The following is a 57,671-nucleotide window of genomic DNA, read 5'->3' as shown; positions in this document are numbered from 1 at the left end:
CTTCAAAACGACATTTTCTTTATCTTCTACTCCGTTAGACCATTTATAATCATACGGAGGTGTTCCTCCTACAGGATTTGCTGTTGCCCAGCCATCATTTCCTCCATTACAATAAACGTCTCCATGTGTAATGGTTACCGATAATTTTGGAGGTTCCTGCATAAGTTGGGTTACATCAATTTCCTGCGTAAGCTGGTTATTGACATAAGTTCCAAGCATGATCCCATTTCTGTCTTTTATGTTTAATGCATAATTTCCATGGGAAAGATTCGTAGCCGTTTCTCCTTTAATATTAGGCAAAGCTGTCCATGAACCATCAGTTTCTTGTTTTTTCCAGTAAAAATAATATGGAAGACCATTATTTGACGAAGTTGCCAATGGAGTACCACCAGTTACATGAGCCATTAAAATACCATCCTGTGACTCATCACGCTGGCCATCTTGTGGTGCAGTATCTGTATTATTACCAAATTCGTTGCTTGTATTACAAGAAATGTCTCGAATAATTTCAAAAACAACTTTTAAAGGATCAGGCTCATTAAGTCTTACTTTCGATTCTATTACTGAACAATTAACAATCTGATTTGTTCCTTCGTTATAATTTTTATCTTTTACAGTTAAAAAATAATCATCCGCAGGAACTCCGTTTAAAGTAATGGTGTAGATTCCATTTTCTACTGCTGCAGTTGTGGTTTGTAATGTTCCTACTGCATTTTTCCACTCATAATTATATAGTGGTTCATTATCATTCGGCGTTCCGCCTGTTATTTTGGCTATAATTCTTCCGTTTGTTGCCCCAAAGAATGTAGGGGTAAAAATTTCATAATACTCAATTGCTACCTGAGAGGTTGGTTCGCCAATTACAACACTGCCTTTTATAAAGCAATCATTACCATCTGTAACCTCAACAAAATATTCTCCTTTTGTTAATTGAGATACTTTATTTTTATCAATAATTCCGCCACCGGTATTATACCAGGTAAATTTATAAGAACCCGTTCCTCCGGTTACAATCGCTTCGGTCCAGCCATTGTTGCCCTCAAAACAGGAAACATTTCCTGAATTAAAAGACAATTCAAGTTTTGTAGGCTCTATAATACTTTTTGTTGTTGGAATTGCCGTTATTAAATCCGTAGTGCTGTAATCACCTTGTACTATTCCGTTGGCATCTTCAACATTTAATGAATAGTTTCCTTGTGAAATACCTTCTATAGATGCCGTTTTCTCCCCTGTTAATTCCTCCCACAAATTGGTTACAGTATTGTATTTGGACCAGGTATATTTGTATGGCAAACCATTATTTGCTGATCCTGTAAATTTGATTCCTCCAACAACTGTTGCCGTAAAAACTCCGTCTGAGAATTTTTCCGCTTCTGAATCAGAATTCTCACTGTTACACGAAATTGGATGGGTTTCTGTTATTGTTATTACAATTTTACCCGGCTCAGTTAATGTCTCCGATGATTCGATAACAGAACAGCCTGCTTTATCTATTGCCGTATTGTAATTTTTGTCTTTTACAGTTAGTTTATATTCTCCGTCAGGAACATTATCTAATGTAATATTATACGTTTTATCTGCCGAATTGTACTGACCCGTGGCTGGCAAAAGATCTCCAGCGATATTCCTCCATTCAAAGTTGTATGTTTTATCATCTTTTATTGTACCGCCGCTTATGGCAGCCACAATTTTTCCGTTAGCTGCACCTTTAAAAGTCGGATCCTTTTTCAAAGTATAACTTAACGATAAAGGTGATACTGGCTGTGATATTTTCTTTTCTCTTACTATTTCTTCTTCTAATACAATCTTTCCGTCTAACAATGATTGCTCTCTTGCGATACAACCATTCATATCTTTTACTTTTATCTTATAAGTACCAGGTGCTAACCCAGCAAGAAGATAAGGTGCATCATTTGGAAATGGATTCCAATTGACTCCATTATCCAACGAATAATAATCTTTTCCTCCAGCAACACGAGTTCCTCCAGTTGGACTAATTAAAATAGATCCATCCTGAGATCCGTTACATTGTACATTTGTTTCTGTTAATGTAAAGTCAAGCGGGGGTGGCGATTTGATAGTAAAGGTAGTAAGAGCAAATAAATCTTCATTTACGGCAGTGTTTAATCCATCCTTAAATCCAATTAATTGCAAAATATAAGTACCAGCTCTTAAATTAGGAATATTAAAAGTTTTATCTGCTCCAATTCCCAAAATACCATTATATCCTGCAGGAGTTCCTGTGCCTGCATCAATAAGAGTATAGTTTAATTGTTCATTTTTTAACAAAGTCCTGTTAAAAAAAAGCTGCACAGAACCATCATCAGTATCAGTGCATTTTGGTTGATTTTGTGTAAAAGATACAACTTCTGGCGCAGATAAACGTATTGTATAAGTTATTAAAGTACTCAATCCCGGAGTTTCTGAACAGGGTTTTATTCTAAAATATATATATTTTCCAATATTTAATCCTGTATTTTCTCCCAAAATATCTACCGCATCTACAGTTATGCTTGGTTTGGTATTATATAGAGGTAGATCTTCCCACTGTGTTGCTGTTGCATTTGGCACTAAAGTGTACTGCCATCTATAATAATGCGTATCATAGCCGGGAGTAGCAATAATTGTTTTTTTTGTATGAGTGGGTAAAATATCATCTCCAACGCGATTAACATAAAATTTGGGTTCTATTTTATAATTGAATGTTACATTAGACATCCTAGGGGAATAGCTTCCGCTAAAACTTCCGGAAGGACAAAATGTATCTATATTTTTAGATATTGTGCTATTTGCATCTGTGCCGCTCCTGAAATTCACAAATACATAACATTCAACAGAAACTGGTTTAGAATTTCTATTAAAAGCAGCTATATCTAAATTAACCTCACGATCGCCATTATTACGAATATCTCTTGTATAAGCATTTGAACTTGTGCCGTCTTTATACCGAACTGTTATTCGGATATTTGAACTGGTCCTGTTTTTAACACCTGCGTTAATAGAATAACTAAGGTTTGAAATTTTAATAACGTAATCTGTTCCCTGAGCAAAACTAAACCCCGAAACCAACAAAAACATCAATAAGTAAATCTTCTTCATAGGCTTAATATATAACTGTTATAGCTTCTGCCTTTGCAGGACTATCACTTTCCAGATTAGGAATCAAATGATATTCGTATTCCTGATTAATTTTTAAATTTTTATCTTCTAAAGTAAAAACGTTTGCGTTTAATTCCTTCCATAAAGTTGGCGGAGTACCTTTTACATTTTTATAAATACTTAACCCCAGGATTTTGCCTTTATTTTTTGCATAATCCCAGCTTAATACTATCTTTTTATTTTCTCTATCTGGTAATCCTTGCAAAAATGTAATTACTTTAACGGGAGTAAAGTTTAATACATTTACGGTTATTATAGAATTATCTAATGACGACCAAAGATTACTTTTATCTTTTGCCAGAATGGCGTATTGGTATGTTTTTCTATTCTCTACTCTGTCATCTGTAAATTCCTGGATGGTATCATTTATCTGTTTAATCTCCAACCATTTTTCCTGTCCTTTCTCTATCCTTCTAAGACTATATCCTACTACATCTTCACTATAACTGCGTATCCATTTTAAATGTACTTTGCCATCTTTATTGTCATAATCCTTAAAAATCGGAGCCGCTGGCGGAATTTTATCCGGTTTATCCAACACTAAAACATCAGATGGATCTGAAATATTAAATCGCATGTCTTCTGCAGCAATCCTATAATAGACTTTGCTGTTCGTCATTTTAAGACTTACGCTGTCTTTGTAATCATTACCCACATACGATTTGTGATAAATATCTACAAATTCTTCATCAGGATTATTGGCTTTTAAAATTCGATAACCTCTTAAATCTTTTTCCAGATTGGCTTTCCATTTCAATCGCACCACTCCAAGGCTATCTATTACACCTTCTAATCCTATTGGTTTTGCAGGAGGTATAGAATCTACGGGCTGAACCAACATACTTTGAGAAGTCAAACGCTGGTTGTTTTTACCAACAACAGAAATGGTAAAATAATTGGACGGATATAAATTCTCTTTAAAATTGAGTTTTCTCTCCGACGGAGGAATCATTTTAGAAACTACTTTATACGGACCTTTGTCATTATTGGCTAAATTGATTTCATAACCCTGAATAAAACCTTCAGAATCTTTAGGGTAATCCCATTCTAAATTAACCTCGTTTGAGTTAACAATATTATAATCTACAAGCCTTGCCGGAGTAACTATAGCAGCCACCCCTTTTGCAGTAATAGGTTTTGTCAATTCTCCTTTTTCTCCAAATGAAGTTATACCATATAACCTATATTGATATATTTTGTCGTTTACGCTAAGCGTATCGATATAATACATCGATTTTGAAGGATGTTCATCTTTATCGTTCAGGTTTACTAAAGGCGTAGTAGCGATGGGGCTAAAATTGACTCCGTCTGAAGATTTCTCTACCATAAAAGAAGTATAAATTCTTTTAAAAGTTTCATAATCCCATGATAGCATTACTTTTTTGTCGTCAGGAATTGCAATAAAATCAGTAGGAGCAGGTAAAGCGGTATAATCTTTCAGACCAATCATATAAGATGATTCCTTGACCTTTGGACTTTCGAAAACACTCACCTGATAAGCATAAACTTCATTTTTCTTTACATTCGTATCTACAAGTCCCCAACCTGCCTTTAATGCACCTTCAAAGCTCATATCGGCTGCATATAAAGCAAAAGTATATCGCTGATCCAGTTCGTCGGCCATATTTACTATTTTGGACAAATCTCCTTCTTTCGCTGCAGTTACTTCAAAACTTTCACCATAAATAGATTGAGCGATAATAGCAATATTATTATCTTTTTGTACTAAATCAAGCCAGGAATCTAAAGGCTCAGGCACTAATGGTTTTGGAGTAAGTAGTATTTTTTCGGGTTTTGGCAAAACAACACCATCCCTTAATATCGTTGTCCTTGTAATTACAAATCCTTTTTTATTTGCTTTTTGCCATTCACTTGGAGAGTTTATTGCCCAACGAATCAAAATTTTATCTTTTTGAGCTCTGGCATTGACCATTACAGTAGCTTTTTTGGTCTGAGAATACGATAAGGATACAAATAATATGAATAAAAAAAGAAGCTTGCTTTTTGACATTAATGTGTAATTATTTCCATGTTAAAAAAGGCAAAAATAATGTTTTATATTAACTAGCAAACAGATGTTTACTAAAAAAAAACAATAAATTAGGGTAAATAAAATATTAACTAAAATAAATAAGCAAATACCAAGAAAATACCTATAATTATTTAATTGTACTGAAAATAGATTGAAATTATACGATGCGTGTAATGATGAATTTCATAAAAAAAGACTGCCCAGAAATTGAGCAGTCTTTATTTATTTTATCAATTCTAAAGCTTAAGCCATAAACAAAGCATATTTATTATAATTATATAAAACCTGATCATATGGCACTAAAAGTGGCGCAATTTTTTCTGAAGACGCATTGAATGTAATTCCGTTATGCTTTCTGAATAAATAGATCTCTTTTAAACAATTTGACAAACTTTGGTGAATTGATGTTGTAAAAGTTGGCAATTGTTTGTCGCCTACCAACAAATCAATTTGGTAATTTGAACTACTTTTAGAAAGATTGTTTCCAATGATTCTTATCGTAAATGTGGTCGATTTTCCGTATTGTTCACCTTGATACTGTATTACCATAATTTTAGTATTTAGAGTTTTAAAATTAGTTTTTTCTTCACTTCAGATCGTATTCAATATTAAAGTTATGAAAAAAAACATGTTGTTTCACAAACTGATTCTTAAATATCAATTTATGGCAAAGTTACTATAAATTCCATTTCAAGAATTTTTTATTTAAGACTTAATAATAATTTAATTCCAAATATCGGCAATTGCTTTACGTTCGATATTAATAGCAAATAAAGGTGTTTCCTCTTCATTATGTAATGCAACATTTTGCATCATCTGACTTTTTACAATTGCTAAATCAGTAATATTAATTGATTTTAATAACGCTAAAAACTCTTCGGTTGCGCTCACAATTACACGATTAGAAAACTCACAGCTGTCATTAGATAACGCTGTAACTTTTAACTCCCAGGTAATCCTCAATTTAGTTGTTCCCAAAGAAGAAATTGAATCTGATACAGAATTTACTCTGCAATGATTTGTACCTCCTATTTCTTCAATATAATGCTGTACCAGAAGATTATCGGCAACTTTTTCAACATTTATTGACATTCTTTTTCCATCTTTTGAAATTGAAATTCCGCCAGCAATATGCCCTTCTGAGCAAGATTGATATTCATGATCTTTCAATGTAAAAAGCCATTCTGAAAGATTTATTTTTTCTGCAGCACAATGGATTATTGCCGTTGCAGTAGATTCAGCAAGTATTTCCATATTTATGACTCTAAAGATTTTACAAATTCAGCTGCAGATAAAAGAGAATGCCCGTAATTGGGAAAATTAGTTTCTACAGTAGCTTTTATTTCTTCCTGATTAAAAGCACCAATTCCGTCCTTAATTAAGGTAACATGATAACCTAATTCAACACCATATCTTGCAGTAGAATCAATACAAGTGTTTGCTCGCATTCCAGCAATTATAATATGATCGATATCGTACATTTTTAAAAGAAAATCCAAGTCAGTATTAGCAAAACCACTTGCTGTCCAATGATTTTGCGCTATTAAATCTCCATCTTCCGGCAAAAGTTCCGGATGAAATTCTGCACCCCAGCTACCCTCTTCAAAAAGCGTCAAATTTTTACTACCATTATGTGATGGAGAAAAAAATTTCCAATTTAAATAATCTCCTTTTTGAGTATGTCTATGTGGTGCATAAACAATTTGAATTTTATGTTTCCTTGCTGCCGCTAAAACATTTTTCATATTCTGAACGACATTTCCATTCTGGACAGTTTCTTTTACAAAAGGCCAAAGTTTTCCATTCTCAGAAAGGAAATCATTAAAAGGATCAATCAATATCAATGCGGTTCTTTCATTTTGATAAACACTCATAATTTTATATTTAGAAATTAAAAATATTTAGCCTCAAAACCTAAACCAAATCATAACTAATTAATTTTAAACAACTTACAATAAGCAAGATTGTTTAAATATCACTATTACTATGATTATCATCGAAATATCAAAAAATACGGCAAAAAAAAACCGTAACGAGAGTTACGGTTTCAACAATTAACTAAATATATTTAATCAACTTGTTAACGAGAGTAAAATTCATTCATAAGCACGATTAATTTTGGGTAACAATTGTAGTTTCTTTTTCAGTATTAATTTCTAGTAAAACAGGATTCCCGTTTTCGTCAAGCATAGTCATATTTAAAACATCTAATACGGCTAAGTTCTTAGAAACAGTTCCTTTAAATTTATTATGAGACAAATTCAATTCAGTTAAATTATGTAATTTTTCAAGTCCACCCGGAATTTCACCTTCCAAATTATTATCAAATAAACTTAAATTTTGCAAAGCATGAAAATTTATAATTTCAGGATTCAAAATTCCTGTAAGTTTATTATTATTCAAAAGTAATACTTTTAAAGTAGAAATTTTATATAATGAACCAGGTAAATCGCCTTTAATTTCATTATTAAACAAAGCAAGAATTTCCAATTGTGCTAACTGTCCGATTTCCAATGGTAATTCTCCTGAAATTTTATTTTTAAAAAGTTCTAAATCTTTAAGTTTTTTTAATTCGCAAATAGATTTCGGTAAAGATCCGGTTAATTTATTATCAGAAATATTCAAAATTTCAAGTTCTTTCAGGTTTCCAATTGCATTTAACAATGACCCTTTAAGATTATTTTGATGCAAATCGATGCTTTTTAAAAATACCAAATTAAAAAATTCAGAAGGAAGTTCTCCCTGCAAATTATTATCAGATAAATTAAGTCCGATTACTTTTCCGTCTTCAACCTGAACACCATACCAATCTAAAACAGAAGTGGATAAATCCCATTTTATTTTCCAATGCGTCCCATTTGTCGCATTATAAAATTTAATTAAGGCATTTTTCTCTTTTTCTGAAACAGTATCTGCATAAATATTCAATGAAAATATAAAAGCTAGAAAAATTGGGGCTAAGCTTTTCATAACAAAATTTGGGGGTTTGTTTCTGCGTGTAAAAATATACTTTTTACAGATAAAAAACATATGGTGTAGATAAACTGTTAATAAGTAAATATTTAATCGTATTTTTACTACTTTTTAAATATTCAGAAATAAATTAAATTTTAATTAAATTTGACCAACTAATTATAAAAACCTCATATTATGGAAATTAACTTTATCGCATTATTATTAGCTGCAATTGTAACCCTTGTAGTTGGTTTTATTTGGTACAATCCAAAAGTTTTTGGAACGATCTGGATGAAAGAAAATAATTTGACACAAGAAGAACTTCGAACAGGAAACATGCTCAAAATTTTTGGGTTAACCTATGTTTTCTCTGTTATGATTACAATGACACTTATGTCATTAACAATTCACCAGTCTGGAGCTATTGGAATGGTTGGCGGACCACCAATGATAGATAGCGCAAAACCATCATTTCAAGCATTTATGACAGATTACGGAATGGCTTATCGAACTTTTAAACACGGAGCACTTCATGGGTTTATATCCGGTCTGTTTTTTGCTTTTCCAGTAATTGGGATTAATGGATTGTTTGAAAGAAAATCATGGAAATACATTTTTATTCATGCCGGATACTGGCTTGTTACACTAACTTTAATGGGCGGTATTATTTGTGCATTTGCTTAAAAATATAAAAATCAAAACCCGTTTAAAGTAAATCTTAAACGGGTTTTTCTTAATAATAACTTAAACAAGTCCTGTTATTATAAATATTATCTAATTTTGAACAAATTAGCAATTACTCTTGAATACAACTTATTCTTTTCAAATATATAAAAGCGCATCATTACTACCCTTAGAATGGAATTCGCTTGCAACTAAAAACATTTTCTTGACTCGGGAATACCTCGAAGTGCTTGAAAAATCTTCTCCGGTAAATATGATTTGCCATTTTATCGGAATTTTTAAAAGTGAAAAATTAGTTGGAATTGCTTTAACCCAATTTCTGTTTACAGAAAAACTGGAATCTTTTGGCGAACGCGACCAATGTTTAAAAACATCTGTACGTAATTTTGCCTTCAAAAAATTTGCATCACATGTTTTATTTATTGGCAACAATATGCTGACTGGCCAAAATGCATTTTCATTTGTCGAAAATGTAAATCAGTCTAAAATTATTAAAACACTCCATAAAGCCATTAATGAACTTAAAAAAGAACTTAAGTCAATTGGCAAAAAAGTGCATATTACCAGCATAAAAGATTTTACCGAAAGTGAAATAGAACCATTAAAAGCTGAATTTAAAAATAATTTTACGTTTTCGACTCAGCCTAATATGATTTTCGAAATCAATAAAAAATGGAAATCAGAACAAGATTATATTGATGCACTCTCTAAAAAATATCGGGATCAATATAAACGTGCAAGAAAAAAAATGGACGGCATCGAAAAAAGGAAAATGCCTTTGGAAGAGATTATCAAACATGAAAATGTGATTTATGATCTTTACTCCCATGTCGCCAAAAATGCACCTTTCAATACTTTCTTTCTGGCTAAAAATCATTTCAGCACTTTTAAGGAAATCATGAAAGAGAATTTTCTTTTTTACGGTTATTTTTTAGATGGAAAACTAATTGGCTTCAATACTTTAATTAAAAACGGAACTGTAATGGACACTTATTTCCTGGGCTACGACGAAAGTATTCAACGCGAAAAAATGCTGTATCTTAATATGCTTTACGACATGATTGCGTACTCTATCAATCAGGGCTTTACCGAAATAGTTTTTGCACGAACAGCTCTCGAAATAAAAAGTTCTGTTGGTGCAAAACCATTAAAAATGTACGGCTTAATTACACATACTAATGCGTTAATTAATAAAAACATTGGTAAATTATTCGATTATTTAGAACCAAAAACCGATTGGAAAGAGCGAAATCCATATAAAGAAATTAGTTAAGGAACCGCAATTTTCATTTGTTTGTGTAAAATATGAATTTCTAAATCGGTTTGAGCACCGCAATATTCTCCATCAATTTGAAAATTAACCGGATAATCCGTTTTTATAGTCGCTTTATCTGTCGAGATAATTACCACATCATCTGAATCTAGAGGCATATTTCCGGTAATAATTTTTCCGAGCAATAATACATCCAGACTTTTTAAAATCACCAATTCAAATCTGCCATCGTTCATAGCACCATTTGGATTGATCGTAACGCCTGTTCCGTATTTCTGCGAATTGGCAATTACAATAATTCTGGCTGTATGTTCCACTGTTTCTTTATTCGTGGTAATAGTTGCTACAAAAGGTGCGGCAGATTCAACCAAAGTTGTGTAGGCTTGCAATGCATAACCCCAAATTCCGCGTAGATTACTTTGTTCGTAATTTTTTACCAAATCTGCATTAATACCAATATCGCTTAAATGGATACTTTTTTTGCCGTTAATACAAATCATATCCATTTCGATATAATGATTGAGAAAGGCAATTTTTAGGTTTTCCTCGATCGTTGTCGGCAAACTTAAATCAACTGACAGGCCATTTGCAGAGCCTGCAGGCAAAATTCCAATGATAATATCGTGATCTTCCATCGCTTCGGCAACCATTTTTATGGTCCCGTCACCTCCGGCAACAATAATTCGTTCTGGCTTATATTGATCGTAAAGTGATTGTATTTGTCTTAAATCGCTTTTGCCTGTAGTTTCATAAACTTCAAGATCAAAATGATTTGTAGTTGCAAACTCTTGTACGGCTTCTATTAAATCTGTTTTATCCAGATCTCCCGAAATTGGGTTTACAACAAATATGATATTCTTTTTCAAAATTTTATTTTTTAAACCGATTAAAATAATTAATTTACAGTCTACATAAAAATACACAATTAATGAAACCAATCCTACAATTATATCGCGGTTATGCTAATGAACAAGAATTAATTGTAATGGGACACGTTTTTAAAAGGACTTATGAATACGATTTTCAGAAAAAAAACCTAAAAAATGCCAAATCAATAATCAATCAGTTCAGAATAAAAACTATTAAAAATCATGATGTTTATCTAAAATTAGGCAATCAGGAAATACATTCAAAAACATTAGACGATGGTTATTTTAAATTTTGCATTCCGATAGAAAAAGAATTTGATTTTGGATGGATGGAATATGAAGTAAATATCAAATACGAATCTGAAATTATATCTGCTACAGGAAGTTTCATCAGGCCTCACGACGGAAATCTTGGAATTATATCTGATATTGACGACACTTTTTTGATTTCGCACACCAAAAATATCTTCAAAAAAATATACATTCTTTTGTTTAAAAATGTAAACGATAGAAAAGTATTTAAAGATGTTGTTCCGCATTATCAGGCTTTAAGCTCAGCCGGAAGGAATAATAAAGATGAGCAAAATGCCTTTTTTTATATTTCGAGCAGTGAATGGAATTTGTATCAATTTATTACAAGATTCACCAAAATACATCAATTACCAAGAGCTGTTATTTTATTGAAAGATATTAAACGCGGCATTACTGATTTTTTTATGAGCGGAAGAGGAAACCATGATCATAAATTTGATAAAATAAAACATGTTTTAGAGTTTTACCCCAATCTTAAATATGTTTTATTGGGAGACGATTCGCAACATGATCCGATTTTATATGAGCGTATTTGCAAAATATTTCCCGTAACGGTAAAAGCGGTTTATATTAGACAAACCGGCAAACGTAAAAAAGAAGCTACGAAGACTATTTTGAAAAATTTAGAAAATCTAGAAGTTTCAGTTTGTTATTTTAAAGATAGCAGTGAGGCAATTATGCATTCTAAATCTATTGGGATTATAAAGTAGTTTTTTTGTTTCGGTTTTCATGTTTCAAGTTCTTATTGTAACGTGCAACTTCAACATCAAACTTAAAACCTGAAAACTGCAACTGAAAACTGTGACTCAATTAGCCCAGATTGAAGTGAAAAGCCCAGAGCTAAAAAAAACTAATTTTTCTTGCCGGAAAACAGCGACCAGCGGAAGCTCGTTTTATGGCTTAGAAAAATAGTTTTTTTAGTGTCCCGATAGCTATCGGGATGTAACGGAAAGCTGGATAGCTCCTGAAAATCATAAAAAAACCTTTATCAAAGTTCAAAACTTCAATAAAGGTTTATATAATGAAATCTCATTTCAAAAAACTGAAACTGATACTGAAAATTAATTAAGCATTAAAATTATCAATCTCTTCCTGAACCACTTCCCAGTCTAAAAGTAATTGGTCAAGGTCTTTTTTCTTTTTATTGTATGCTGTAAAAAACGAAGCATCTTCGATATGTTTGTCGTAATTAGAAGCCAGCAATTTATCATCGTGTTGAATGTCTTTCTCTAATTGCTTGATTTGACTTTCGACTTTGCTTAATTTGTTTTGAAGTGCTTTTCCTTTTTTCTGGTCTTCGTATGAAGCTTTATTGGTTTCTTTTGGAGCAGCCGCTTTTGCAACATCTTTTTTCTCGACTTCGCGCATGTTTTCAAGATTGCGCTGTTCTAAGAAATAATTGATATCTCCTAAATATTCTTTTATCTTTTGATCTTTAAATTCATAAACAATGTTAGACATTCCTTGCAGAAAATCTCTATCGTGAGAAACCAATAATAAAGTTCCTCCAAATTTTTGCAAAGCTGCTTTTAAAACGTTTTTAGATTTGATATCTAAGTGGTTCGTAGGCTCATCCATCAACAAAACGTTGATTGGCTGCAACAACAACTTACAAAGTGCCAAACGGTTACGCTCGCCTCCTGAAAGTACTTTTACTTTTTTCTCGACATCATCGCCACGGAATAAAAACGAACCTAACATATCACGCACTTTAGATCTATTGGTGTCCATTGCGGCATCTTCCATTGTTTGTAGCAATGTAATTTCGCCATCAAGATATTCTGCCTGATTTTGAGCAAAATAACCTAATTGAACGTTGTGCCCTAATTTGATATTTCCCTGATATTCAAACTCATTTACAATAGCTTTAATGAAGGTTGACTTTCCTTGGCCGTTTTGACCAACAAAAGCAATTTTGCTTCCGCGTTCTACCAATAAATCGATATCTTTTAAAATAACTTTATCGCCGTACGCTTTAGTGACATGTTCAGCTTCAACAACCACTCTTCCAGGTTCTTTTGAAACAGGAAAAGAAATATTCATTACAGAATTGTCGTCTTCGTCAACTTCAATTCTTTCTACTTTATCTAGTTTTTTAATCAATGATTGCGCCATTGAAGCCTTTGAAGCTTTTGCACGGAATTTTTCGATTAATTTTTCTGTTTCTTCAATTTTCTTAGCCTGATTCTTTTGAGTAGCTAATTGTTTCTCACGAATTTCATGGCGCAATTCTAAATATTGAGAATAGGGTTTATTAAAATCATATGCTTTTCCTAATGAAATTTCGATTGTACGATTCGTAACATTATCCAAAAACATTTTATCGTGCGATACAATCACCACAACACCAGGATAATTGCGAAGGAAACCTTCTAACCAAATGATACTTTCGATATCCAGGTGATTCGTTGGCTCATCGAGAAGCAATACATCATTTGATTGCAATAATAATTTGGCTAATTCGATACGCATTCTCCAACCTCCTGAAAATGTTTCAGTTTGGTTATTAAAAACTTCTCTTTTGAAACCTAATCCTAAAAGAATTTTTTCCGTATCACCTACATAATTATAACCTCCTAAAAGTTCAAAACGGTGTGTGTAATCTGATAAGTCTTCAATGATTTGGCTGTATTCTTCACTTTCATAATCGGTTCTGGTAACCAATTGGTGATTAATTTGTTCCAGTTTTTTTTCAACAATTTTTATCTCTGTAAAAGCTTCGTAAGCTTCTTCAAGAACGGTCCTTCCTTGTTCAAAATCGATATCCTGACGTAAAAACCCCATCCTGATATCTTTCTCCTGAGAAATAACTCCAGAGTCAGGAGCAAAATCTCCTGCTAACATTTTAAGCATGGTAGATTTTCCTGCACCATTTTTTCCAACAAGTCCTACCCGATCACCGGCACCTAACCGAAAAGTTACTTCTTCAAACAAATAAGTACCTCCGAAAGAAACCGATAAATTATGTATATTAAGCATGTATTGTTATTTTATAACTAATTGATTTTGTAAATTTACAATCCCAAATCAATGGGAATATTAATTTTTTGCAAATGTTAAAAAAAGGATCCAAACTAAATAGTATTTTAACAGGAAGTTGTCCAAAATGTCAAAAAGAAAGTATGTATTTAGACAAAAATCCGCTTCATTTGACTAAAGTTCTAAAAATGAACGATCATTGTAGTCATTGTGGATTAAAATATCAGATTGAACCATCGTTTTTTTACGGTGCAATGTATGTAAGTTACGGATTGAATGTTGCTGTGGGAATTGCGGCTTTTATTGTTTCATTTGTGTTTTTTGGAGTTACTATAGAACAATCATTTTTGGCTATAGTCATCTCATTAGTTGTTCTATTTCCATTTGTTTTAAGGCTTTCAAGAAACTTATACATTAATATGTTTGTTTCGTACGATCCTAAGGCCGGTCATAAATAAGCGTTTTCAAATATTTTTTATGAAATCTTTTAATATCAATTTCAGGACTTAAAGGAATATCATTTTCAATATTATCAAATAAAGCTTTTGCCATAGCAGGTCCAAGCATTACGCCGCGCGTTCCTAATCCGTTAAGAATATGCAGCGATTTACGTTCATGATGTGTTCCAATCAAAGGTCTTCTGTCTTTAACCGTTGGTCGAACTCCACCAAAATGCTGTATGATTTCAAAATCACACATCAGAATTTCTTTAATACGATCAATAAGCTCCTGTTTTCCTTCTTCAGTTGGTAAATCGGTTTTGTCCTGCCAATTATAAGTTGCTCCTACTTTAAACAAGTCATTACCCATTGGCAATATAAATACACTGGTATTTACAATAACATTAAGGTCCAAATCGGGTGCTTTTATAACAAGTAGTTCACCTTTTGTTCCATCCAAAGGCAAGTAATTAAAAAAAGCATTTTTATGTAATCCAAAGCCTTCTGCAAAAATAATATTGCGGGCTTTTATATTTTTGTATTGAATTCCGTAATCAAAAAATTCAACGTAGAGAGAGTCAAAAGATTCCTCAACTAATAGATTATTTTCTTGTAAGTATTTCTTATAGGTATCTAATAATAATGCCGTGTCTACATATCCTGTATGCAATACTTCTCCATAATCGTATGGAGAGTCAATACCACTATATTTTTTAGAAATTATTTTTGTAGATAAAAAAGGTGCAAGTTTTTTTTTATCCGAAGCAGCAAACCAGTTATTTTGCTCTTCAATCGAAAAAAACTTCCTTAAAATAGGAAGCCTGAAATTAAATTTCGTTTGTAGCTTTCTTTCAATATCATTGTAAAATTCGTCCATTAAAGTCAATTGTTCTTCTGCATTCCAAACTTCACTGAAACGTTTTAAAATAACCGGATTATACAAACCACCAGCAACTCTTGAAGAAGCTTGCGATTTATTATCCATTACTAAAATAGATTTATTGTTTTTAAGGGCTATTTCAGCAAATGAAATTCCGGCTAATCCAGATCCGACAATTAAATAATCAAACATATTGTAATAGGTAAAAGAAAAAAAACTCTTAATACAAAAGTACTAAGAGTTTTTGTTATAATGCATATAGAGACTTAGTAGTTCCACATATCTTGCTCAAAATTACGGATTTTCTCTTTTACTCTTTCAGATTCAAACAATTGACTTTGCGCATCATCTCTTATATATTGTTTGATCTCACGATCTCCATACATATTTTCTTCTTTATAGATAACTGCATTAAATCGCCTTGAATTCAATATCTGATCAAAAGAAATTGGTACAGCCGAATTAGCATCATTAAAAGCTTTTGCTTCATGCAATGCAACCCGTGCATCTGGGAAGAAAACCCAAAATAATTCAATATAATCCTTTTCGTCACTATTCATGGTATAAACGTCCGGAGTTACAGGGCAAATACCTAATAAACGATATTTTAACTCACTTTGACGTTTGTCAAAATACCAATATCCTTTAATTTTATATTGTGTAACATCTGCTGCTGTAAGATCTTGCCTTAAGATATATTCAGCAGGGACCGTTCGTGTTGGCCCTATAGTTTGATCAACATAGGTTACGACTTTCTTTTTACCTGTTCCAGTTACTACTTTTTTCTTCACTACCCGTGTCTTATAGTCATCAGGATATTGATTAATCAGTTCTCTACCCGCATCTGTTGTGTCAACACGAGATAATGAGCCTTGAATATCTTTTAAAGTTTTTTTGGTATTAAAATAACTATCAGAATACACTTCTGTTATTTTTCCATTTCTCATGGCTTTGGTCAAAACATCATACAAGGAACGTCTGTCTGGACCAATATTAGCAGAATCTACGGGAAAATATAATGGAAAGTTGATTTTTTCGTTTAAATCAATAATTTCCCAAACTGTCTTTCCCATTAAAACATCCCTGTCGTCAACATAACCATATGACAATGGCTTGTCATTGTCTGAAATAAGCTGAGCAGGGCTTTTTTGCCCAATTTGATCAGCTGTTTTTGCGTTAAGCAAATTCGACTGTGCATTAGAAACAAAACTTCCTAAGACCCATATAATAGCAACTAAAATTTTCTTTATATCCATCATCATATCGTTAAAACATTTCAAACGTAAAATTACATGTTTTATTGTTATTTTTCCTACATAAATAAAAAAAACAATAAAATTTAACAATTTCTCCAAAAGGGAATTAAGGATTAAAAAATCCAACCAATTTCAGGTATCAATAATTTTAATTAAGATGGGGCAAAAAAAAACTCTTACTACAAATATAGTAAGAGTTTTTTATAAAATTTTGATTTAGAACTTAGTAGTTCCACATATCTTGCTCGAAGTTACGGATTTTCTCTTTCACTCTCTCAGATTCTAACAACTGATTTTGCGCGTTATCTTTCATGTATTCTTTGATCTCACGATCTCCGTACAAGTTTTCTTCTTTGTAGACAACAGCATTAAAACGTCTTGAATTTAAAATTTGATCGAAAGATATTGGTAATGCTGAATTGCTATCGTTAAAAGCTTTTGCTTCATGCAAAGCTTCTCTTGAATTAGGATAGAAAATCCAGAACAACTCAATATAATCCTTTTCGTCACTGTTCATAGTATAAACGTCCGGAGTTACAGGACAAATACCTAATAAACGATACTTCAATTCACTCTGACGTTTGTCAAAATACCAGTATCCTTTAATTTTGTATTGTGTAACATCTGCAGAAGTAAGATCCTGTCTTAAGACATACTCAGCAGGAACTGTTCTTGTTGGCCCAACTGTTTCATCAACATAAGTAACCACTTTCTTTTTACCAGTACCAGTAACTACTTTTTTCTTCACAACACGTGTTTTGTAGTCATCAGGATATTGATTGATTAACTCTCTACCAGCATCTGTTGTATCAATACGAGATAATGAACCTTCAATATCTTTCAAAGATTTTTTAGTATTGAAATAACTATCAGAGTACACTTCAGTTATCTTGCCATTTTTCATAGCTTTAGTCAAAACGTCATATAATGAACGTCTGTCAGCACCAATGTTAGCAGTATCTACCGGAAAGTATAATGGAAAATTAATTTTCTCATTCAAATCAATGATTTCCCAAGTAGTTTTTCCCATCAATACATCTCTGTCATCTACATAACCGTAAGCTAACGGTTTGTCATTATCTGAGATAAGCTGTGCAGGAGTCTTAAGTCCTATTTGTGCAGGTGTTTTTGCATTAAGCAAATTAGATTGCGCGTTAGCAGCAAATCCTCCTGCAATAGAAACAATAGCTATTAAAAAATTTCTTACTTTCATCGTGGTATCATTATAAGATATTGAACGTAGTTTTACCTACTTTATTATTGTATTTCGTAAATTACCGGAGCAGTTCTTGGTAATAAATAACTACCAGCTCCAACAAGTTTAGTTTTAATTTCAGAAATAGTAACCTGATCTCCTTTTCCAGCTCTTGAAAGAATTTGCTTGCATTGTGCATTTAATCTGTTACCAGAAACAACAACTGTAGGTTGTCCAGTAACTTTTAAGTTAAATCCAACAACATCTAAACCAACTTCGAAATCAAAATCAAGTAATTTAGCACCAATTGTAGCAATTTCTAAGTTAGATTTAGGCCCTTTAACAACACCCATTTCACCTCTAATTGTACCTGTTGGTCCAGGAATACCTTTAATTCTAAATGTTTTCTTATCTGTAACTTTATCTCCGTTTGGTAATGTTCCGGTAACAGAAATTGTAGCTTCTGTTCCTTGACCCGGGCTCATATTATATTTACCTGGTTTACCAGCAGAAGCTAATCCTGGCGCGCTTGCAACAATTTTGTTAGCATCAACACCAGCAAAAGATACAGAAATTGGGTTAACAACTCCTCTATAAACAACATTCATTTTATCAGCAGAAATAGTAGCTGAGTTAGGTCTTGGTACTACAACATATTTTCCAGCAAATTTAAGTGGAATGTTTTTACCATCCTCTAAGAATGTAAATTGTCCATTAATATCTTGCTCTCCAACACCACCTGCAGTTAATGAAATAACAGCTTGTCCGTTAACAATTTGTCCAGGACCTTGGAATGAAGTTGGTTTTGTGTTTTCGTCATAACGACCTAAAACTACTTTACCTGTTACTTTTTCTCCTTGAAAATAAGCATTTTTATCTAAAACAACGATCGCCTGATAATTACTGTAAGAAGCAGCAGCAACCGCAGCTTTTCCTAAAGCACTGTTGTAAACATCAGTTTCAGCTTTTTTAACGTCATTTTGCCAAGTTGAAAGTTTTGCAGCCGAAGCAATTGCAGGGAAACCTTTAAAGTGGTAATCTAAGTATTTTTGTTTTACACCTTCTTTATTTTTTACATCAGAAACATCGAATTTTTTTTCAATCTCTGCGATAATTGGAGCATATTTTTTATCTGTTCCTAAAGCAGCTTTCATGTCTGCCTTGTATTTTTGAATTGCAGCAATAATATCGTTACCTTTTTTAGTGTAACCGTCTCCTGTAAACCAGTCGTCGATATTATCTCCTCTATCCATTGCCTCATAAGGCAATTTTCCAGTTTCTTTCTCTACTTCAAAACCTTTGATAGATTGAGCCTTTAAAGTTGCTATATAATCATAAAATCCTTTTGAGATAGCTTCTACTTTGTGAGCAGTTACTGCAGCAATAGCGAATTCTCCTTTTGCTTCAGCAGCTTTTTGATCTAAAGATGTCAATAATGAAGTGTTTGTTGCAACTGAAGAAGTGTTTGCATCTTCAAATTTTTCATTCATCAAACCAAAAGCAGAAATTACTTCTTTCGATACGTTCATTGCCAACATTGCGATGAAAACCAGATACATCAGGTTAATCATCTTCTGTCTAGGGGTTAATTTTCCTCCTGCCATTTTTTTCTAATTAGTTCTTATTAATAATTTTAATATAATAGTCAAAAACTAATTATCCTTTGTTACTCATTGCAGAAAGCATACCACCGTAAACACTGTTTAAAGAAGCAATGTTTGCAGTCATAGATTGCATTTGTTCTTTTAATTTAGATGCATTGTCAGCAATTTCTTTATTAGCTTCAGCATTTCTTGAAGCACTTTCTAATTGAACTTTGTATAAGCTGTTTAATGATTCCATTTGAGCAGCAGCCATAGATAATTCTTCGCTATATTTTTTAGTAGAAGCGATTGAATCTACAGTAGGAGCAATTCCTTTAGCAGCTGATTCGAAATTTTTGATACTGTTTCCTAAACTTGACATTAACTCACCGTCAATTTTAGCTTCTTTTAACATTACGTCTAATTTTTGAGACAATAATCCTTGAGCATCAGAAGGAGTTTCTACTTTGTCAGATTTTTGTCTAGCTTGTCCGTTAGCTAATTCCGGGTAAACAAGTGTCCAGTCTAATTCATCTTCAACTGGTTCGAAAGCAGAAAGGGCAAAGATTAACGCTTCAGTTAACAATCCCACAGAAAGCATTACAGTACCTGTTAATGGTCCAATTTCAAAGTGAGTAATTTTGAATAATGCTCCAACGATTACTACTGCCGCTCCCATACCATAAGCGAAATTCATTGCTTTTTTACTTAATAATGCCATAATGATAATTTTTTTTTAGGTTTTAATTTAAAATAGATTCGATTTGGTTATTGATTTAATTATAATTTACTTTTTCTTTTTTCCGCCCGTTACTTGAGTTCCCATGTAATCTTGTACAGTTCTGAAACCAATATAACTTCTAGCAGAATCAGCGTATTCGTGATCACGAGTACTTACTTGTAGGAAGTAAGCAACGTCTTTCCAAGATCCTCCACGAACCACTTTTCTTTGGTTGTTTCCATCAATTACGTTAGGGTTCATTGTAGAAACATATTCGTAAGCATTTGGATTATAAGCTGAATCCGTCCATTCTGAAACATTTCCTGCCATGTTGTATAATCCGTAACCATTTACTTCATATGATTTAGCCTCAACTGTATACAAAGCTTCATCAGCAGCATAATCTCCTCTGCTTGGTTTAAAGTTTGCTAAGAAACAACCTCTGTCACTTTTAGTATAAGGACCACCCCAAGGATAAGTAGCAGATTCCAGACCTCCTCTTGCAGCATACTCCCATTCTGCCTCAGTTGGCAATCTGAAAGAGTTTACTAAGTCACGTCCTTTTTTCTTAGATTTAATGTAGCTGTTTTTATTTAAAGTTCTCCAAGCACAAAATGCTTTTGCTTGTTTCCATGTAACTCCAACAACAGGGTAATCTCCATAAGCTTTGTGCCAGAAATAATCATTATGCATTGGCTCATTATATGAGTAAGCAAAATCTTTAATCCACACAGTAGTATCAGGATAAATTCTCACCTGCTCTGTTTTTACAAAGTCTTTTCTTTTTCCAACTTTAGCTTTTGCTGCAGCCTGAATATCCATCCAAGAATAACGGAATTTCAATTTATTTACATCAACTGTTCTTAAACCATTATATGATTCTTCAATTGGCAAATACATAGAGTCCATTACCTCAGTATAATACTCATCCGGATAACCTTTTGTATCTTTAATTAACTTAACTTTTTTGTTTAATTTTCTACCAGCATAAGGATCATCTTTTGTTCCAACACTATAGTAGTTATCATACATATACTTATCGTAAGCCGTCATTTTATCTGGCTCAGAATCGTTAAATGCATAATCAGCAATACTTCCAGCTTTTTTACCTTTACCATCTGACGATGCTTTTTGACCAGTTTCATCAGCTAGAATAGCCAAACGCACTCTCATTGTAGAATCTTTTACCCATTCTACAAATTGACGATACTCACTGTTAGTGATTTCAGTTTCATCCATGTAAAACGAACGAACTGTTACAGTTTTAGTTGGAGCATCCTCAACATTAGCTAAATCAGCATCTGATTTACCCATGATAAATGATCCACCTGGAACCAAAGTCATTCCATATGGCTTTTCGGGATGCCATTTCCCTCCTGTAACACCAACTAACTCTCCTTTGTCACCTGACTTACCACAGCCGATTACTAGTGTTAAAATTGCTGCAAATGCAATAAACTTCTTCATATAAATTTGGGATTATCTATTCATTATTATAAGTCCGTAAACGTATTTATTATTTATTAAAAAAACAACACTACTCACGAAATTTATTTCACCGTTCAAAAATAATGTTAAATAAAATAAAAAAAAAATATTTTGTCGATAAACTAACGCAAAAAACCGACGTAAAACGTTAAATTTTATATTTTATAAATATTAACTTACTAAATTTATTTAACAAATTTTTACAAAAATTCTATTTTTCTGATTTTCGTTAAATTTTTGCTCTACAAAGCGTTTTTTCTCTGCGCTTTCCACCATCTTTCCGGCAATTCTTGGTTGCAAGCGCACAAATATTCGTCGTAAGAACAGGGTAATAACGTATTTCTTTTCAATTTATTGTGACCATTTGATTCAAATGGAATTTCGATCCACCAACGATCAGTTTTGTCACTTTTATAAAAAATTAATTCTTCATCTTCCATTGGAACTATATATTTCAAATAGTTCGTTCTGCTTCCAAAAGGATACTCTTTAGAACGATAATGATACCCTTCTATAAAATACCAAATAATTTGCGCAATCATTGCAGACTCATATACGGTATTATTGTGATTAAAGATTCCAAATGACGAAACTTTATCACTAATTCCCGCGTATCTTGCTAAAGCACAGATCTCTTTACCATTAAAACCATTAGGTTCAAAAGTAACATTATTACCCGAAGCAGATGATTTTACCGAATTCAAATCGATACTAACTAAATCAGCATCTCTAAAAACAGGCTCTGCCAGAGCTATATTATTCGAAATTTCACCTAATCGGTATGCGTCAAAGAACAATTTTTCTATCAAATCAATTTCTTCCTGAGAATTGTAATAGGTTTGATATCCGATATTACAATAATTAAAAAGATTATTTGGCTCATCAATTATGATTTTTGTGAGATACGAATTGGCTGAAACCGTCTCATTTTCCTTACCAAAATCAAATCTGTTATCTACAGCAACCATATTAACCATTTGCTCTAAATCATCATAAGCACGATACAAAGCATAGGTTAAATCCTGTGAACCTCCCAGGACTATAGGAATCACTTTATTCTTAATTAATGCCGAAGTTACCTTCTTAAGTGCAAAATAAGTATCCTCAACTGAATCGCCTGCAAGAATATCTCCCAAGTCAGCAATAGAAGCATCCCAATTACCCGGAAACATGCCATAAAGCTTTTTACGAACAGCCGTCAGGTTTACTTCATTAACGATATCAATATTTCTACGATCTTCTAAAACTCCAACAATAGCAATAGTAATTTTGCTTATGTCCGGAAACTGATCCTGTGTGTGCAAAACAATTTTACTACCCAATTCTTGAGAAGACAACGAACTAATGAATTTTAAAATTCCTTCGTTAACTGGTTCTAGAAAATCAAATTCCATTTTTTATTTCTTTTTTGCAGCTGCTTTTTTAGCTGGTGCTTTTTTTGCGGTTGTTGCTTTTTTTGCTGGCGTTTTCTTTGCCGGAGTTTTAGCTGCAATCATTTCCTGAACCTGAGCTAATGTCAATTGTGTAGCATCAACATCTTTGCTTAATTCAATTTTGATCTTACCTTTCGTAATCACCGAACGGCCCCAACGTGCTTTTTCAACCAAAATTCCTTCGTCTTCCCAATTGTGAAGAACTTTATCTATATTTTTCTGTAATTTATCTTCAATTAGTTCTTCAACATCTTGTTGCGATAAATTATCAAAATTGTATTTTTTGCTTACGTTTACAAAAAGACCGTTCCATTTAATGAAGGGACCAAAACGCCCCACTCCTTTTTGAACAGCTTCTCCTTTATATACTGCAATTGGCGCATCAGCAAGTGCTTTTTCGTCAATTAATTCCTGAGCTCTTTCTTTAGAAACTCCAAGCGGATCTTCTCCTCTTGGCAGGGAAATAAAAACACTTCCATGACGCACGTAAGGTCCATAACGGCCATTACTCACCTCTACTTCTTCTCCCTTATATTCACCTAGACTTTTAGGAAGCAAGAATAAATTTAAAGCTTCTTCAAGTGTAATGTTTCCAATATTCTGATCAGACATTAAGCTTGCAAACTTTTTATCTTCATCGTCTGCTTCTCCAATTTGAGCCATTGGTCCAAATTTTCCTAAACGTACGGATACTTGTCTTCCGTCAGCATCTTTACCCAAAATTCTTTCTCCACTTTCACGTTCTGCGTTAGCTTCAACTTCTTTTACATTTGGGTGGAATTTATTGTAGAATTCCTGCATCATGGTTGCCCAGTCAATATTTCCTTCGGCAATTTCGTCAAAATCCTGTTCTACTTTTGCTGTAAAATTATAATCAAGGATGTTTCCGAAATTTTTAACCAAGAAATCAGTAACAATTGTTCCAATATCTGTTGGAACTAATTTTCCTTTATCAGAACCTGTATTTTCTTTCAGCAACTTCTCTCCAACTTTACCAGTTTGCAAAGTAAGTTGCGTATAATTACGTTCCTGACCTTCTAGAGTTCCTTTTTCAACATAATTTCTGTTGATGATAGTAGAAATAGTTGGTGCGTACGTAGACGGACGACCAATTCCTAATTCTTCTAATTTTTTCACCAAAGATGCCTCTGTATAACGAGCCGGTGGCCTTGAATATCTTTCTGTAGCTGTAATATAATTGTTTACTAACTTTTCGTTTACTTTTAATGCAGGCAACATTCCTTCTTGTTCTTCCTCATCATCATCATGCCCTTCAAGATAAACTTTCAGGAAACCTTCAAAAAGCAAAACTTCTCCAGAAGCCGTAAAAAGTTCATCGTGATTATTAGCTTCAATTTTTACATTTGTTCTTTCTAATTGTGCATCACTCATTTGAGACGCTAACGTTCTTTTCCAGATCAAATCATACAAACGAGCCTGATCACGATCAATATTTACGGTATGACGCGACATATCCGTCGGACGAATTGCTTCGTGCGCTTCTTGTGCCCCTTTGCTTTTATTAGCAAAAGTTCGAGGTTTTGAAAACTCTTTTCCGTATGATTTTATGATTTCAGCTTCGGCAGCATCCATTGCATCTTTAGAAAGGTTCACACTATCCGTTCTCATATAAGTAATAAGTCCGGCTTCGTACAAACGCTGTGCAAGCTGCATGGTGATTCCTACCGGCAAATACAATTTTCTTGCAGCTTCTTGTTGCAATGTAGAAGTTGTAAATGGTGCTGTTGGAGATTTTTTGGTAGGTTTAGTTTCTAAATCTGCTACCTTATATTGTGATCCGATGTTTTGTTTTAAGAAATCTTCGGCTTCTTTTTTAGTATTGAAATTTTTTGGCAATTTAGCTTTAAAAGCTTTCCCTGCCTCATTTACGAATTCTGCAACAACAGAATAACTGGCAACTGCGTTGAAATTCTGGATTTCGCGTTCTCTTTCTACAATCAAACGAACAGAAACTGACTGTACACGTCCGGCAGAAAGTCCTCCTTTAATTTTTCTCCATAAAACCGGAGATAATTCATAACCTACTAAACGATCCAAAACACGGCGTGCCTGTTGTGCATTTACTAAATTATAATCAATTTCTCGTGGATTCTCGATTGCTTTAAGAATCGCAGATTTGGTAATCTCGTGAAAAACAATTCGTTTGGTTTTTTTTACATCTAGTTTTAATTCTTCCGCCAAGTGCCATGAAATAGCTTCTCCTTCGCGGTCCTCATCGCTTGCTAGCCAAACCATTTCGGCATTTTTAGATAGTGTCTTTAATTTACTTACTAAGGCTTTTTTATCAGGAGAAACTTCGTATTTAGGTTTAAATCCATTTTCAACATCTACCCCTATTTCCTTTGATGGTAAGTCGGCTATGTGTCCATAACTAGACTCGACCTGAAAATCACTTCCTAGAAATTTCTCTATCGTTTTCGCCTTTGCAGGTGATTCCACTATTACTAAATTCTTTGCCATTGATCTATTTTTCTGCAACAAAAGTAGAAGTTTTTTTTAAATATCAACTCCGATAATGCATTTTTGAGGTATTTTGATATTATGTTTCTAAAAATTGCAGATTTATCTGTAAAGTAATGCATTATATATATAGGTATAACTTTTAAAGAAAGTACGGTTCAGATATGCTCTTTTTTTAACAGTAAACTTCTTAGAAGGAATTTTAAATTCTAGATTTCAGACTTTAGCTTTTAGAATTATTTATATACTAAATGCTTTTGGAAACACTAAAATTTTACCGCAGAGGCCGCAAAGGTTTTACGCAAAGGTCGCTAAGTTTTAATTTTAAGCTGAAAAATTTCAGAAGAAGTTCGCAAAGCTTTGAGAATCTTTTTTAATCCTTTAATCTGAAACTAAGTTTATTAAAGAAAAGGCTTCTATAGGCACTATAAACCTATCTAAAATCTATCCCGAGGCTTCGGGACAGAATTCTAAAATCTTTTTCCTGCCATCTTGTCACAATTATACCTTTTGCGTTATCTTTGCACTTTGAAATTATACAATGGAAAAGATTATTGAAGAAAGCAAACAGGGCGAAAGTCTTGTTTTGGAGAATAAGCCTGAGAATACAAAAAAACTTTTTATAGAAAGTTACGGTTGTGCGATGAATTTTTCGGACAGTGAGGTCGTAGCTTCCATTTTATCGATTAACGGATATAATACTACTCAAACTCTTGAAGAAGCAGACTTGGTTCTGGTAAATACCTGCTCGATTCGAGATAAGGCAGAACAGACTATTCGCAAACGTCTGGAAAAATATAATGCAGTAAAACGTATTAACCCGAAAATGAAAGTAGGCGTTCTAGGCTGTATGGCCGAACGTTTGAAAAGTCAGTTTCTTGAAGAAGAAAAAATAGTCGACCTTGTTGTTGGTCCTGATGCTTACAAAGATCTACCCAATTTATTGGCAGAAGTTGAAGAAGGCCGCGACGCTATCAATGTCATTTTATCGAAAGAGGAAACATACGGAGATATTTCACCGGTTCGTTTGATGAGTAATGGAATTACAGCTTTGGTTTCGATTACCCGTGGTTGCGACAATATGTGTACGTTTTGCGTTGTACCTTTTACACGCGGACGTGAGCGTAGCCGTGAGCCACAAAGTATCATGAAAGAAATTCAGGATTTATGGGATAAAGGCTTTAAGGAAATTACACTTTTAGGTCAAAACGTTGACAGTTATCTTTGGTACGGCGGCGGTTTGAAAAAAGATTTTGTAAACGCCTCTGAAATGCAAAAAGCAACGGCAGTAGATTTTGATCAGTTACTTGAAATGGTTGCAGTAGGTTTCCCAAAAATGAGAATCAGATTTTCGACTTCTAATCCGCAGGATATGCATGAAAGTATTTTACATGTTATTGCCAAATATCCAAATATTTGTAAACACATACACTTGCCTGTTCAGTCCGGAAGCAACAGAATTCTAAAAGAAATGAATCGTTTGCACACTCGTGAAGAATATATGACTTTGATTGATAAAATCAAGACGATTATTCCGAATGCTTCGATTTCACAAGATATGATTGCCGGTTTTCCAACTGAAACTGAAGAAGATCACCAGGACACCATGAGTTTGATGGAATATGTGAAATATAATTTCGGTTATATGTATTCATATTCTGAGCGCCCTGGAACTTTGGCCGGAAGAAAAATGGAAGATGATGTTCCGGAAGAAACGAAAGCGAGAAGATTACAGGAAATTGTCGACTTGCAACAAAAACACGCCTGGTTCAGAAGCGAAGAATTCGTTGGACAAATCGTTGAAGTTCTTGTAGAAAAAGTTTCTAAAAAATCAAAAGAAGAATTCTCAGGAAGAAATTCTCAAAGTATTACAGTTGTTTTCCCAAAAGAAAACTATAAAATTGGAGATTTCGTAAACGTAAAAATCACAAGTTGTACTAGTGGAACTTTAAAAGGTGAAGCGGTTGGATATTCTGAAATGAATTAAGAAAATTTGTTTCAGGTTTCAAGTTTCAGGTTTTCTTTGTAACTTGAAACGTATATTAGATTGATTAAGAGTTATTAAAAACCAAATAAAATAAGAATGGAAAAAGAAATCGTTATTGAATATAAGCCTAACGTAGATGTTTTAGTTAAGGTTTCTAAATATCTGCTTTCGAGAATGGGTTTTGTAAAATTCATTATTTTTATTTTCTTTTTTGTTCTCTTACAAAACATAATTCTATCAACTACACAATCTGAAACCAATATTAAATGGGATATTTTTGATCTTCTACCTTTTGGAATGGTTATTTTGATTTGGTTTGGTATCTATTTTCTAACAATCAATAATATCAAAAAGAACATTCTTAAAAATAAAAAAAACCTGGAGTTTCAAAAAATAACTTTTACAAAAGACTCATTTACACAAGAAGCAGAAAGTTTTAGAATAGAAAATCCTTGGAAAGAATGTTTTCAAATTAAAGAAACAGACAAATGGATATTGATTTATTTAACTAAAACTTCTGCATTACCTATTATTAAAGAAGACTTAAAAGGCGATCAATACAGCGAATTAAAACTTCTTTTTAATTCAATAGACATAAAGAAAAGTTTAAAAAGTTAAGGGTAAAACTTGAAACCTGAAACAAATAAAAACTTGAAACAAAATTACACATGGAAACAGTTCAAGCAATAAAACAACGATTTGAGATTATTGGAAATGACCCAAAATTAAATCGCGCCATTGAAAAAGCCATTCAGGTTGCTCCTACTGATATTTCGGTAATGGTAACCGGGGAAAGTGGTGTTGGTAAAGAGAATATCCCGAGAATAATTCATTCGCTTTCACACAGAAAGCATGGTAAATATATTGCTGTAAACTGTGGAGCTATCCCAGAGGGAACTATTGACAGTGAACTTTTTGGACACGAAAAAGGTGCTTTTACCGGAGCCACAAGCACGCGTGAAGGTTATTTTGAAGTGGCAGATGGCGGAACTATTTTTCTGGATGAAGTTGGTGAATTGCCTTTAACCACTCAGGTTCGTTTGCTTCGTGTACTTGAAAATGGAGAATTTATAAAAGTAGGTTCTTCTCAGGTTCAAAAAACAAATGTTAGAATTGTTGCAGCAACGAATGTGAATTTATTTAATGCAATTGAAAAAGGAAAATTTCGTGAGGATTTATACTATCGTTTAACTACTGTAGAAATCACTTTGCCGCCTTTGCGTGAAAGAAACGAGGATATTCATTTATTGTTTAGAAAATTTGTTGCCGATTTTGCGCATAAATATAAAATGCCTCCGTTAAAGTTAGATGATGATGCAGTTCAGCTTTTACAAAAATTCAGATGGAACGGAAACATTCGTCAATTGCGAAATGTTGCCGAGCAAATCTCTGTTTTAGAAACCAATCGCGATATTACATTGGCCACTTTACAATCGTATTTGCCAACTGAAGGAAGTAATTTGCCATCTGTAATTAATGATAAAAAGAAAGAAAGCGATTTTAGTACCGAAAGAGATATTTTGTACAAAGTGCTTTTTGATATGAAAAGTGATTTGAACGATTTGAAAAAACTCACTTTAGAATTAATGAAAAACGGCACATCAAAAGTGCAGGATATTAATCCGAATTTAATTCAGAAAATATACGGTTCGCAGGAAAATGACAGTGAAATAGATTTTGAAGAAGAACCAAGAACTGCAGTTATGACGCCCGCAACGCGTGAAGACAATTATCAAATTCAGGACGACAATTATTTGTTTGCCGAGACTATTGAGGAAGAAGAAATTTTACGTTTAGAACAAAAAGAAATCGAAATGATCAAAAAATCATTAGAAAAAAACAAAGGAAAACGTAAAGCTGCTGCAGATGAATTAGGTATTTCTGAAAGAACTTTATATAGAAAAATTAAACAATTTGATTTATAGTTTTGCCACAAAGACGCTAAGACGCAAAATGTTTTAAACGAAAATTATATCTTTGACCCGAAGCGTGAGCGAACTCGCAAATGAATTCTTAAAATAAAAAATGAAAAACTTAAAATATCTTTTAATTCTATTAGTTGCTACGACTTTTAGCGGCTGTGGAGTTTATAATTTTACCGGAACAGGAAAAATTGATGCTGAAACTTTTCAGGTAAATTTCTTTCAGAATAATGCTGATTTGATAGAACCTGGAATCGACAGAGATTTCACATTGGCATTACAAGATTTAATTCAGAATCAAACTAATTTAAACCTGGTAAGCAGCGGTGGTGATTTAACTTATGAAGGAGAGATTGTAGATTACAGAACAACACCAATGACTGCAACTGCAGATCAGCAAGCGGCACAAAACCGTTTGACAATTCGTATAAATGTTCGATTTACAAACAAAAAGAAAGAAACAGATGATTTTGAAAAAACATTTGAGTTCTACAAAGATTATCCCGGAACAACACAACTTGTTGGGTCTTCTTTAAATGCTGCCATCAAAGAAATTTACGACAGGATTACTCAGGATATTTTCAATGAGTCATTAGCAAAATGGTAAAAAAGTTGATTTGTTAAATCGGTTAATCGTTGAATCGGTTTTACAAACGATTAAACAGTTAAACAAAACAAACGATTAAACAAAAAAAACAATGAATGTAACTGATTATACATACCTAATAAACAAACCCGATGCCATTACAGAAAAGCAAACGGAGGCATTAGGCAATGTTTTGATTGAATTTCCGTATTTTCAAAGTGCGAGAGCGCTACGATTAAAAGGGCTTTTTAACCAAAATAGTTTTAAGTATAATTATGCATTAAAAGTTACTGCCGCGCATACTGCAGATCGCTCTATTTTATTTGATTTCATTACCTCGGAAACTTTTACTTCTATTCAAAATGATTTTTATGATAAAAAACTTCGTGATCTTTTAAATATTAATGTTCTTGATAGCGAAGTAGTTTCGCCTGATGAAATCAAAAAAAGTATCGAAGTTAGAATTGATCCTATTGAGCAGTCTATATTAACATCTATAAAACAAGCTACTTCGAATGTTTTTGAAGATTCAATAAAGACAGAAGAAAAAACTGTCGAACCTATTATTGAAGAAACTAAATCAATTGTTTTTGAAGAAGTAATAAAAACAGAAGAGAAACCTGAAGATAGTATTGAAGATGCTGATGTAAAAACGATTGAAGAGAAGAAATCGGTTGTTAATGAAGAAATCATAAACACAGAAGATATTAAAGAAGATGTCTTAATTCTGGCTGAGGAAACAGAACCTGCTGTTTTTGAAGAAGTAAAAACTCATAACGAATCAATTGATAGTATTAAGGAAGAAACTATCGTGATTCCAGTTAAAGAAACCAAACACACTTTTTTTGAAGAAGTAGTAGATGATGATGAAGTAGAAGATATTAAAGAAAACTTTGATCCTGTTATTGAGAAACCAGTTTCTACTATTGAAGAAATCGCACCAGTTGTTTTTGAAGAACCGAAAAAACACACTGAAATAAGAATTGATCCTATAGAAGAATCCATTTATAAATCAATCAAAGAAGCCACAACGGTTATATTTGAAGAGTCAAAACCTGCAGAAAAAGAAGCTGCAGCTATTATTGTCGATACACCAAAAATTACAGAACAGCATAAAGAAATTGCCAGCGTTGTTTTTGAAGAGGTAAAAATTACAGAAGAAAAACCAAACGAAGTTATTCCTACTATTCTGGATCAACCAACGACTGTTGAAGAAAGTCCTAAAGAAGTAATTAATTTTATTCTTGAGGAACCTATATTTATAGAAGAGTCTAAGGAAATTATAACAGATAGCATCGAAGAATCGATAATTGAAAAAAATATCCTAAAGACACAATTTGAAGAAACTGTAAAAATTGCCGAGGAAAATCTCGAAATAGGAAAGCCTTTAGATTTTTCGGTAAAAGAGAAACATTCTTTTCAGGAATGGCTGCAATTAGCAAGACCGGAACCTATTGACAGAACAAATGAAATTGTTCAGGAAGATATAAAAACAGTTGAAGAAAATACACAAAAAGTAGAGAGAACTCCTGAACCAATTAAACAAACAGTTCCGGAAACAGAAATAGTTGAAGACGAAAAAAAGAAAAAGGCAGAACTGATTGATAAATTTATTGAAACAAATCCTAAAATTTCGCCAATCAAATCAGATCCAATAACGCTGCCTCCAATTCAATTTAACATTAATCAAGAGGACAATTCGTATTTGATGACCGAGACTTTAGCCCGTGTTTATTTGGAACAAAAAAAATATACAAAGGCAATACAAGCATATGAAATATTAATTTTGAAATATCCAGAAAAAATTAGTTTCTTTGCAGACCGTATTTCGGATATAAAGATTTTACAACAAAATAACAATAATAAGTAAGCAATGAGCACATTTTCAATTTTTTTAGTTTTAATCACAATAGTTTGTTTTCTATTGATCGTAGTAATTATGGTTCAAAACCCTAAAGGAGGCGGATTGTCGTCTACAATTAGTGGAACTCAAATGTTAGGTGGAGTACAAAAAACAACTGACTTTTTAGATAAAAGTACTTGGACATTAGCTACAATTTTGATTGCTCTAATCTTGCTTTCAAGTTTAAGCTTTACAGGATCTTTAAGCGATACTGATTCTAAACTTATTGAAAAAACAGAAGCTCCTGCAACAAATACACCAGCAGCTCCGGTACAGCAAACACCTGCTCCGGCAGCACCTGCAGCAAAATAATCATTTTGAAATAATATTAAATGCCAGCCTGTCAAAGCTGGCATTTTTTTTAGGAAATAATGTCAGTTTTTAGAGCATGGCATAATTTCTGAAAGTTTATTGAACATTAAAAAACGTATAACTTATAATAATATAAAATCATGGCCTTAAACATTAAACCGCTTTCAGATCGCGTACTTATTGAGCCTGTTGCAGCTGAAACCAAAACTGCCTCAGGGATTTTTATTCCGGACACTGCCAAAGAAAAACCACAAAAGGGAACTGTAGTTGCTGTAGGAAATGGTTCTAAAGATCACACTATGACCGTAAAAGTTGGCGATACTGTTCTTTATGGTAAATATGCAGGAACAGAATTAAAACTTGAAGGAACTGATTATTTGATTATGCGTGAGGATGATATCTTAGCAATAATCTAAAAACAAAAAGGATCAAGTTCTGTGTATTAAAACTATAATAACTTGAAACAAATCAAACTTTAAACAAAAATTAAGAAAAAATGGCAAAAGATATAAAATTTGATATTGAAGCACGTGACGGATTAAAACGTGGTGTTGATGCATTAGCAAATGCTGTAAAAGTAACTCTTGGACCAAAAGGTCGTAACGTAATCATCGGAAAATCATTTGGTGGACCAACAGTTACTAAAGATGGTGTTTCTGTTGCAAAAGAAATCGAATTAAAAGACCCATTAGAAAACATGGGCGCGCAAATGGTTAAGGAAGTAGCTTCTAAAACAAATGATTTAGCGGGTGACGGAACTACAACTGCTACAGTTTTAGCTCAGGCTATCGTAAAAGAAGGTTTGAAAAACGTTGCTGCAGGCGCAAATCCAATGGATTTGAAACGTGGTATCGATAAGGCCGTTGAAGCTATCGTTGCTGACCTTGCAAAACAAGCTAAAGTGGTTGGAAGCGATTCTGATAAAATCAAACAAATTGCTTCTATCTCTGCAAACAATGACGAAGTAATTGGTGAATTAATCGCTACTGCTTTCGCAAAAGTTGGAAAAGAAGGTGTTATTACTGTTGAAGAAGCCAAAGGAACTGATACTTTCGTAGATGTTGTTGAAGGAATGCAATTTGACAGAGGATATCTTTCTCCTTACTTTGTAACAAACCCAGAGAAAATGGAAGTTGAATTAGACTCTCCATACATCTTATTATACGACAAAAAAGTTTCTTCTTTAAAAGAATTACTACCTGTTTTAGAGCCAGTTGCTCAATCAGGGAAACCATTATTAATTATTGCTGAAGATGTTGACGGAGAAGCTCTTTCTACATTAGTAGTAAACAAATTAAGAGGTGCTCTTAAAATTGCTGCTGTAAAAGCTCCAGGTTTTGGAGATAGAAGAAAAGCAATGTTAGAAGATATCGCTATCTTAACTGGTGGAACTGTAATTTCTGAAGAAAGAGGTTATACACTTGAAAATACAACTATCGAAATGTTAGGAAATGCAAAAAGAGTTTCTATCGATAAAGACAACACTACAATTGTAAGTGGTGCTGGCGAAGCTGATATCATCAAAAACAGAGTAAACCAAATTAAAGGTCAGATGGAAACTACAACATCTGATTATGATAAAGAAAAATTACAAGAGCGTTTAGCTAAATTAGCTGGTGGCGTTGCTGTTCTTTACGTTGGTGCTGCTTCTGAAGTTGAAATGAAAGAGAAAAAAGACAGAGTTGACGATGCTTTACATGCAACTCGTGCTGCTGTAGAAGAAGGAATTGTTGCTGGTGGTGGTGTTGCTTTATTAAGAGCTAAAGCTGCTTTAGCTGATCTTAAAGCTGACAATGCTGACGAGGCAACTGGAATTCAGATTGTATCTCGTGCTGTTGAATCTCCATTAAGAACTATTGTTGAAAATGCAGGTCTTGAAGGTTCTGTAGTTGTAGCAAAAGTTGCTGAAGGTTCTGGCGATTTTGGATACAATGCTAAAACTGACGAGTACGTAGATATGCTTAAAGCTGGAATTATCGATCCTAAAAAAGTAACTCGTGTTGCATTAGAAAATGCTGCATCAGTTGCCGGAATGATCCTTACTACAGAATGCGCATTAATTGATATTAAAGACGAAAACGGAGGCGGAATGCCAATGGGTGGCGGTATGCCAGGAATGATGTAATCGTTCTTAACTTCTTAAAATTTAAAACGCCAGATTTATGTCTGGCGTTTTTTTTTGCCACAGATTGCACGATTAAAAAGATTTTTTTTCGCCACAAATTACACGAATTTTCACGAATTAATTTTCTTATAATTCCGCATAAAAAATTAGCGTAAATCCCTGTAATTCGTGGCAAACTTTCACTTAGTTTAACATTCTCTTTTTCTTTTAAAAATCGGTTATCAGTATCTTTACAGTCTATTAAAATTGCAAAATGAGAAAATTCACTACTCACCTATTATCTTTTACACTCTTACTTTTTACAACGCTTTTACATTCACAAACCAACAAAGAAACTTATGTTGTTTTAGTTTCTATGGATGGATTTCGCTGGGATTATGCTAAACATTTTCATCTTCAAAACATGAATAAAATCGCAAAAGAAGGCGTTCATGCAAAATCTATGAAACCTTCTTATCCAAGCAAAACTTTTCCAAATCATTATTCGATCGTGACTGGACTTTATCCGGATCATCACGGAATTATTAATAATGTCTTTTATGATGCTACTCTAAACCAATCGTTTTCATTATCATCAAATGCAAAAAATGATTCAAGATTTTATGGAGGAAATCCTATTTGGAATGTAGCTGAACAACAAGGTGTAAAAACGGCTTCTTTTTTCTGGCCGGGTTCTGATTTGGATAAACGAAGACCAAGTTATTATAAAAATTACGACAGCAAAACTCCGTATGAAACCAGAATCGACACCGTTATAAAATGGTTAGAACTTCCTGAAAAACAACGACCTCATCTTGTATCTTTATACTTTGACGAACCCGATCATACGGGACATAATTTTGGCCCGCTTTCTTCGGAGAATGAAAAAATGGTTCACAAAATGGATTCGGTTATGGGGCAATTATCTTCAAGACTTGATCAATTATCCATCGGAAAACAAATCAATTTAATCATCGTTTCAGATCACGGAATGGCCGATATCAGCAATGATAAAAAAGTAGCCGTTCTGGATTACTTAAAACCTGAATGGCTCGGTTACAAAGATGTAATTAATCCTATTATGAGTTTAGAATCAAAACCCGGATTTCAGGATTCTATTGCTAAAGCTTTAAAAAAAGTACCCAATATTAAATTTTGGAAATCAAGCGAAGTTCCAAAAAGATTGCATTACGGAACCAATCCGCGTGTGCATGACTTTGTTATCGAAGCTAAAAAAGGATATAGCTTAGTCAGTAAAGAAAGTACGCATATAAAAGGCGGAACGCACGGTTACGACAATAACGAAAAAGATATGCACGCTATTTTTTATGCAAAAGGCCCAGCTTTTAAAGTAAATAAAGAAGTTTCTACTTTTCAAAACGTTTCTGTTTACCCTTTAATTGCTCACATTTTAGGTTTGCAAATTGAAGATGTTGACGGGAAATTTAGTGAAGTAAAAAATATGCTTGCTGAGTAAAATTAGATAATGTGTCAATTAGAAAATTAGATAATGATTAGCGTAATCTATAAAATTTTCTAATTGACACATTTTCTAATTAGCTAATTAAAAACCTGTCGAAACAGAAACTGCTTTCCATTGCTCCAATTCTTTTTGAACTTCGGCAATTTTTACATTTGCCATATCGTAAGCATCTTGCCCAACGAATAAATGTAATGCAGGATTTTTTTCCTCGCTCATTTTAATTAAAGCGGTTGCAAATTTTTCAGGATCTCCCGGTTGATTTTCATTGATGCTTCCTTTATGTGCATTTTCAGATTCTCTCACCGCTTTATAGTCTGAAATTGGACTCTGAGGCAATAATAAAGAACTATCTTTTAAGAAATCGGTTCTAAAATAACCCGGATAAACCAATGTTACGTTTACTCCAAATTCTTTTACTTCTGCCGCTAAAGATTCTGTTAAACCGGCAACTGCAAATTTTGTAGAACAATAAATTCCCCAACCCGGAAAACCTCCGTTGTAACCTCCAATCGAAGCGATATTAAAAATATGTCCAGATTTATTGGCGCGCATATACGGCATTGTATTTCTAATGACATTCAATAATCCAAAAACATTTACTTCGTAGTTTTTTCTCGATTCTGCATCGGTTAGTTCCTCTAATGATCCTAATAAACCATAACCTGCATTGTTAACCAAAACATCAATTGTTTTAAAATGGCTTACAGTTACTTCAATCGCATTTTTAACGCTTTGCTCATTTGTCAAATCCATTTCTAAAGGCAGAAAATTGGCAGACGGATCTCCTAATTCTTTAATTAGAGCTTGTTCACTTCTTGACGTTGCGGCTACTTTTTTTCCTTCAGCCAATAATTTTTTTGCTAATTCTAATCCAAGTCCTTTTGAGGCACCTGTGATAAACCAAACTTTGTTATTTTCCATGATTTCAATTTTTACATTTAATTATAGTACAAAGATATCAGCGAACTACTTGTAAAAACTTAAAGCAATCAAACGAGAAGTTACGAAAATCAAACAATTTCGGTTACACGATATGTTTTTGGCGAAAGCTGAACATTTTTCTTAAAGAAATTGATGAAATGAGACAATTCTTCGAAGCCTAAACACCAGGCAATTTCATTAATATTCCAATTAGTTTGTTTCAATAAAATCATCGCTTCCTGAACAATTCGTTCAGAAATAATTTGAGAAGTTGTTTTTCCGGTGGTTTCTTTCAACGCTTTATTTAAATGATTCACATGCACATTTAACTGGCTGGCAAATTCTGAAGGTGAACGGAAATTAATTTGCTGGGATATGGATTCAATAGGAAACTGTCTTTCTAATAATTCTAAAAATAAAGAAGAAACCCGAATCGTTGCATTCGATTTACTGTATAATGAAGTAGTTACCGTTTGTGTTTTCAAAGCCAGATGAATAATTTCAAAAACAAGATTTCGGAGAACATCATATTTAAAAGTATAATCAGAATTGATTTCGTCAAACATTTTTAAATAAACCGTTTTCAAAGATTCCGCCAATTCCATTGAAATAGGAACAATTGGATTTCCGCCGGGTTGAAATAAAGGATACTCTTTTAAATTCCCAAACTGATTAAAAAAAGCTTCTGTAAAAATGCAGAAAAAACCAGTTTGATTTTCGTCAATCTGTTCCCAATTATACGGAATTTGTGGGTTTGCAAAAAACAAGGCCTGATCTTCTATTACAGAAATTTTATCTGCGTAGTGTACTTTGTTTTTTCCAATGATCAAGCTTATTTTATAAAAGTCTTTTCGGGTGTAAGGAAATGGTTTACAAGTATTACCAACAAAGTCATCTAATTTAAAAACATTAAAATGTCCGATCTCTTTTCTAAGATTTTCGGGCATTCCGTTTACTTTGATGGTGTAAAAATCTTCTAAGGTTTCTGTTAGCTTCATTTTACAAAGTTACGAAAATCAAATTATTTAAATTAGAAAATGTGCCAATTTGATAATTAGATAATTTTTCTGCAGATGTTTAAATTAATTATCTAATGCTTATAACGAACAAACCCGACAGGTTTTTAAAAACCTGTCGGGTTTGTTCGTTACCAATAGTGAATTCAAAAATTAGATAATAAATTATACACAATCTAAGAATTATCTAATTATCAAATTGGCACATTGCCGCATTATCTCGAAACCACTTTATATTTAGGATCTTCAATAACATTTACATTAATCACAGCATCGGCGTTTTTAAGTAGTATTCTGCAGTCTTCGCTTAAATGTTTCAGTTCGATTACTTTATTTAACTGGCTGTATTTTTTGGTCAGATTGTTTACTGCTTCAATTGCCGACATATCAGCGATTCGGCTTTCTTTAAAATCTATAATAACGTGTGAAGGATCATTTTGTATATCAAACTTTTCCATAAAAGCAGTTATCGATCCAAAAAATAATGGTCCGTAAATTTCATAATGTTTCACTCCTTCTTCATCAATATAATGTCTCGCACGAATTCTTTTGGCACTTTCCCAAGCAAAGACCAAAGCCGAAATAATAACTCCAATTAAAACTGCCAAAGCCAGATTGTGCAATAAAATAGTAATTACAGCAACCAGAATTCCAACAAAAATATCGTGTTTAGGCATTTTATTAATCACCTTGAAACTTGCCCATTCAAAGGTTGTAATCGCCACCATCATCATTACGCCAACCAAAGCTGCCATTGGCAATTTTCCAATTACGGGCGCGCCAAAAAGTATGATAATTAAAATAGTCAAAGCCGCAATTATTCCCGAAAGTCGGGCTCTTGAACCAGCACCGAGATTTACTAAAGTTTGTGCAATCATAGGACACCCACCCATTCCGAAAAAGAAACCGTTCAAAATATTTGATCCGCCCTGAGCGATACATTCTCTGTTGCTATTTCCTCGTGTTCCGGTAATTTCATCAACGAGATTCAGCGTAAGCAAGCCTTCGGTTAAACCAACAGCAGCAACAATTATTGAATACGGAAATATCACTTTTAAAGTATCAAAAGAAATTGGAATATTCGGAATATGAAATGGAGGAAAACCTCCCTGAACAGAGGCAATATCCTCTACCGTTTTGGTTTCGATATTAAAAATCAATACAATGGCAAAAACCACCATAATAGCAACTAAAGAAGCCGGAACTGCTTTTGTGATTTTAGGAAAAAGCAGCACAATACCAATTGTCAAGGCAACCAAACCTAGCATAATATAAAGCGGCGTTCCCTGCAACCACGAAACTTGTCCGTTTACAATGGTTTTAAACTGTTCTAATTGCGACATGAAAATGACAACAGCAAGTCCGTTTACGAAACCAAACATTACTGGCTGCGGAACCAATCTGATAAATTTTCCGAGTTTAAAAAGTCCGATGCAAATTTGCACGACACCTCCAAGTGCTACAGCTGCAAAAACATATTCTATACCGTGTGATTTCATCAAAGCAATCAAAACAATCACGGTTGCTCCCGCTCCACCAGAAATCATTCCGGGTCTTCCACCAAAAATTGCTGTGACCAAACCTGCAATAAAAGCAGCGTACAAACCAACCAAAGGAGGAAATCCGGCCAAAATTGCAAAAGATAATGATTCGGGAATCATGGTCATTGCGACAGTAAAACCGGCTAAAATTTCGTTTTTGTAATTGACCTTTTGCGAAAAGTCGAAGAGAGAGAAGGCTTTTTTCATAGATCGCAAATTTAAAAAAATAATACGCACAATGTTAAGAAAGCTTTCTAATGAAAAAAAACCGGAAAATAATCCACTAAATAATCAGGCTTTTTAGTAAAGCTGATCCAATAAAAAAACCAAAAGCGAAAGAATGAAACTTATCATGATGGATAAATATAAAAGTTTTTATGAAGAAATTATTTCGCCAAAATTATTGATAATCCGGTAGAAAAAAACGGGTGTTTTTACCCTTTTTTCTAGTCAAATCTATTTTTTTATTCTAAAGCTACACAAACATATCCCAGACAATTTACATAGTCTATAATGTTTTTAGGTTCAAGTTCAACACCTTCAACCCTTAATATCTTATCGCAGTCTTCTAAATCAAAATTGATTTTATAATTTGGAAACTGACTTTGGATCACGGCAATAACATAATTTTTATCTGCCTCTTTCTGAACATTTGTTTTAAAAACCTCAACTGTCATAATTATTTATTTTAAATTATAATAAATCATGAATTTCGATTAAAAAGGATTGTATGATATTCCGAATCTAAAATATCCCTGCGTGTCTTCGCTGTGGTCATAAACGTATTTGTTTGTGCGCTCACCCTTTTCGGTAATTCGCGTACTTAATACATTATTGACTCCGGCTTTTACAAAAGTGATTACCTTTGGTGTAATACAATATTCGTATGTTATACCGGATTTTAACTCCAACTGATTCAACTCATAAATCCCCTTCAAATTTGAGGTATTCAAATTTAAGTAAAAACTTTCAGAGTTTAATTCAGTACCTAAGGAAATTCTTCCGTTTTCAAGCAATTCTCTTCTAAACAGTAATCTTTGCGGCAAAATAAAATCAATATCCCATTTTGAATCTGTAAACTTATGATTATAAGTAAGTAACGGCGTTATCGGAATAATTGCCGAAGGATCTATCATTGCTAAAACACCTGCTGTAATTGTGGTGTTTGCGGTTCGTTTCAAAACCAGACTTGCGGTTACAAATCCTTTTACACGCTGTACACCATCTTCATTTCCATCAACTGTGGCGGTTGCATTATAAATAATCGGTTTTTTAAAAAGTGTCGACATATAAGTTGCACTCATTGCTGCCGCCATAAAATGAAAATCCTCTTTTTCTCTTGTATAATTTGTGTTTGAAGTGTAGTTGTAAATATCTCCAAAACCGTATGTTTCATATTTGTAACGCAGCGATCCGGTTAAAATAAGCCTTTTAGATTCTGATACATAAAATGGCATATTGAAAGCTACTTTTAATCGGTTATGACTATCGATTCTGCCTCTTTCAAAACGATTTCCAAACAATTCCGAATCATAATTTGTTGGTCCTAATTGTTCGTATTGTACATCTAAAATTCTCGTTGTCGGAAATTTATCTGTAATCACTTTTACCACCGTTTGCATGGGCTGATTTTTTTCCTGAGCCATAGTGTGCAATGACGTACATACGAATAGAACAGAGATGATTCTTTTTTTCATATAAAATGGTATTAATTAAGATTGTTCTTGAAGATCGAAATCCTAAGCAAATGTAAATGACAAGCTTCTTTAATAATAGCATATTTATACAAACGGCGTAACATTTATACGAATGGCGTTTGTATAATTTTTACAACGCAAATAGGTATAAACTATAATATTAGCCTAATTTTGCCGTTATGACAATGCTTAAAATTTACCAGAACTTTTTTCTCCGAAACCTCATCGTACACACTTTTATATTTTTGGTGATTTTAGCCTGTGTGTATGACGAATTAAGACTAGATGGCCACACTTGGTCGTATATGATGAGTAAAATAGCAGTGGGTTATTTTCCTTGTATTGTATGGATTACTATTTTCAATCTTTTTATCATCAAACCTTTTTTATTCAAAAAAAAGGCTAAAATTTTCTTTACACTTTTTGTCATTTACTGGACTTGTTTTTACTTTTTTATGACTTGGTTTTTCCCTCTTATGGGTTTAGGAAATTTTAAGACACTTCAAATATTATCGCTTATTATCAACGGAATGTTTTTTTATTTTATTCATGTTGTGATTACCAAAAAAATCATAGATACAGACAAGGATATTATGAATTTCAAGTCTGAACTTTCTTTTTTAAAACAACAGCTTAATCCGCATTTTTTGCTCAATGCAATGAATAATCTATATGGAGAATCGCTGGCAGAACCCGATAAAGTTCCGGACAGAATTTTGAATCTCTCAGACATGCTTCGTTATCAGATTGAAGCCACTAAAAAAGATTATGTTTTGTTGGATGAAGAAATTGCGTTTATTAAAAAGTATATGGAATATTATACGTTTAGAAATGAAAGACTGGCGATAACACAAAAATTTGAAGGCAATTTTGACAGTATTGATATTCCACCATTGTTCTTTTTGCCTTTGGTTGAAAATGCCGTTAAGTTTTCGGCAGAAACTGCTGAACCTTTTATTAATATTGATTTAAAGGTAAAATGCAACGGTTTGTCCTTTATTATAAAAAATAGTTATCTGGAATCCGGATCGCGAATTTCGGGCACCGGAATTGGAATCGAAAACCTAAAAAGACGTCTTGAAGTTTACGGTTTAAAACATGAATTGAACTGCAGGAAAGAAAAGAATACCTTTATCGTAAAATTAAACATATGGCACTTACCTACCGCTGTCTTATCATAGACGATGAATCGCCGGCACACAAGGCACTTGCATCGCATATCTCAAAATTTGACGATCTGGAACATTCCGGAAGCGCTTTTAATGGAATGGAAGCCATAAAATTACTCAACGAAAACACTTATGATATTATTTTTCTGGATATTAATATGCCCGTAATTTCGGGTGTCGAATTGATGGAATTACAACCCAAAAGACCTTTAACGATTGTAACAACTGCTTATTCTGATTTTGCGCTGTCGGCATACCAAAACGATGCTATAGATTATTTATTAAAACCTATTTCGTTCGATAAATTCTCTAAAGCAATCGAAAAAGCCAAAATTTATTCCTCTGGAAACAGCATAAAAAAAGAAGACAACTCCTGCGAAAAAGTACTTTCTATTCGTGTAAGCGGACAAATGATGAACATCCCTTTAACGGATATTATTTACATTGAAAGTCTGGGCAATTATATGAAACTCTACAGCGCCAAACTCAATTTACCTTTAATTGTTTATGGTGCGCTCTCTAGTATTGCCTCAGAAATTGACAGCAATAATTTTGTTCAGGTGCATCGTTCGTTTATTGTAAATGTTGCCAAAATTACTTCTGTTACTTTCAAATCTTTAACGATGTATAATAACGAAATCATTCCTGTAGGCCGAAAATACCAGATTTTACTAGATAGTTTCTTTAGGTAAAGATTCGTTAACTATAAATTTACAAAAAGCTCAACTTTAGATGGTTGGGCTTTTTTATTTTGCTATTTGTAATAAAATACCGTATAAATACTTGGTGGTTATTGTTGAACAATTGTTAATATTGTTGTAGATATGTTAAAGAAATTTTATCAAAAAAAACAGTATCTAAATAACTAAACCAAAACAAAATGAAAAGAACTTATGACACAGGAATTGACACCAACAAAATCGAATTAGCTGTTAATGTTGGAACTGTAGGTACAGCTTATACATCTGTATATCTTTCTCGAAGCGGTGGACAAAATTCTAAAATCGATGAATCAAATGAAGACAGCGGAAGCATAAAAAATACCATTATAGGAGAAGCGAAACAAGTAAGAGCAGGTTACCTAATAATTAGAACAACTGTTGACTTTTCAAATATTGATAAGGAAAAATGGCAAAGTGAGGCTGAAAAAATAATAGTCAAATACTACCTTGATGGAGGTTTTTCTGGAAATCAAGTATATAATTATGATACCGATGATGTAGACATTGTATTAAATGGAAAAGTCGTTGTAATTACAAAACCAATTGAATTAACATGAAAAAGATATACTTAATAATTGTATTTTTTATTTTGGCGGGAAAGAACGCATGGAGTCAATCTAAAGAAATTAAAGCTGACACAATAACGCTAAAAGAATTAGAAATCCCAAATTCTCCTGCTTTCATATTGCTTGACCAAACACCTTCAACCATTGAAAGGCCAAGTTCAAGCAAAGCTTTTGCTTTGAGTATACTCAATTCTTTTCAAGACAGTAATGGTATTCCAAAAAATTATGCCGTAGATTTTACTCCGTTCTGGTTTTTTAAACATCCTAACATGACGTCTTTAAAATATGCAGGCTACAATGTAGAAAACAAAAAACAACGTGTTTTTGGAAATATAGAACGAGCATCTATCTCTTTTGCGTTTATTACTACTAATGATACTTTAACACAAAAAACTATAAATAATTTATCTATTGGGTTACGTTTTAATTTAATATCGATTCGAAGCAAACAAGATATAAAGGACATAATAAAAGCAAATTCAGATCTTATAAAATCCATTCGAGAAAGAGATGATCGATTAAATAATTTTGTTGATATTAGTCTTGCAGCCACTAATCCTACTCTCTATCATCTAAAAGTAAAAGAATTTTATGCGCAAGATAGAGAGAAAGAAAATAGCGAAGAAAAATTAAAAGATATTTTAGCTCGTAAATCAGTATTTGCAATTGATGGAGCAATTGGTTACAATAAATTTTATCTTGACAATAAATTTTCTAATGGCCATTTTGGAAGATTTGGTGCATGGCTTACATTAAATTATTCATGGCACATTGATAAAAATGCTAATGGAAAGAATTACTTCAATTTATATGCTATAGGAAGATATTTGTCAGATGGGACTTCAATTAGTAATGGAGAATATCAAAAACAAAATTTTTACGATTTTGGAGGAAAGGCAGAATTTGAATTTAAAAAAATTTCTTTAGCATATGAATATATATATAGAGATAGTAGTAATTCTAATACTTTCAGATCTAATGGTTTGTTAAAATACAAAATATCAGATAATTTATTATTGACAGGTGCATTCGGTAAAAACTTCGGTTCAAATAATAATCTTATTTCAATGCTTGGAATTAATTGGGGGCTTTCTACAGGTACCGAAAAAGCAACTGCAAAAGAACCTAAATAGTTATCTTAAAATCTGAAGAAATCTTTCTGGATTTTCAAATAGGTTTTATAATTTAATGACAATAAATTTAAAATAATTATTATGAAAAAAATAATATTAAGTTTTTTTATAATTCTTTCAATAGCTTCTTGTTCATCATTAGGAATAAAAAAAGGAATGGCAGATAGTGACGGGGATGGAATTGCAGATAAGGACGATGTCTGTCCTAATGACTTTGATCCAAATGGTTGTGCCGACGGAAGGGAAGGTTCAGCTATACCTGAGTATGCAATATATTTTCAAAAACTAAAACCTACAAAATCTATAAAACTTAACAAATATTTTAAAACAGGGTCTACTTTAAAAGAATGCAACACTAAAATAACAAATATTTTAGAAGTTGGATTACACATCTCAGATGGCAACTATAAATATTTTTCTATAAATGAAAATAGTTACGCAATAATTACCACAAAAGAATGTATTCACGAAGATGGAACACTTATTAATAAGCAAAACTGTACCTTAAACAATCGTTGTAATATGTTTAATCCTTTCTGCGTAGAAAAAGGATATGCAAGATTCCATTTGATTTTGGTAACTACAAAGGTACTTGGTCACACGCCTCTCGATTTTGATGAAGAGGAATTTAAAACTGTGTATGAAAATGATGCATTAGATTCTAATTGGAACACAATAGTCGGAATAAAAAACTTATTAAATAGTTCTAAAATATTTAATGACGAATATTCAATTGTTATAAAACTATTCGAAACAAAAAAAGTAGGCACAATGGGTGAAGTCGAATTATTGATAGATCCAACTTACAATTTTGACAAACAAATTGATAATTTTTTTAAACCTACATTACAATGACATTCTTTTCAGCACAAAAACAATTAATCACAATCTGGTTCATATGGACAATGCTTTTGGTAATCTTTATCGGTTATCATCTTTTATTTGGAATCCTTATTCCAGTTGACAATGAAGTTATGACATGGTTTGCTAAATATTTAGTTTCAATATTTTCTTTAATTATTGCCAGTACATTTTTCAGTAGAGAAATATTCAAAGAAGAACTAGCAAGCAAAATATATTATTATTTAGCCTTAGGAACTTCTGTATTATATTTAATTTTTATAACTGTAGTGTTAGTGGTGGTTCCGAGAACAGAGCATTTAACGAAACAGAAATATATAGATAAATTAGACAGCAGTGGATTAATTCTTAATTTTCTATTACCAATTCTCACAGGAGTTCTCGGATATTTCTTTTATCAGAATAGAAGCAAAACTTCTTAAACATATTAAAAAAATTAACTAATTTAAAAAACCTCAACCAACACAATTAAAACCCGATATCACAGATTTGCAATCCGCGCTCACAACAATAAAGCATAAAGTTAAAAAGCTGCAACTTAAAAAATTGCAGCTTTCCCTAATATATTGATCGAAAAAATATGTCTACAACAAAACAGACATGTCATTTTAAAAACTATTATCTAAATTTCACTTCTAAGCAATATTCCCCAATCCATCTGGAAAAGGTCGATAAGCATAATACGACAACACTTCTTCAATCGCCATTTTTAAGGCTTCATTTATAGGGATTAAAATAACTCCCATTCTAAGGTCAATTTGTGCCAGTCGCATGTAATAATCAGAGAAAATAGGAACGTATATTTTCTTATTTATAAGTTCTTCTGCTTTTGTGAAATTTTCAGTTTGTTGTTCTTTTATTATTTTACAAGTAGCCATTCGCAATTTTCCGAATTTATCGGTATTTGCCGCATAACCAAAAAGACGACAGACCAAACCGCGATAACGATAATTGCTGCAACTTCCTTTTTGATATTCTAATATGAAAATCGAACGGTATAAATGACAATTTTTTACCTCATTGTTTTTTAATTCAACCAATGTTTCTTCGGCTTTTCCATTCAAAAATAAATGAAATGCCCAAGGTAAAAATTCTAAAGGCGATGCGTATATATTAGGAGTAGAACAACATTTGCCGCAACCTGCGTTGCAATACAAATGAGTCTCTGACTTAAAAGCGGTTATTTCAATTTCAAGACGATCAAATAATGCTTCAACCTGCTTAACCTTCTCCTCTATTGCCATCTTTTTTTGGTAAGGTAGGCTAATAGAAATGGCTCATGCCAGATTAGTATTTTTATTGTGATTATAAAAAATAAAATCTAAATTAAAAAATTCCAAATTCCAAACTTTTGCCACTAAACCTTAAAAAAATATTAGCTACTTAGAACCTTTGTCCCTTAGAATTTTCAAATAATCAATCGCACCAGTAGACCACAAAGCCCACAAAATCAGAATAGGCTGAAAAAACAATCGAATCAATCGGGCTTGATCTGTGTTCATGCCCAAAGCGTCTGTTCCGTTTAAGTATTGTGCAATATTCCCCGGAAAAACCAGCACGTAAAATATGGCAAGCCCAATTCCTATTTGTATTTTATAGCGGGTTAGGAAAATAATAGCCAAACCGATTGCCAATTCTGCAATTCCTGAAAGTATTACAACCAGATCTTTATCCATCGGAACCCAATTTGGGACCTGTGCCTGAAAATCGGTTCGTTGAAAAGTAAAATGACCAAAAGCGGCCGTTATCATGAAGATTCCTAAGAATATTCTAAAGAAATTTTGGGTTTTTGTAGTTTGTATATTTTCCATTTCAGCTTTGATTTAAATTTTAATTGAAACATTTTATTAACAAAATTAATGCTACTCAAATTTACTATAATAATCATCAAAAATTTTCCATGTTTTTCGTAAAATCCTTACGTAATCACCATAATATGAATTTCTTTACTTTTTTTAAACCTTGTTTCTTTTGCTTCTTTTTTAACCTCAAAAGTGCCCTACAAACGCTTCTGTTCAAAAAAACAATTAACATTAAAATAAATTTCTTACATAAATAATTATCTTCGCACTGCTATTAAACTCTAACCCCCCAAATTTTAGAATAATGACCTTTTTTAATTTCCTGTTTAAAAATTCAGATTTAGAATGCCCAAGATGTCTGGGAAAAGGATTCGTTGGTCCGGAAGATATACGACGCTTAAATAAACAATTAAAATGGGCTCCCGGTCCCTGTGCCTATTGCGATGCATCTGGAAAAGTTACCGAAGAATTACTATCAAAAGTAGCCGTAGACACCACTTATCTCACGATCGATTTACCGGAATCTGAAATAGAAAAAATAAAAAATGGAGATCCCGAGACTATAGAAAAAGGAAAACTGCAAGAGCTTTTTATAGACAATCTCATACAATATATTGAACATCAATATTTACTCAAAAATATGGATGCCGAAAGTATTGCCGATTTGTATCTAAGTACTGAAGATGAAAATGCTGTCTTTTCGGTAGAAAAAGAAAATCTACTGCAATACATTCGCAAAATAATCTACTTAAAGAACTCTGAACCAAATTAGTTACTTATTTCTTTGTTAATCATCTGAGGCTTTATCTTCAAAACACAAAAAACAGGTATAAATACGCGGTGCCAAAACTTTTTTTAGTGGTAAAATTGCCATTGAATAATTTTTGTCATTAATTATAATTTCTCAAAAGGGAAACTATAAATAGGATTATTTTTTTTGGAGCTATAAAGTGGGATTTCAAATCTTTAATAAGGATTGGAAATCCCATTTTTAGTTTTCTATATTTTGTTAATCAATTCAATAGAGAGTTTTATGTTTCTTTACAACTTTTAAACAAATTCCTCAAAATATCATGCTCAAAAGAATGTTCATTAATCATTCAAAAGGTTAACTTCGAAAAATCCTTTATAAAATGTAAAAAAGTAAAAGATAAAGACGTCAATTATTAGTTGATTTTTATAGATTTGCAAAACTACATCATATTAAAAAGTACCGGAAACAATTATAAAATTTAAGACAATGAAATTTATTACTTCGACATTTTTATTTTTCATGTTTATTTGTTCCAATTCTTATGCACAATTAAGCTCGGATCAAATATTTGAAAGCTTTAAACAAGGAGAACGAACAAACTGCTCATCAATTGCTTTTATTAAAGCTTCTTTGAATGTTTATGGACTGGACAACCTTTTTGTAACTGACACAGTAAGCGATGGTGTATATAAAATAACATTAAAAAATAATGCTTCTTTTAATTTAAAAAAAGAAGAACTGGATAAAGCCAAATTTTCTGCAGATTTTGTCTATATCAAAGATAACCCAGAGAGCGAGAAAATCACAGAATACGCCATTCTAACTTATGCAGTAATGGCAAAATACAGACAAATAACGGATAAGAAGGAAACTTTTGAAAAAGCTTTGGAAGATCTGGAAGATGGTGAAGTCTATACGCCTACTATTTATAAATACCTGGGCTTTGAAAAAGGCAAACAAATTCAAAAATTAAAACGCCAATCAGGAAGTGAATTTTGTGGAGTTGTGGCCTGGTCTACAGCACACGCTGTATTTGTATGCGAAGATTTCATGGATTATTACGGCAACAAAAAAAGCTTGTGGCTTAAATATCCGGGACGTTTTAGGATAATTAAATCTTAAATTCCAAGTTTTTAAAATTCCGAATTCCAACTTAACAAGCTGGGAAAAAACCTTAGGATCTTAGAATCTCAGAACCTTAGGAACTTTAAAAAAAACCTTTGTATCTTTGGGCCTTAGTCCCTAAGAACCTACAAACATGACACGAGAACATTATATTCCCTTTAACAAGGAATTCTTACTCGAGCAACAAATAGCCACTTTCGCCGAAGACAAAAAAAAGATTGATGATTTTAAAAAGTTATTCGATATTATCGAACATTATTATCATTATGAAGCTTTTAACCTGAACCGAAATTTAAAGCAAAACTACGCTTTATTTGATCCGGACTTGAGTTTAAAAGAACGTGAAAGTTTTATTGGCAAAAGCGATTTTGGAATTTTCAAAGAAACACTTCGTCAGGTTTTAGAACGTGGCAATTATACCAAAATCAATCATGAAACTTTAGACGAAGCTTTTAAAGATTCTGATTTAATTGGTCTGAATCTTTCGATAGATTTTAATGCTTTTAAAGATTACGAATTGTACGTTCGCGGTAGTCACAAAGCAAAAGAAAAAGTCAAAAAATATATTTTCTGGAAAAAAGAAATTGAGATCGAATATTACGATCGTGTTATGATTTACCTCAATTATAACGAAGCCGATTACCTGAAAGAAAACAAGGTCAAACTAGGAAGAATGCCTATTGATCCCGGATCTATTGGTTTAAAAATCTTTAAGCGTGTTCCTAAAAATGATTTGGAAACCATTTTCCCAAATGCGATTCCACGAATGTCACTGAAAGATAAAATGCTGCTTTGGGTTCCGGGAATTTTTGGTGGAATTTCGTTATTAAGCGCCCAGGTAATTCCGGCGCTGATTAATATGTATACCGCTTATGAAACCGGCGAAACAATCGATTTACTAAACAGCAAAACATCATTAAACCAAGGTTTGATTGCATTGGGAATTTTAGCCGCTTATTGCTTTCGTCAATACAACAATTTTATAAACAAGAAAATCAGATATTCTAAAATGCTTTCGGATAGTTTGTATTTTAAAAATCTGGGAAATAATAGTGGTGCTTTTTATTCTTTACTAAATTCTTCTGAAGAAGAAGTGCTTAAGGAAACTATTTTGGCATATGCTTTTTTACATAAAAGTGAAAATCCGATAACGGCTCAAGAATTAGATAATCAAATTGAATTCTGGTTTAAAACAAAACTAAAAACAGAAATTGATTTTGATGTAACCGATTCCTTGCTGAAACTAAAAAACATTGGTCTTGGTGTAGAAACAAATGGAAAATGGGAAGCTCTTCCTTTAGAGAAAGCTTTGATCCAAATTGATGAATTGTGGGATAATGTTTTTGATTATAATCAGAAGTAAAATTTTGTAGACTTTTGTTTATTATTATTTCTAATCTTTATTGTAGAACGCAGATGACACAGATTTGCTTTGCGAAAACGCGGATTTAAACGGATTTTTTTATTTCCTCAAACATAGAAAGTTAGGCATCTTTGACCAAATTTCATGTTAATACATGTCTATATATCTTATAACAACTAGTGCCCTAGCCCTGATGGGAGCGACATCCTTTTGTGCCGGTGTTCGGCACAAAAGATATAGCGGACAGCAGGAAATAGCTCCTAAATCTTATTATTAATACAATACCTTATAAAAACAAAAAAGAGAACTTAATGTCCTCTTTTTATATAGTGTTAAAGTAAATTATTCGCTATCAACTTCAATAAGATCTTCTATATTTTCACCTGTATCACCTACAGCTACAATTTCTGGTTTAGAAGCTTTTAGGGCATTAAATCTTTCCAATTGTTCTAAGTCTCCCTCTTCACCACTAAAATAAGGAAAAACATCCATAATTGGTGATTCTGAAATTGCCGGAATGGTGTAATCGCCCATTGTATTTTTCATGGCTGCAATCGTATTGTCATAGGCTTCTTTTACATCATTGGCCTGAACTAACAAATACATATTTGTTTTGCGTTCTTTACCACTTTCTTCATCATAAGCCATTAGAGTAACCTTCGATTTAAACCAGCGATCAGCATTTTCAAAAGGATGAATCTCGGCATAATTTGCCACTTTAATATTGGTGATTTTAAATTCTTCACTAACATAAGCCTTCATTTCTTCATTAATTCTGCTTTCGGCTTCTGTATAAGATATCGCATCTACCAAATAAGGTTCTGTAGTAACCTTTTGTGTTCCGATGTCATCTGTTTTTCTATATTTTACTTTGCATTCATACCAAGTTGCGCTCATTTTTCATTTTTTTAAGGATGCCAAAGATAGATTTTAAAGGAAATAAAAAATCTTAATTTTCAAAATAGATATTCACAATTTGAAATAAAAAGTGAACTCTTAGGTAAATTAATTTAAACACATAGAAACATAGATTTAAAATCTCAGGAAAGGTGTTTTACTTTATTAAAATACACGGAGCATTGTTTTGTATTTCGGTTTTAAAACATTCTTTTTTACTCATAAAACCTATGTTTCCATGTGTTAAACAAATTGTTATAAATTATACCAAATGCAATAAACTTTAAAATAAACCAATAAATATTTAATAAATTTGTAAGTATAATACACTAAAAAAAATTAATAATACTAATACCCCAAAACTATTTATATAACTTAAAAAACAATACCATGAAACTTACCAAATTTTTAGGCGATCAGGGTTATGACTTAATCGAAGGACCTTTAAGAAGTCATAAACCACTACAATTATGGTTGAAAAAACCGTTTGATGAAGCACAGCTTTATTATGCAAATATCAGTCACGCTTTTAAAAGCGATATTGAATTAGTAGAAATCGAAAATCCGGCGTTGAGCGTTGATTATACTAAAAAAGATGATTATGGTTTTAATATAGGAATTACACTTTTGGAAGAAATTCTAAAAACATTAGGACTTGGTACTTTTGAAATTTCTGCCAAAATAAAATCCGGAAAAACCGTAACCATCAGTTACGAAAACTCTGTTACCAAAGAATATGCATTGGGCAATCTCGAAGAATATTTATTTTCTGCTGATTTCCAACATCCAAATCCTTCTCTTTTAAAAAATGCCAATCGCAATTATCTTCTCCTCATTACGGGAACTGTTTTTGCTAAAAATCTAGTGGTCGATATTGAGACTGATTTTACATTAGATACGGGTTTAATTGCCAGTTTAAATGCAGTTGCAGAGGGCAAACTGGACTTTACAATAAGCAACCAAAGCAAATTAAAAATGACTTCGAATATGGGAATTTATTTTCCTATTGCCGTTCAGGCCAGCAGAATAGATTTTGACAGAAGCCGATTTAAAAAATTAATATTGGCAACAGATAATCTTAATATATTTTAACATCACGGTATTTTTTAACCACGATGTTTTTTTTAACCGCAAAGATAAATCAATACAAAGCTTTGCGAACTTTTGCGTAAATCTTTGCGGGCTTTGCGGTTAAAAATTAATTTGTTTCACGCAGATTTTAAAAAGATTTAAGCAGATATTTAAATTTAATCTGCTCAAATCTACAGAATCTGCGTGAAAAAACATTTTAATCTGTAAGGTTCTATGTTTTTTGATTTTATTCAAAGTCAGAAAATTTTAATAGATTTGTTTACTATCTAAACCAAAAAAAATGAGAACATTAGACCAATGGTTTGACGAATATGCCGTAAGTCATCAAAACCCAAAAAACAAAGCAATACACTATGTTTGCGTTCCGGCAATTTATTTTTCGATTGTAGGATTATTAATGAGTATTCCGAGTGGTTTTATTGCCAATACTCTTAAACTGAATGCACCCATTATCGAAAATTGGGCCGTTGTTGTATTACTTTTTGTTCTTGTTTTTTATATCCGATTATCAGTTGCAATGGCAATTAAAATCGCTATTTTCTCTTCTCTTTGTCTGATTGTGAATTATTACATCGGTCAGCTTTTACCTTTATGGATGTTTTCTATTGGCGTGTTTGTAATCGCGTGGATTGGGCAATTTTACGGCCATAACATTGAAGGCAAAAAACCTTCGTTTTTAAAAGACCTTCAGTTTCTGATGATTGGTCCGGCGTGGGTTGTAGAGAATTTGTTTTCGAGAAAATAAGTAGTACCTAAGGATAATCCCATGGAAATGTTATCTGATTTCGCAAAAAAGCAATATGAGTTTGTACAAGGCTCAAGAAATGTACTTTTTGAATACTGTAAAACTATTAGTCCAGAAGATTTCATTAATCAAAATACATCATTTGGCCGTGGCGGAAGCATGAGAAACTTACTCATTCATATTGCCAACACATACGAATATTGGATTGCGAATCTTGCATTAAAAAAGGATTTAAAATATGCTAAATATGAAGATAACGTTACATTACAGGATGTTATTTTACTTTTTGATGAAGTAGATATTTTCATGGAAGAATTTATTTCTAAAATCGATCTTTCTGATAAAGAGATAGTGTACGAAATACAGGGCAATAAAAATTCAGCATCACCTTTAAAACTTTTCAGTCATGTTATTACGCATGAATACCATCATAAGGGTCAAATTTTAACTCTAAGCAGGCATCTTGGTTATATTCCGGTTGATACTGATATTATGAGATAAATCTTGTAAATATTTAGTTTTTTCAGGTTTAATTTGTATTTTCGTTTTGTAAAAAATTACCATTTTCAAATAACCAACTCTGTAAATTATTAATAATCTGATTAATATATTTATAGAAGTAACAAACAGCTGTTATGACACAATTAATTTGGGGTATCTTAAATATAGCAATCTTTATTGCATTCATTGTTATATGTTTTCAGGCATTGAAATTTATTCGTGAAAAATTGGGTCTTTTTGCTTGTGTTATTTTTGCTTTGGGTTTATTATCTTTTACTTCTAAACCAAAAGACAACAATTCAGAATTCAAACAATTTGATTTAAATAATAAAACCGCTAAAGTCGCTAATAGCAATAATGGTCGAAATCAAAGAATAGTTATTGATGATAATCTAACTTCAAAAATGAGTCTTTCTGTAAATTATACAGCTAAGGAACTGCTTAATGCACAATCTTCCAGAGAAGGATTTATAAGTGGTACAAACTGGTACCCAATTAGTATTATTTTAAATAAATCTAATGGAGAAAATCAATACGTTTATTCTGTTTATGGAACTTTAGAATGGAGACTTTTAGGAATTACCATCTATTCGCAATCGAAAAATTTTGAGGGTAAAATAGAGTTACCACAGTCCGATTTATTGTATTCTCCGTCAAACTAAGAGCTCAACTTTATATTTCCTTTAATCAACTCATAATAAAATGAAAATAGATCCTAAGGAAATAGAAATTGAACGTGACGATATTTTCACTTATAGAAGAATCAGGCGGGCAATAGGTTATTTAGGAATAAGCCTTCCAATACTTTTGGTTGGTTTGTCTTTTATTTCTTTTTTCAAAACACAACTTCAACCTTCAATAAGTCATTATTATTTCACCAATCTCAGGGAAATTTTCACAGGAACCTTATGTGCAGTAGGTTTATTTTTAATTTGCTACAAAGGCACAAGCAATGCTTCAATCTGGAAAAATGACAATTTATTGACTAATATTGCTGGAATCATGGCGATTGGCGTAGCATTGATACCAATGAATCCGGATGATTTTGCAATTAAAATTTACACAATAATTCCGTATCCGGAAAAATGGCTTGGCTGGTTTCATTATGGCTTTGCGGCTTTGTTGTTTTTAATCATGGCTTTATTGTCTATTAATGTTTTTACAATTGGTCAGAAAAATGAAACCAGAGATCCAAAAAGTATTCTTAACGAAAATAATATTTATAGGTTTTGCGGATATTCCATACTTGTTTTTATAATTATGGTACCTGTTTCCGAAAGTTTAAAATTTTTCACTTATTCAACGTTAGTTTTAGAGGCACTTGCTCTTTTTGCTTTCGGAATTGCCTGGCTGATAAAAGGTCGCGCTCTTGGCGACAAAGGCATGATTGGTAAAAAATTATATCAGGAAAATAATCCTGTTGATACTGAAAAAGTTTTTGAGGAATAAATAGTTTGTTTCAAGTCCGTTTTGGCTGGTACATTTTTTGGATAAAAAGTTAACTACTTTAGATAATTATCAATTTATAAAATCTATTTATTATGAAGATAACTTATTACGGACATTCGTGTTTTTCAGTTTATGCCAATGGAAAAGATATTCTATTTGATCCTTTTATTACCGGGAACGATTTAGCCAAAGATATTAATATTGACGAAATCAAAGCTGATTATATTTTTATTTCACATGCCCATTACGATCATATTTTAGATGTAGAACGCATCGCAAAAAATACGGGAGCCAAAGTTCTTGGCAATTTTGAAATCTATAACTGGCTCTTAAAAAACGGAATCGAAAACGCGCATCCAATCAATCCGGGTGGAAAGTTTGATTTTGACTTTGGATCCGTAAAATGTGTTATTGCGCAGCATCCAAGTAGTTTCATGGATGGAAGTTATGGTGGAATTGCCTGTGGTTTTGTGTTAACTACCGTTGATGGAAATTTTTATTATAGCGGTGATACGGCCCTAACTCTGGATATGCAGCTGATTCCGAAATTTACCAAACTTGACTTTGCTGTTTTCCCAATTGGAGATGGCCTTACAATGGGAATTGAAGAAGCAATTGAAGCATCAAAATTAGTTGGCGTTACTAAAATATTAGGCGTTCATTATGATACTTTTGGTTTCATTATTATGGATCATAAAAAAGCTGAAGAAAGTTTTAAAAATGCAAATCTCCATCTTTTCTTACCAAAAATTGGCAGTACAATCGAAATCTAATTTTCGAAATATCGCTAAAACATATTGGTTAAAGCGATATAAAACAAAACATACAAATGTAAAATCCATTCAATATCCCAAAACTATTGGTTCATAAATATTTTTCATCCAAGGCATTAAAATTATTTATCTGAATTAATCATTAACCAAAATTCAAAAACAATGAAAACATTTACAATTCCATTTGTTTTTTTGATGCTTATAACAAATTTATCTATTATGAATGCACAAAAAATAACTGCTTTAAATTCTAAAACAGAATTTGCTGATGTTTCAGGCAGAAAAATCGCTTACCGTACTATAGGAAAAGGAACTCCCATTATTTTAGTAAATCGCTTTAGAGGAACACTAGATACCTGGGATCCCCTATTTTTAGACAAACTTGCCGAAAACTACAAGGTAATTACTTTTGATTACACTGGTATTGGCTACTCAACAGGAACTTTACCAACTGACTTAAAAGATGTTGCAAAAGATGTAAAAGATCTGGCCGATTTTCTGAAAATAAAAAAAATAATTATAATAGGCTGGTCTTATGGTGGATTAGTAACTCAGGTTGCAACATTGCAATTTTCAGATCTTATTTCACAAACCGTATTATTAGGGACCGGGCCTCCGGGTGAAAGAGTTGTTCCGCTGGAGCAGGCATTTCTGGATTCAGCTTTAAAACCAGTTAATGATTTTGATGATGAAATTGTATTGTTTTTCGAACCTTCTTCTGAAGAAAGCAAAGCAGAAGCCAAAGCATCACACGACAGAATTGCAAAAAGAATTGATGTTTCTAAAATCCCTTCTACTATGGAAGTTTTTCAACTTTATTTTAAAGGCAGCGCTGGTTTAACAGAAGATAAAGATAATTTCAAAGGAAAACTTAAAACCACTAAAATTCCAATTTTAATTATTTCCGGAGATCATGATATTAGTTTTGCTGTCGAAAATTGGTATCCATTAACCAAACAATTACCAACGGCGCAATTAATCGTTCTTCCACAGACAGGACATGCGCCGCAACATCAACATGTAGATCTTGTAGCAAATTATATTCATGCTTTTTTAGAGAATACAAAATAAATTGATGACCATTTAGAATATATATTATCATGTTAAAATGAAAAAGCCAGTGAAAATTAAATCACTGGCTTTTTTTACTGATTAGAATCACATTCTTTACTCAATAAAGAACCTATTTTAATTATGATAAACTCTTATATTACAATTTATAGTTAAGTCCAACTTCAAAAGTATTGTTTGCATAAGCACCAAGACTTCCAAAATATTTAGAATAAGCCAGAAAAACACCCAAATCGTTAAGCGAAATACCAAAAGCTGTAGAAACAGTTTTATTAGTATGGTAAAATGCTGATACATTCATCTTATAGTCCGGAAAGTTAAATCTTGCTCCAGCATCTAAAATATCTTTATGTCCTTTAACCCCTCTATAAGCGATCAATGGTTCAACATTTAAGTTTTCATCTTCATTTGACAGTAATATTTTATAACTCACTGC

Annotated in this window: 54 protein-coding genes (2 of these 54 running past the window's edge); 29 read left to right on the top strand and 25 right to left on the bottom strand. The window is 32.6% G+C overall.

Annotation, left to right across the window (positions count from 1 at the left end):
* From RT99_RS06335 to RT99_RS06310, 6 genes are all read right to left on the bottom strand, one after another.
* Positions 1–3,099, bottom strand: the 5' portion of a protein-coding gene (locus RT99_RS06335) for a T9SS type A sorting domain-containing protein (protein ID WP_082036923.1). It extends 1,986 nt beyond the left edge of the window; the window shows 3,099 of its 5,085 coding nt (coding positions 1–3,099); the start codon lies at positions 3,097–3,099; the stop codon falls past the left edge of the window.
* A 4-nt stretch (positions 3,100–3,103) separates the two neighbouring features.
* A complete protein-coding gene (locus RT99_RS06330) occupies positions 3,104–5,170 on the bottom strand; it encodes a fibronectin type III domain-containing protein (protein WP_042563888.1) in 2,067 nt (688 codons plus the stop codon).
* 264 nt (positions 5,171–5,434) lie between these two features.
* Complete coding sequence (locus tag RT99_RS06325; protein ID WP_042563887.1) at positions 5,435–5,740, bottom strand: hypothetical protein; 306 nt, start codon at positions 5,738–5,740, stop codon at positions 5,435–5,437.
* 174 nt (positions 5,741–5,914) lie between these two features.
* Positions 5,915–6,445: a hypothetical protein gene (locus RT99_RS06320; RefSeq protein WP_042563886.1), complete on the bottom strand. Its 531-nt coding sequence runs from the start codon at positions 6,443–6,445 to the stop codon at positions 5,915–5,917.
* A gap of 2 nt (positions 6,446–6,447) precedes the next feature.
* Positions 6,448–7,065 (bottom strand): isochorismatase family cysteine hydrolase, encoded by a 618-nt coding sequence (locus tag RT99_RS06315; protein WP_042563885.1) that lies wholly within the window; start codon positions 7,063–7,065, stop codon positions 6,448–6,450.
* A gap of 238 nt (positions 7,066–7,303) precedes the next feature.
* Positions 7,304–8,161: a leucine-rich repeat domain-containing protein gene (locus RT99_RS06310; RefSeq protein WP_042564060.1), complete on the bottom strand. Its 858-nt coding sequence runs from the start codon at positions 8,159–8,161 to the stop codon at positions 7,304–7,306.
* Between the two features lie 180 nt (positions 8,162–8,341).
* On the opposite strand from RT99_RS06310, the gene RT99_RS06305 reads away from it, so the two are divergent.
* Together RT99_RS06305 and RT99_RS06300 are read left to right on the top strand one after the other, a co-directional pair.
* Entirely contained in the window at positions 8,342–8,830 is a 489-nt protein-coding gene (locus RT99_RS06305) for a DUF1761 domain-containing protein (protein WP_042563884.1), read from the top strand.
* Positions 8,831–8,948: 118 nt separating this feature from the next.
* Entirely contained in the window at positions 8,949–10,103 is a 1,155-nt protein-coding gene (locus tag RT99_RS06300; RefSeq protein ID WP_042563883.1) for a peptidogalycan biosysnthesis protein, read from the top strand.
* Here RT99_RS06300 and RT99_RS06295 read toward each other — a convergent pair.
* Positions 10,100–10,969 (bottom strand): diacylglycerol kinase family protein, encoded by an 870-nt coding sequence (locus tag RT99_RS06295; RefSeq protein ID WP_042564059.1) that lies wholly within the window; start codon positions 10,967–10,969, stop codon positions 10,100–10,102. The two genes, RT99_RS06300 and RT99_RS06295, sit on opposite strands and share 4 nt — an antisense overlap.
* A gap of 62 nt (positions 10,970–11,031) precedes the next feature.
* On the opposite strand from RT99_RS06295, the gene RT99_RS06290 reads away from it, so the two are divergent.
* On the top strand, positions 11,032–11,994 hold the full coding sequence (locus RT99_RS06290; RefSeq protein ID WP_042563882.1) for an App1 family protein: 963 nt from the start codon (positions 11,032–11,034) through the stop codon (positions 11,992–11,994).
* Positions 11,995–12,349: 355 nt separating this feature from the next.
* On the opposite strand, the gene RT99_RS06285 is transcribed toward RT99_RS06290, so the two are convergent.
* Complete coding sequence (locus RT99_RS06285; RefSeq protein WP_042563881.1) at positions 12,350–14,263, bottom strand: ABC-F family ATP-binding cassette domain-containing protein; 1,914 nt, start codon at positions 14,261–14,263, stop codon at positions 12,350–12,352.
* Between the two features lie 74 nt (positions 14,264–14,337).
* Here RT99_RS06285 and RT99_RS06280 point away from each other — a divergent pair, with 74 nt between their 5' ends.
* Complete coding sequence (locus tag RT99_RS06280) at positions 14,338–14,721, top strand: DUF983 domain-containing protein (RefSeq protein ID WP_042563880.1); 384 nt, start codon at positions 14,338–14,340, stop codon at positions 14,719–14,721.
* Here RT99_RS06280 and RT99_RS06275 read toward each other — a convergent pair.
* From RT99_RS06275 to topA, 8 genes are all read right to left on the bottom strand, one after another.
* Positions 14,702–15,775, bottom strand: a complete 1,074-nt coding sequence (locus RT99_RS06275) for an FAD-binding oxidoreductase (RefSeq protein WP_042563879.1) — start codon at positions 15,773–15,775, stop codon at positions 14,702–14,704. The genes RT99_RS06280 and RT99_RS06275 overlap by 20 nt on opposite strands.
* Before the next feature lie 74 nt (positions 15,776–15,849).
* Complete coding sequence (gldN, locus tag RT99_RS06270; RefSeq protein ID WP_042564058.1) at positions 15,850–16,839, bottom strand: gliding motility protein GldN; 990 nt, start codon at positions 16,837–16,839, stop codon at positions 15,850–15,852.
* A 223-nt stretch (positions 16,840–17,062) separates the two neighbouring features.
* Positions 17,063–18,052 (bottom strand): gliding motility protein GldN, encoded by a 990-nt coding sequence (gene gldN, locus RT99_RS06265; protein ID WP_042563878.1) that lies wholly within the window; start codon positions 18,050–18,052, stop codon positions 17,063–17,065.
* Positions 18,053–18,096: 44 nt separating this feature from the next.
* Positions 18,097–19,638, bottom strand: coding sequence for a gliding motility protein GldM (gene gldM, locus RT99_RS06260; protein WP_042563877.1), 1,542 nt, complete (start codon positions 19,636–19,638; stop codon positions 18,097–18,099).
* Between the two features lie 52 nt (positions 19,639–19,690).
* Positions 19,691–20,338, bottom strand: a complete 648-nt coding sequence (gene gldL, locus RT99_RS06255; RefSeq protein ID WP_042563876.1) for a gliding motility protein GldL — start codon at positions 20,336–20,338, stop codon at positions 19,691–19,693.
* Positions 20,339–20,404: 66 nt separating this feature from the next.
* Positions 20,405–21,805: a gliding motility lipoprotein GldK gene (gene gldK / locus RT99_RS06250; RefSeq protein WP_042563875.1), complete on the bottom strand. Its 1,401-nt coding sequence runs from the start codon at positions 21,803–21,805 to the stop codon at positions 20,405–20,407.
* A gap of 263 nt (positions 21,806–22,068) precedes the next feature.
* Positions 22,069–23,220, bottom strand: coding sequence for a formimidoylglutamase (locus RT99_RS06245; protein WP_042563874.1), 1,152 nt, complete (start codon positions 23,218–23,220; stop codon positions 22,069–22,071).
* Positions 23,221–23,223: 3 nt separating this feature from the next.
* Positions 23,224–25,740 (bottom strand): type I DNA topoisomerase, encoded by a 2,517-nt coding sequence (gene topA / locus RT99_RS06240; RefSeq protein WP_042563873.1) that lies wholly within the window; start codon positions 25,738–25,740, stop codon positions 23,224–23,226.
* Positions 25,741–26,281: 541 nt separating this feature from the next.
* Here topA and miaB point away from each other — a divergent pair.
* The 9 genes from miaB (at position 26,282) to RT99_RS06195 (ending at position 36,031) form a co-directional block, all read left to right on the top strand.
* Complete coding sequence (miaB, locus tag RT99_RS06235; protein ID WP_042563872.1) at positions 26,282–27,727, top strand: tRNA (N6-isopentenyl adenosine(37)-C2)-methylthiotransferase MiaB; 1,446 nt, start codon at positions 26,282–26,284, stop codon at positions 27,725–27,727.
* 96 nt (positions 27,728–27,823) lie between these two features.
* On the top strand, positions 27,824–28,345 hold the full coding sequence (locus RT99_RS06230) for a YcxB family protein (RefSeq protein ID WP_042563871.1): 522 nt from the start codon (positions 27,824–27,826) through the stop codon (positions 28,343–28,345).
* Positions 28,346–28,395: 50 nt separating this feature from the next.
* Positions 28,396–29,652, top strand: a complete 1,257-nt coding sequence (locus tag RT99_RS06225) for a sigma-54-dependent Fis family transcriptional regulator (RefSeq protein WP_042563870.1) — start codon at positions 28,396–28,398, stop codon at positions 29,650–29,652.
* A 100-nt stretch (positions 29,653–29,752) separates the two neighbouring features.
* Positions 29,753–30,256 (top strand): LptE family protein, encoded by a 504-nt coding sequence (locus RT99_RS06220; RefSeq protein ID WP_042563869.1) that lies wholly within the window; start codon positions 29,753–29,755, stop codon positions 30,254–30,256.
* Between the two features lie 91 nt (positions 30,257–30,347).
* Complete coding sequence (locus RT99_RS25660; protein WP_042563868.1) at positions 30,348–32,105, top strand: tetratricopeptide repeat protein; 1,758 nt, start codon at positions 30,348–30,350, stop codon at positions 32,103–32,105.
* Between the two features lie 3 nt (positions 32,106–32,108).
* Entirely contained in the window at positions 32,109–32,450 is a 342-nt protein-coding gene (gene secG, locus RT99_RS06210) for a preprotein translocase subunit SecG (RefSeq protein ID WP_042563867.1), read from the top strand.
* A 140-nt stretch (positions 32,451–32,590) separates the two neighbouring features.
* On the top strand, positions 32,591–32,866 hold the full coding sequence (groES, locus tag RT99_RS06205) for a co-chaperone GroES (protein WP_012023920.1): 276 nt from the start codon (positions 32,591–32,593) through the stop codon (positions 32,864–32,866).
* An 80-nt stretch (positions 32,867–32,946) separates the two neighbouring features.
* Positions 32,947–34,575, top strand: coding sequence for a chaperonin GroEL (groL, locus tag RT99_RS06200; RefSeq protein ID WP_042563866.1), 1,629 nt, complete (start codon positions 32,947–32,949; stop codon positions 34,573–34,575).
* A gap of 253 nt (positions 34,576–34,828) precedes the next feature.
* Positions 34,829–36,031, top strand: a complete 1,203-nt coding sequence (locus tag RT99_RS06195) for an ectonucleotide pyrophosphatase/phosphodiesterase (protein ID WP_042563865.1) — start codon at positions 34,829–34,831, stop codon at positions 36,029–36,031.
* An 87-nt stretch (positions 36,032–36,118) separates the two neighbouring features.
* Here RT99_RS06195 and RT99_RS06190 read toward each other — a convergent pair whose 3' ends face one another.
* The 5 genes from RT99_RS06190 to RT99_RS06170 all read right to left on the bottom strand — a co-directional run bounded on the left by RT99_RS06190 (position 36,119) and on the right by RT99_RS06170 (position 41,212).
* Positions 36,119–36,958, bottom strand: a complete 840-nt coding sequence (locus tag RT99_RS06190) for an SDR family NAD(P)-dependent oxidoreductase (RefSeq protein ID WP_042563864.1) — start codon at positions 36,956–36,958, stop codon at positions 36,119–36,121.
* An 89-nt stretch (positions 36,959–37,047) separates the two neighbouring features.
* Positions 37,048–37,956, bottom strand: a complete 909-nt coding sequence (locus tag RT99_RS06185; protein WP_042563863.1) for an AraC family transcriptional regulator — start codon at positions 37,954–37,956, stop codon at positions 37,048–37,050.
* A 233-nt stretch (positions 37,957–38,189) separates the two neighbouring features.
* On the bottom strand, positions 38,190–39,722 hold the full coding sequence (locus RT99_RS06180; protein ID WP_042563862.1) for a SulP family inorganic anion transporter: 1,533 nt from the start codon (positions 39,720–39,722) through the stop codon (positions 38,190–38,192).
* 257 nt (positions 39,723–39,979) lie between these two features.
* On the bottom strand, positions 39,980–40,192 hold the full coding sequence (locus RT99_RS06175; RefSeq protein WP_042563861.1) for a hypothetical protein: 213 nt from the start codon (positions 40,190–40,192) through the stop codon (positions 39,980–39,982).
* A gap of 39 nt (positions 40,193–40,231) precedes the next feature.
* Positions 40,232–41,212 carry a DUF6268 family outer membrane beta-barrel protein gene (locus RT99_RS06170; RefSeq protein ID WP_042563860.1) on the bottom strand — a complete coding sequence of 327 codons (981 nt, stop codon included), beginning with the start codon at positions 41,210–41,212 and terminating at the stop codon, positions 40,232–40,234.
* A gap of 179 nt (positions 41,213–41,391) precedes the next feature.
* On the opposite strand from RT99_RS06170, the gene RT99_RS06165 reads away from it, so the two are divergent.
* The 6 genes from RT99_RS06165 to RT99_RS06140 all read left to right on the top strand — a co-directional run bounded on the left by RT99_RS06165 (position 41,392) and on the right by RT99_RS06140 (position 46,085).
* Positions 41,392–42,393 (top strand): sensor histidine kinase, encoded by a 1,002-nt coding sequence (locus RT99_RS06165; RefSeq protein WP_042563859.1) that lies wholly within the window; start codon positions 41,392–41,394, stop codon positions 42,391–42,393.
* A complete protein-coding gene (locus RT99_RS06160) occupies positions 42,363–43,073 on the top strand; it encodes a LytTR family DNA-binding domain-containing protein (protein WP_042563858.1) in 711 nt (236 codons plus the stop codon). The genes RT99_RS06165 and RT99_RS06160 overlap by 31 nt, the downstream gene beginning before the upstream one ends.
* 188 nt (positions 43,074–43,261) lie before the next feature.
* Entirely contained in the window at positions 43,262–43,660 is a 399-nt protein-coding gene (locus RT99_RS06155; protein WP_042563857.1) for a hypothetical protein, read from the top strand.
* On the top strand, positions 43,657–44,802 hold the full coding sequence (locus tag RT99_RS06150; RefSeq protein WP_042563856.1) for a hypothetical protein: 1,146 nt from the start codon (positions 43,657–43,659) through the stop codon (positions 44,800–44,802). The genes RT99_RS06155 and RT99_RS06150 overlap by 4 nt, the downstream gene beginning before the upstream one ends.
* 81 nt (positions 44,803–44,883) lie before the next feature.
* Positions 44,884–45,657, top strand: a complete 774-nt coding sequence (locus RT99_RS06145; protein WP_042563855.1) for a hypothetical protein — start codon at positions 44,884–44,886, stop codon at positions 45,655–45,657.
* Positions 45,654–46,085 carry a hypothetical protein gene (locus RT99_RS06140; RefSeq protein ID WP_042563854.1) on the top strand — a complete coding sequence of 144 codons (432 nt, stop codon included), beginning with the start codon at positions 45,654–45,656 and terminating at the stop codon, positions 46,083–46,085. The genes RT99_RS06145 and RT99_RS06140 overlap by 4 nt, the downstream gene beginning before the upstream one ends.
* A 213-nt stretch (positions 46,086–46,298) precedes the next feature.
* Here the strand turns inward: RT99_RS06140 and RT99_RS06135 are convergent, their stop codons facing one another.
* Both RT99_RS06135 and RT99_RS06130 read right to left on the bottom strand, forming a co-directional pair.
* Positions 46,299–46,907, bottom strand: coding sequence for a YkgJ family cysteine cluster protein (locus tag RT99_RS06135; protein WP_042563853.1), 609 nt, complete (start codon positions 46,905–46,907; stop codon positions 46,299–46,301).
* Positions 46,908–47,042: 135 nt separating this feature from the next.
* Positions 47,043–47,474 carry a membrane protein gene (locus RT99_RS06130; protein ID WP_042563852.1) on the bottom strand — a complete coding sequence of 144 codons (432 nt, stop codon included), beginning with the start codon at positions 47,472–47,474 and terminating at the stop codon, positions 47,043–47,045.
* 295 nt (positions 47,475–47,769) lie between these two features.
* On the opposite strand from RT99_RS06130, the gene RT99_RS06125 reads away from it, so the two are divergent.
* From RT99_RS06125 to RT99_RS06115, 3 genes are all read left to right on the top strand, one after another.
* Positions 47,770–48,237, top strand: coding sequence for a hypothetical protein (locus tag RT99_RS06125; protein WP_042563851.1), 468 nt, complete (start codon positions 47,770–47,772; stop codon positions 48,235–48,237).
* A gap of 468 nt (positions 48,238–48,705) precedes the next feature.
* On the top strand, positions 48,706–49,341 hold the full coding sequence (locus RT99_RS06120) for a hypothetical protein (protein WP_042563850.1): 636 nt from the start codon (positions 48,706–48,708) through the stop codon (positions 49,339–49,341).
* A 136-nt stretch (positions 49,342–49,477) separates the two neighbouring features.
* Positions 49,478–50,707: a TMEM143 family protein gene (locus tag RT99_RS06115; RefSeq protein WP_042563849.1), complete on the top strand. Its 1,230-nt coding sequence runs from the start codon at positions 49,478–49,480 to the stop codon at positions 50,705–50,707.
* Between the two features lie 342 nt (positions 50,708–51,049).
* Here the strand turns inward: RT99_RS06115 and RT99_RS06110 are convergent, their stop codons facing one another.
* Positions 51,050–51,604, bottom strand: coding sequence for a DUF4494 domain-containing protein (locus RT99_RS06110; RefSeq protein WP_042563848.1), 555 nt, complete (start codon positions 51,602–51,604; stop codon positions 51,050–51,052).
* 390 nt (positions 51,605–51,994) lie between these two features.
* Here RT99_RS06110 and RT99_RS06105 point away from each other — a divergent pair, with 390 nt between their 5' ends.
* From RT99_RS06105 to RT99_RS06075, 7 genes are all read left to right on the top strand, one after another.
* On the top strand, positions 51,995–52,696 hold the full coding sequence (locus RT99_RS06105; protein WP_042563847.1) for a hypothetical protein: 702 nt from the start codon (positions 51,995–51,997) through the stop codon (positions 52,694–52,696).
* Positions 52,697–52,976: 280 nt separating this feature from the next.
* Positions 52,977–53,441 carry a DUF962 domain-containing protein gene (locus tag RT99_RS06100; RefSeq protein WP_042563846.1) on the top strand — a complete coding sequence of 155 codons (465 nt, stop codon included), beginning with the start codon at positions 52,977–52,979 and terminating at the stop codon, positions 53,439–53,441.
* 21 nt (positions 53,442–53,462) lie between these two features.
* A complete protein-coding gene (locus RT99_RS06095; RefSeq protein WP_042563845.1) occupies positions 53,463–53,942 on the top strand; it encodes a DinB family protein in 480 nt (159 codons plus the stop codon).
* Between the two features lie 134 nt (positions 53,943–54,076).
* Positions 54,077–54,604 carry a hypothetical protein gene (locus RT99_RS06090; RefSeq protein WP_042563844.1) on the top strand — a complete coding sequence of 176 codons (528 nt, stop codon included), beginning with the start codon at positions 54,077–54,079 and terminating at the stop codon, positions 54,602–54,604.
* A 40-nt stretch (positions 54,605–54,644) separates the two neighbouring features.
* A complete protein-coding gene (locus tag RT99_RS06085; RefSeq protein ID WP_042563843.1) occupies positions 54,645–55,391 on the top strand; it encodes a hypothetical protein in 747 nt (248 codons plus the stop codon).
* A 92-nt stretch (positions 55,392–55,483) separates the two neighbouring features.
* A complete protein-coding gene (locus RT99_RS06080) occupies positions 55,484–56,164 on the top strand; it encodes a metal-dependent hydrolase (protein ID WP_042563842.1) in 681 nt (226 codons plus the stop codon).
* A 162-nt stretch (positions 56,165–56,326) separates the two neighbouring features.
* On the top strand, positions 56,327–57,235 hold the full coding sequence (locus RT99_RS06075; RefSeq protein WP_242607169.1) for an alpha/beta fold hydrolase: 909 nt from the start codon (positions 56,327–56,329) through the stop codon (positions 57,233–57,235).
* 139 nt (positions 57,236–57,374) lie between these two features.
* On the opposite strand, the gene RT99_RS06070 is transcribed toward RT99_RS06075, so the two are convergent.
* Positions 57,375–57,671, bottom strand: partial view of a PorP/SprF family type IX secretion system membrane protein gene (locus RT99_RS06070; RefSeq protein WP_165587181.1) — the final stretch only. The gene runs 588 nt beyond the window's last position; only the last 297 of its 885 coding nucleotides appear in the window; its start codon lies off the right edge, out of view — the gene reads right to left on this strand; it ends in the stop codon at positions 57,375–57,377.

It is taken from the genome of Flavobacterium sp. MEB061, from assembly GCF_000834715.1.
Taxonomy (GTDB): Bacteria; Bacteroidota; Bacteroidia; order Flavobacteriales; family Flavobacteriaceae; genus Flavobacterium; species Flavobacterium pectinovorum.
This window is presented reverse-complemented; position numbering and strand designations above follow the sequence as displayed.

Bases quoted from the DNA above. Each gene is read 5' to 3' on its own strand.
- RT99_RS06330 (WP_042563888.1), bottom strand. From the start codon at position 5,170: ATGTCAAAAAGCAAGCTTCTTTTTTTATTCATATTATTTGTATCCTTA.
- RT99_RS06325 (WP_042563887.1), bottom strand. From the start codon at position 5,740: ATGGTAATACAGTATCAAGGTGAACAATACGGAAAATCGACCACATTT.
- RT99_RS06320 (WP_042563886.1), bottom strand. From the start codon at position 6,445: ATGGAAATACTTGCTGAATCTACTGCAACGGCAATAATCCATTGTGCT.
- RT99_RS06315 (WP_042563885.1), bottom strand. From the start codon at position 7,065: ATGAGTGTTTATCAAAATGAAAGAACCGCATTGATATTGATTGATCCT.
- RT99_RS06310 (WP_042564060.1), bottom strand. From the start codon at position 8,161: ATGAAAAGCTTAGCCCCAATTTTTCTAGCTTTTATATTTTCATTGAAT.
- RT99_RS06305 (WP_042563884.1), top strand. From the start codon at position 8,342: ATGGAAATTAACTTTATCGCATTATTATTAGCTGCAATTGTAACCCTT.
- RT99_RS06290 (WP_042563882.1), top strand. From the start codon at position 11,032: ATGAAACCAATCCTACAATTATATCGCGGTTATGCTAATGAACAAGAA.
- RT99_RS06285 (WP_042563881.1), bottom strand. From the start codon at position 14,263: ATGCTTAATATACATAATTTATCGGTTTCTTTCGGAGGTACTTATTTG.
- RT99_RS06280 (WP_042563880.1), top strand. From the start codon at position 14,338: ATGTTAAAAAAAGGATCCAAACTAAATAGTATTTTAACAGGAAGTTGT.
- RT99_RS06275 (WP_042563879.1), bottom strand. From the start codon at position 15,775: ATGTTTGATTATTTAATTGTCGGATCTGGATTAGCCGGAATTTCATTT.
- gldN (WP_042564058.1), bottom strand. From the start codon at position 16,839: ATGGATATAAAGAAAATTTTAGTTGCTATTATATGGGTCTTAGGAAGT.
- gldN (WP_042563878.1), bottom strand. From the start codon at position 18,052: ATGAAAGTAAGAAATTTTTTAATAGCTATTGTTTCTATTGCAGGAGGA.
- gldM (WP_042563877.1), bottom strand. From the start codon at position 19,638: ATGGCAGGAGGAAAATTAACCCCTAGACAGAAGATGATTAACCTGATG.
- gldL (WP_042563876.1), bottom strand. From the start codon at position 20,338: ATGGCATTATTAAGTAAAAAAGCAATGAATTTCGCTTATGGTATGGGA.
- gldK (WP_042563875.1), bottom strand. From the start codon at position 21,805: ATGAAGAAGTTTATTGCATTTGCAGCAATTTTAACACTAGTAATCGGC.
- RT99_RS06245 (WP_042563874.1), bottom strand. From the start codon at position 23,220: ATGGAATTTGATTTTCTAGAACCAGTTAACGAAGGAATTTTAAAATTC.
- topA (WP_042563873.1), bottom strand. From the start codon at position 25,740: ATGGCAAAGAATTTAGTAATAGTGGAATCACCTGCAAAGGCGAAAACG.
- miaB (WP_042563872.1), top strand. From the start codon at position 26,282: ATGGAAAAGATTATTGAAGAAAGCAAACAGGGCGAAAGTCTTGTTTTG.
- RT99_RS06230 (WP_042563871.1), top strand. From the start codon at position 27,824: ATGGAAAAAGAAATCGTTATTGAATATAAGCCTAACGTAGATGTTTTA.
- RT99_RS06225 (WP_042563870.1), top strand. From the start codon at position 28,396: ATGGAAACAGTTCAAGCAATAAAACAACGATTTGAGATTATTGGAAAT.
- RT99_RS06220 (WP_042563869.1), top strand. From the start codon at position 29,753: ATGAAAAACTTAAAATATCTTTTAATTCTATTAGTTGCTACGACTTTT.
- RT99_RS25660 (WP_042563868.1), top strand. From the start codon at position 30,348: ATGAATGTAACTGATTATACATACCTAATAAACAAACCCGATGCCATT.
- secG (WP_042563867.1), top strand. From the start codon at position 32,109: ATGAGCACATTTTCAATTTTTTTAGTTTTAATCACAATAGTTTGTTTT.
- groES (WP_012023920.1), top strand. From the start codon at position 32,591: ATGGCCTTAAACATTAAACCGCTTTCAGATCGCGTACTTATTGAGCCT.
- groL (WP_042563866.1), top strand. From the start codon at position 32,947: ATGGCAAAAGATATAAAATTTGATATTGAAGCACGTGACGGATTAAAA.
- RT99_RS06195 (WP_042563865.1), top strand. From the start codon at position 34,829: ATGAGAAAATTCACTACTCACCTATTATCTTTTACACTCTTACTTTTT.
- RT99_RS06190 (WP_042563864.1), bottom strand. From the start codon at position 36,958: ATGGAAAATAACAAAGTTTGGTTTATCACAGGTGCCTCAAAAGGACTT.
- RT99_RS06185 (WP_042563863.1), bottom strand. From the start codon at position 37,956: ATGAAGCTAACAGAAACCTTAGAAGATTTTTACACCATCAAAGTAAAC.
- RT99_RS06180 (WP_042563862.1), bottom strand. From the start codon at position 39,722: ATGAAAAAAGCCTTCTCTCTCTTCGACTTTTCGCAAAAGGTCAATTAC.
- RT99_RS06175 (WP_042563861.1), bottom strand. From the start codon at position 40,192: ATGACAGTTGAGGTTTTTAAAACAAATGTTCAGAAAGAGGCAGATAAA.
- RT99_RS06170 (WP_042563860.1), bottom strand. From the start codon at position 41,212: ATGAAAAAAAGAATCATCTCTGTTCTATTCGTATGTACGTCATTGCAC.
- RT99_RS06165 (WP_042563859.1), top strand. From the start codon at position 41,392: ATGACAATGCTTAAAATTTACCAGAACTTTTTTCTCCGAAACCTCATC.
- RT99_RS06160 (WP_042563858.1), top strand. From the start codon at position 42,363: ATGGCACTTACCTACCGCTGTCTTATCATAGACGATGAATCGCCGGCA.
- RT99_RS06155 (WP_042563857.1), top strand. From the start codon at position 43,262: ATGAAAAGAACTTATGACACAGGAATTGACACCAACAAAATCGAATTA.
- RT99_RS06150 (WP_042563856.1), top strand. From the start codon at position 43,657: ATGAAAAAGATATACTTAATAATTGTATTTTTTATTTTGGCGGGAAAG.
- RT99_RS06145 (WP_042563855.1), top strand. From the start codon at position 44,884: ATGAAAAAAATAATATTAAGTTTTTTTATAATTCTTTCAATAGCTTCT.
- RT99_RS06140 (WP_042563854.1), top strand. From the start codon at position 45,654: ATGACATTCTTTTCAGCACAAAAACAATTAATCACAATCTGGTTCATA.
- RT99_RS06135 (WP_042563853.1), bottom strand. From the start codon at position 46,907: ATGGCAATAGAGGAGAAGGTTAAGCAGGTTGAAGCATTATTTGATCGT.
- RT99_RS06130 (WP_042563852.1), bottom strand. From the start codon at position 47,474: ATGGAAAATATACAAACTACAAAAACCCAAAATTTCTTTAGAATATTC.
- RT99_RS06125 (WP_042563851.1), top strand. From the start codon at position 47,770: ATGACCTTTTTTAATTTCCTGTTTAAAAATTCAGATTTAGAATGCCCA.
- RT99_RS06120 (WP_042563850.1), top strand. From the start codon at position 48,706: ATGAAATTTATTACTTCGACATTTTTATTTTTCATGTTTATTTGTTCC.
- RT99_RS06115 (WP_042563849.1), top strand. From the start codon at position 49,478: ATGACACGAGAACATTATATTCCCTTTAACAAGGAATTCTTACTCGAG.
- RT99_RS06110 (WP_042563848.1), bottom strand. From the start codon at position 51,604: ATGAGCGCAACTTGGTATGAATGCAAAGTAAAATATAGAAAAACAGAT.
- RT99_RS06105 (WP_042563847.1), top strand. From the start codon at position 51,995: ATGAAACTTACCAAATTTTTAGGCGATCAGGGTTATGACTTAATCGAA.
- RT99_RS06100 (WP_042563846.1), top strand. From the start codon at position 52,977: ATGAGAACATTAGACCAATGGTTTGACGAATATGCCGTAAGTCATCAA.
- RT99_RS06095 (WP_042563845.1), top strand. From the start codon at position 53,463: ATGGAAATGTTATCTGATTTCGCAAAAAAGCAATATGAGTTTGTACAA.
- RT99_RS06090 (WP_042563844.1), top strand. From the start codon at position 54,077: ATGACACAATTAATTTGGGGTATCTTAAATATAGCAATCTTTATTGCA.
- RT99_RS06085 (WP_042563843.1), top strand. From the start codon at position 54,645: ATGAAAATAGATCCTAAGGAAATAGAAATTGAACGTGACGATATTTTC.
- RT99_RS06080 (WP_042563842.1), top strand. From the start codon at position 55,484: ATGAAGATAACTTATTACGGACATTCGTGTTTTTCAGTTTATGCCAAT.
- RT99_RS06075 (WP_242607169.1), top strand. From the start codon at position 56,327: ATGAAAACATTTACAATTCCATTTGTTTTTTTGATGCTTATAACAAAT.